The organism is Sphingomonas sp. FW306-1B-B10E, assembly GCF_058782005.1.
The window spans coordinates 1-53,598 of the sequence record NZ_JBYSXG010000009.1 but is presented as its reverse complement, the minus strand read 5'-3'; the positions used below and the strand labels follow the sequence as shown (position 1 = coordinate 53,598).

Below are 53,598 nucleotides of genomic sequence, written 5' to 3'. Positions count from 1 at the left end.
CAGTTCGAGCATTCCTGGAACGCATCGACCGTGAGCGCATCGTGCGCCCGGCGCATGCCGCGCCGCGAGGGCGAGGTCTTTCTCTTGGGAACGGCCATTGAGGCACCTTTACTTCGAAAAACACGTGAATCAGGTCGCGATACGCCCGTGTCGGTGTCCGGGCAAGCGACGGTTGGGGCCGGCTGCCCGCCGGACCAACGGGGCAGGTCACGAAGCGAGGCCGCGCGTATACCGATTCTTGCCCGACTTGCAAGGGCGTGGCACGTGTCGGCAACTCCATTGAAGGTGTACCGATGTTTTTCCTGCCCGTCGCGCTCGTTACTGCCGGCGCTTTCGCGCTGCTCAACTTCTGGCTGGGGCTGCGCGTCGCGCGGGTGCGCATTTCCGAGAAGATCCTGGTCGGCGACGGCGGCAATCCCAGGCTGATCGCGCGGATGCGCGCGCAGCTCAACTTCGTCGAATATGCGCCGCTGGTGCTCATCCTGATCGCGCTGATCGAATTGGCGCGCGGCACCCAGGCCTGGCTGTGGGCTGTTGCTTTCGCGTTCGTCATCGGCCGCGTGCTCCACGCCTTCGGGATGGACGGCTGGCGGCCGGGGCGTCAGATCGGCATCGCCGTCACGATGCTGACGATGCTCGGGCTGGCGGCATATGCGGTCTATCTCGGCTATGCCGGTCTGAATCCGCTACGTTAAATCTCCCCGTTCCGGGGAGGAACGACTCAGCCCAGCACTGCATCCCCGACGAACGGATTGGTCCGCCGCTCGTGCGCGAAGTTGCTCGGCTGGCCGTGGCCGGGGACGAACACCGTGTCGCCGCCGAGCGGCCATAGCTTGGTGACGATCGCCTCGATCAGGTCCTGATGATTGCCCCTGGGGAAGTCGGTGCGGCCGATCGATCCCTGGAACAGCACGTCGCCGACCAGGGCCAGCTTCGAGGCCGGGTGATGGAAGATCACGTGCCCCGGCGTGTGTCCGGGGCAGTGATAGGTATCGAGCAGGAGTTCGCCGACGATTACCCGGTCGCCCTCGATCAGCCAGCGGTCGGGCTCGAACGGCACGCCGCGAATGCCGTATTTGCGCCCATCCTCTTCGAGCCGGTCGATCCAGAAACGATCGGCTTCGTGCGGGCCCTCGATCGGCACGCCGAGCTCGGCTGCGAACTCGCCCGCCAGGCCGCAATGGTCGATATGGCCGTGCGTCACCAGGATCTTCTCGATCGTGATCTGATGCTGCGTTGCCGCCGCGCGCAGCCGGTCGAGGTCGCCGCCGGGATCGACAAAGGCGCCGCGCATCGTCTGCGTGCACCAAATCAGGCTGCAATTCTGCTGGAGCGGCGTGACCGGCACGATCGCCACGCGCATCGGGGGATTGGACATAATTGGCTGATAGGCGGCGGGGGTGACACGGGCAACGGGCTTGCCGTGGCGGCGCGGCGGCGGCATGCGCGGCGCGATGGCGCTGCCCGCTTCCCCTTTCGTGCTGCTCGACGATGCCCGCCCCGGCGGCGCGGCGGCGCGGCTCTATGCCGATCCGGTCGCGATCGTCCGCGCCGACCGCGCCGAGGAAGTGCAGCCCGCGCTCGAGGCGTTGCGCGCCGCGCGCGGCCGCGGACTCGATGCCGCGGGTTTCCTCCGCTACGAGGCGGCATCCGGGATCGAGCCGAAGCTGGCGCATCTCGACGGGCAGGCGCCGTTGCTGTGGTTCGGGCTGTTCGAGGGCTATCGGCACGCCGATCCGGTCGCGCTCCTCCCCGACCCCGCCGGCGCATGGGCCGGGGCGCCGCGACCGCGAATTCACCCCGACGCCTATGCGGAACGCTTCGCGCGCGTCGCCGAGCTGATCGCCGCCGGCGACATCTACCAGGCCAATCTCACCTTCCGCGCCGACGTGGCCGTAAAGGGGTCGCCCGCGGCGCTCTACGCCCTGATCCGAGACCGCGCGGCGGCGGGCTATGGCGCGCTGATCGCAACGGGAGAGGAATGGCTGCTGTCCTTCTCGCCGGAGCTGTTCTTCGCGCTCGACGGCGCGATGCTGACCGCGCGGCCGATGAAGGGGACCGCGGTGCGCGACTCCGACCCCGCCCAGGACGTCACCAATGCCGCCGAGCTTGCCGCCGACCCCAAGCAGCGCGCCGAGAATCTGATGATCGTCGATCTGCTGCGCAATGATCTCAGCCGCGTCGCGCGGCCGGGCAGCGTCGCGGTGCCGCAGCTGTTCCATGTCGAGCAGTATCCGACCGTCCACCAGATGGTCTCGGAGATCACCGCCACGCTCGAAGCCGAGCACGATGCGGTCGATGCGCTCGCCGCGCTCTATCCCTGCGGCTCGATCACCGGCGCACCCAAATTGCGCGCGATGCAGATCATCGCCAAGACCGAACAGGCGCCGCGCGGCGTCTATACCGGCGCGATCGGCCGGCTCGACGCAAATGGCGACGCGATGTTCAACGTCGCGATCCGGACGTTGACGCTCGCCGGGGGCGACTCGACCGCGACTTTGGGTCTAGGGTCGGGCGTGGTTGCCGATTCGAACCCCGAGCAGGAATGGCTGGAATGCCTGGCCAAGGGCACCTTTGTGACTGCGGGCGAGCGCCCGTTCGACCTGATCGAGACGATGCGCTTCGATCCGCTCGACGGCATGCCTTTGCTCGAACGCCACCTCACGCGGATGAAGGAGAGCGCCGCCGCATTCGGCTTCGCCTTTGATCGCCATTCGGTGCGCAACGAGCTGCAGGCGGCGACCTTCCGGCTGCGCGCCGCGTCGAAGGTGCGGCTGCTGCTCGGGCCTTCGGGGGCGATCGCGATCGGGATCAGTCCGCTGCCCGAGACGCCGGAGGCGCCGGTCGCGGTCGCGGTCCGCCCGCTCGAAGTCGCGCCCGACGACTTCCGGCTGCGCCACAAGACCAGCCGCCGCGGCTTTTACGATCGCGCGCGCATTGCGGCGGGCAGCTGGGAAGTGGTGTTCACCGATGCTGAGGGCTTTCTCACCGAAGGCAGCTTCACGAACATCTTCGTCGAGCGAAACGGCGTGCTGCTCACCCCGCCGCTCGCGCGCGGACTGCTGCCGGGCGTGCTGCGCGCCGAGCTGATAGCGAGCGGACGCGCGGTCGAGTACGATTTGCGCCCGGAGGATCTCGCGGGGGGCTTCCAGCTCGGCAATGCGCTGCGCGGACTGGTATCCGCCGTTACAGTTGCGGAACGCGCGAACGCGGACGTATAGGCGCGGCCATTCCCTCCCGGAAAGGCCGCCGATCATGCAGACTTCCGCCGCGCTCCAGCGCATCCAGCCCTCGGCGACGCTCGCGATGACGAGCCGCGTGTTCGAGCTGAAGCGGCAGGGCATCGACGTGATCGGTCTCGGCGCCGGAGAGCCCGATTTCGACACGCCCGACTTCGTCAAGGACGCGGCGATCGAGGCGATCCGCGCGGGCAAGACCAAATATACCAATGTCGACGGCATCCCCGAGCTCAAGCAGGCGATCGTCGCCAAGTTCGCGCGCGACAACTGCCTGACCTATGCCGAGAACCAGATCAGCGTGAATTCGGGCGGCAAGCACACTTTGTTCAATGCCTTTTGCGCGACGATCGACGCGGGCGACGAAGTCATCGTGCCCGCGCCTTATTGGGTGAGCTATCCCGACGTGGTCGAATTCGCCGGCGGCACCCCGGTGTTCATCGCCGCGGGCGCCGACCAGAATTACAAGATCACCCCCGAGCAGCTCGACGCCGCGATCACCGCCAAGACCAAGTGGGTCGTGGTCAACTCTCCGTCGAACCCGACAGGTGCGGCCTACAGCGCGGCGGAGCTCAAAGCGCTGGGCGAAGTGCTGCTCCGCCATCCGCACGTGCTGATCTACGCCGACGACATGTACGAGCACATCCTCTACGACGGCTTCGAATTCGCGACGATCGCGCAGGTGGTCCCGCAGCTCATCGACCGCACGCTGACCGCCAATGGCGTGTCCAAGGCCTATGCGATGACCGGGTGGCGGATCGGCTATGCCGGCGGCCCGGCCTGGCTGATAAAGGCGATCGGCAAGCTCCAGTCGCAATCGACTTCGAACCCGTGCAGCATCTCGCAGGCCGCGTCCGTGGCAGCCCTGAACGGCGACCAGAGCTTCCTCAAGGAGCGCGTCGCCGCGTTCCAGAGGCGGCGCGACCTCGTTGTGTCGATGCTCAACCAGATCAACGGCATGACCTGCCCGCGCCCCGAAGGCGCGTTCTACGTCTATCCCGAGTTCGCCGGGCTGATCGGCAAGACCACGCCCAAGGGGCAGACGATCACCACCGACGAGGAGATGATCTCCTATCTGCTCGACGAGGCCAAGGTCGCGGCGGTGCATGGCGCGGCGTTCGGGCTCTCGCCGGCGATGCGGATCAGCTACGCCACGTCGGAGGCACTGCTGACCGAAGCGTGCACGCGCATCCAGACCGCGTGCGCGGCCTTGCGCTGAACCGTTCGACGCACGATCTTGTGCCCATGCTGAAATGGGTCCTCCCCGCTGGATTGGCCGGAGCGGCGCTGCTGTTCCCGGCGATCGCCGCCCCCGTTGCCGAGCGCGCGGTGCCGATCCCCGCGCCGGCGCAAGACGTGCCCGGCGGCAAGACCGAGCAGGTCGCCGTGCTCGCGGGCGGCTGCTTCTGGGGAATGGAGGCGGTCTTCCAGTCGGTGAAGGGCGTCCATTCGGTGACCAACGGCTTTGCCGGCGGCACCAAGGGATCGGCGAGCTACAACCAGGTATCGACCGAGCGTACCGGTCATGCCGAGGCGGTGCGCATCGTCTACGACCCGCGCAAGGTGAGCTACGGCACCTTGCTGCGTGTCTATTTCTCGGTCGCGCACGATCCGACCCAGCGCAATCGCCAAGGACCCGATGTCGGGCCCAGCTATCGCTCGGCGATCTTCCCGCAGGACGAGGCGCAGCGAAAGGTGGCGGCGGCGTATATCGCGCAGCTCGCCCGGGCGGCCGCTTGGAAGAAGCCGATCGTCACGCGAATCGAGACCGGCACCTTCTATCCGGCCGAGGCCTATCACCAGGACTTTTTCTGGCGGAACCCGACGCACCCCTACATCGTCCGGTGGGACAAGCCCAAGGTCGCAGCGTTCCGCAACGCATTCCCGCAATTGGCGAACTGAACCAGCGCAACCTCCGTTCGCCCTGAGCTTGTCGAAGGGCCGTTCTCTCTCTTCTGACGACGAGAACGGTGCTTCGACAAGCTCAGCACGAACGGATGAGGTTAGATCAGCCCCATCGCTGCGAGCTCGCCGACCAGTCCCGCCGGCATTTCCGCCACGCCCGATCCGGCTTCGCCCAGATCGACCGGGGCATCCTTGCCTTCGAGATAGCGCCAGCCCTGATGCGCGCGTTTCGGCCGTGCCTGGACCAGCACCAGCCTCGGCTCGAGATAGATCGCCACGCGCCCGCCCTCGGCCTCGCCGAAGCCGGTGATCGGCGAGCGCCCGATCAGCTGATGCTTGATGATCCAGAACAGCGATCCGCCGGCGATCTCCTCGTGCCGCTTGGGCAGATAGCGCGTGGTGAGGAAGGCCGGCAGATGCGCGGCCTTGAGCGCGAGGCGTTCCTGGAGAAACTCGATACTGTCGCAGCCATAAGCGACTTTGGTCAGATGTAGCGGCACGCCGGCTATTTGGGGTCGTGCTAGGCCGCGATCAACCGACCAGACCGCTCGCCGTCGCCAATCCCAGGAACGCGAGGAAACCCATCGAATCGGTGACCATCGTCACGAATACCGAAGACGCCACCGCCGGATCCTGCTCGAAGCGTTCGAGCGTCACCGGCACCAGCACTCCGGCGAACCCGGCGATCAGGATGTTGGCGAGCATCGCCGCGGCGATCACGCAGCCCAGGGCGGCGTCCTGGAACCCCGCGCCGATGCCCAGCCCGATCACCGCGGCGACGGTCATGCCGTTGAGCAGGGCGATCGAGATCTCGCGGCGGATCGCGCGGATCGTGTTGGATTGGGTGAGCTGGTTGGTGGCGAGCGCGCGCACGGTCACTGCCAGCGTCTGGGTGCCGGCGTTGCCGCCGACCCCGGCGACGATCGGCATCAATGCGGCAAGCACGGCCTTTTGCGCGATCGTCGCGTCGAAGAAGAACACGATCGTTGCGGGCACCAGCGCGGTGACCAGATTCGTCAGCAGCCAGCGCACCCGCACCTTGTAGCTGTCGAGCACCGGCTCATTGATGTCGCCCTCGCCCGCACCCGAGAGGTGCAGGATGTCCTCGCCGGCTTCCTCGGAGATGATGTGGACGACGTCGTCGACGGTGATCATCCCCACCAGCCGGCCGCTGGCATCGACCACCGCGGCCGAGATCAGTGCGTATTTCTGGAAGCGTAGCGCGACTTCTTCCTGGTCCATGTCGACCGGGATCAGCGTCTGCTCGCGCTTCATCACATCGGCCATCGAGACCGAACGCGGGGTGCGCAGGATCCAGGAGAGCGCGCAGGTGCCGACTGGATGATGCGCCGGATCGACGACGAAGATCTCCCAGAAATCGGTCGCCAGTTCCTCGTGGCCACGGAGGTAATCGAGCACGTCGCCGACGGTCCAATGCTCCGGCACCGCGATCAGCTCGCGCTGCATCAGGCGGCCGGCGGTCTCCTCGGGATAAGAAAGTGCTTCCTCGATCGCGGCGCGGTCGTCGGGGTCGAGCGCGCGGAGCACCTCGCGCTGGTCCTCGACATCCATGTCCTCGATGATCGCGACCGCGTCGTCGGTATCGAGTTCGGCCGCTATGTCGGCGACCTGGTGCGGCTCGAGCGCATCGACCAGCGCCTCGCGCACCCAGTCGTTCATCTCGGCGAGCACGTCGCCGTCGATCAGGTCGGCGATCGCGGCGGCCAGTGCCGGGCGCAGCTCGGACGGCGTCAGTTCGACGAGATCGGCGATGTCGGCGGGGTGGAGCGGCGCGACGCGCATCCGCGCGGTCTCGGAATCGCCCGCCTCGACCGCCTCGAGCACCGCGCTGACGAATTCGGGCTTGAGCCGGTCGTCTTCGTCGAGCTCGCTCTCGGGCGCCCGCGCTTCGGGATGAAGTTCGGTCTCGCTCATCGTCCGACCTCCCTGTTACGCCCGGTCCGCGCCGCTAGTGCCAATGCAGCGCGCGTGTTGCAAGTCACTCGCGAGCCTGCCAAGGCCGCGGGCGACCAGTTTCATGGAGTGAACCATGTCCGAACCCAGCACGCTCGTCCTGACCCTCGATACCGGCGATGTCCGCATCAAACTGCGCCCCGATCTGGCGCCGCAGCATGTCGAGCGGATCACCAAGCTCGCCAGTGAAGGCTTTTACGACGGGGTGATCTTCCACCGCGTGATCGACGGCTTCATGGCGCAGGGCGGCGATCCCACCGGCACCGGCATGGGCGGCTCGAAGGAGCCCAACCTCAAGCAGGAATTCAGCAGCGAGCCGCACGTCCGCGGGGTCTGCTCGATGGCGCGGACCAACGATCCGAACACTGCCAACTCGCAATTCTTCATCTGCCTCGACGACGCGACCTTCCTCGACCGCCAGTACACGGTGTGGGGCGAAGTCACCGAAGGCATGGAGCATGTCGACGCGCTCCCCAAGGGCGAGCCGCCCCGCGAGCCGGGCAAGATCGTCAAGGCGACCGTCGAATAAATCCTCCCCGGAACGGGGAGGGGACCGCCGCCGAAGGCGGTGGTGGAGGGGGAGCGCCCCAAATGGATTCGCTGGTGGAGAGGCCCCTCCACCAGCCTGCGGCTGGTCCCCCTCCCCGTGCCGGGGAGGATCGCTTCAGATGCCCTGGGCGCCCAGGGCCTCGATCAGCCAGTCATGGAAGATGCGCACCGGACGTTGGCTCAGCGCACGCGGCCGGCAGACGAACCAGTAGCTGTAATGGCTCTCGACCGTCAGGTCGAACAGCTGGACGAGCCGCTGGTCGCGTGCCGCCTCGAAATGCGATTCGAGCATGAACGCGACGCCGAGCCCCTGCGCGGCGGCTTCGAGCATCAGATTGCCCGAATCGAAATGGTCGATCGCGCGCGGTTCTAGGTCGGGAAAGCCCGCCGCTGCGCGCCACGCGGTAAAAGTCTCGGGCATGTCGCGGTGGACCAGCGCCGTGAGCTTGGCGAGCTGCTCGGGGCGCGTGATCGGATCGGGGCCTTCGACCAGCGCGCGCGCGCCGATCACATGGACGCGGTTGCGGTCGAGCCGCTTCGAATAGAAGCCCGGATCGATGTCGCGCGCGATCACGATCGCCGCATCGAGTCCGTCGCCGAGCCGCGTCACGCCATAGCCGGCGGTATCGACGTCGAGGTGGAGCTCGGGATGGCGACGCTTGAGCTCGGGCAGGCGCGGCAGCAATTGCTGCGTCGCATAGAGCGGCAGCACGCCGAGGCGCAGCCGGAGCAGTTCGCCGCCGCTGGTCATCGTCTCGACCGCGTCGGTCATCGCGTCGAGCGCGGGCGCGATCATGCCGAGCAGGCGATCCCCGTCATCGTTGAGCTTGAGTGCCTGGTGCCGGCGCTCGAACAGCGGCTTGCCGATGAAGCGCTCGAGCGCCTGGACGCGGCGGCTGAGCGCCGGCGACGACAAAGCGAGCTCTTCGGCGGCGGCCTTGATCGAGCCAAGCCGGGCCACCTGTACGAATGCCTCGATCGCTGTGAGGGGAGGTAACCTTCGCATTCCTGATCTTGTGCAGTGCGTCACGCACTTTGTCGAGCACTGACGTGCCGCGCGGCGGCGCGATCCCATGGCTGGTCTGATTATAATATCGCAATTTGGTTGCAATATGTGCAACCACCTAAGGAATATTTCGCACTTGCACAAAAGTGCGCTGCGCTGCACATAGAGCGTGCCTTTCAGGCATCCTCTCCTAAAACTTTCCAAGGCGGGCCTCGGCCCGCCATTTTTTTTGCCCCCCTCGTGGCACCCGATCCGCCTTCCTATGTTCCGCCTTCACATCGGAAGGAAACACATGGCGGACGACGAAAGTAGGGGGCGCAAGCTCCAGGTTGCCAATGCTCGGCCCGAAGACAGCGGGCGCGGCCTCGCGCATGTCCCGCGCACGCTGATGGCAGCCTTGGGCATCACCGAAGGCGATGTGATCGAAATCGTCGGCAAGCGCGCCACGCCCGCGCGTGCGGTATTGCCCTATACCGAGGACGAGGGCCTCGAATTGCTTCGCATCGACGGCCTGCAGCGCGCCAATGCCGGCGTCGGCTCGGGCGATTTCGTCGAGGTCCGCAAGGCGGCATCGAAGCCGGCGACGCGCGTCGTGTTCGCGCCCGCACAAGCCAATCTGCGCCTCCAGGGCTCGGCCCAGGCGCTTCAGCGCACCTTTTACGGCCGCCCGCTCGCGCAGGGCGACATCGTCGCCACCGCGGGACATCACCGCGTCGTCGATCCCAATGTCCAGCGCTGGGTCAACGCTCCGGCGTACGCGCTCCAGGAGATCCGCCTCGCCGTCGTCTCGGCGACGCCCAAGGGCATCGTCCATATCGACGAGAATACCGAGGTCGAGCTGCGCCCCGAATATGAGGAAGCGTCGGAAAGCCGGCGCGCCGACGTGACCTATGACGATATCGGCGGCATGGCCGGGACGATCGACCAGCTCCGCGAGATGGTCGAATTGCCGCTGCGCTATCCCGAACTGTTCCAGCGCCTCGGCGTCGATCCGCCCAAGGGGGTGCTGCTCCATGGGCCGCCCGGCACCGGCAAGACGCGGCTCGCGCGTGCGGTGGCGAACGAGAGCGACGCCAATTTCCACTTGATCAACGGCCCCGAGATCATGGGCTCGGCCTATGGCGAGTCCGAGGGCCGGCTGCGCCAGGTGTTCGAGGAAGCCGCCAAGTCCGCGCCGTCGATCGTGTTCATCGACGAGATCGATTCGATCGCGCCCAAGCGCGGGCAAGTGTCGGGCGAGGCCGAGAAGCGCCTCGTCGCGCAATTGCTCACCCTGATGGATGGGCTCGAGGCGCGCGCCAATATCGTCGTCATCGCCGCGACCAATCGCCCCGAGGCGATCGACGAGGCGCTGCGGCGGCCCGGCCGCTTCGATCGCGAGATCGTCGTCGGCGTTCCCGACGAGCGCGGCCGCCGCGAAGTGCTCGGCATCCACACGCGCGGCATGCCGCTCGCCGACGACGTCGACCTGCCCGAGCTTGCGCGGACGACCTACGGCTTTGTCGGCGCCGATCTCGCCGCGCTGACGCGGGAAGCGGCGATCGAATCGGTGCGCCGGATCATGCCGCGGCTCAACCTCGAGGATGGCAGCATCCCAGCCGAAGTGCTCGACACCCTCTCGGTCACCCGCGACGATTTCGTCGAGGCGATCAAGCGCGTCCAGCCTTCGGCGATGCGCGAAGTGATGGTCCAGGCGCCGCAAGTCCGCTGGGACGATGTCGGCGGGTTGGACGACGCGCAGATGCGCCTCAAGGAAGGCGTCGAGCTCCCGCTCAAGGACCCCGACGCGTTCCGCCGGCTTGGCATCCGCCCGGCGAAAGGCTTCCTGCTCTACGGCCCGCCCGGCACCGGCAAGACCCTGCTCGCCAAGGCAGTCGCGCGCGAGGCCGAGGCGAACTTCATCGCCACCAAGTCGAGCGATTTGCTGAGCAAATGGTATGGCGAGAGCGAGCAGCAGATCGCGCGGCTGTTCGCCCGCGCCCGCCAGGTCGCGCCGTGCGTGATCTTCATCGACGAACTCGATTCGCTGGTGCCGGCACGCGGTGGCGGACTGGGCGAACCCCAGGCGACCGAGCGCGTGGTCAACACGATCCTGTCCGAGATGGACGGGCTCGAGGAGCTCCAGTCGGTGGTGGTGATCGGCGCGACCAATCGGCCCAATCTCATCGACCCGGCCTTGCTCCGCCCGGGCCGCTTCGACGAGCTGATCTATGTCGGCGTCCCCGACAAAGCCGGCCGCGAGCGGATCCTGCGCATCCAGACCGAGAAGATGCCGCTCGCCGGCGACGTCGATCTCGGCGATCTGGCCGAGCGGACACCGCGTTATACCGGCGCCGATCTCGAGGACGTCGTTCGCCGCGCCGGCCTCGTTGCATTGCGCGAGTCGCTTGCGACGAGGGAAGTGACCATGGCGCATTTCGAAACGGCGCTGGCCGATTCGCGGGCAACGGTGACGGTCGAGATGGAGCAGGAATATGAGGCGATGTCAGGTCGGCTGAAGCAGCAGGCCTCGTCAATTCAGCCGCTCGGCTTCATCGCGCCCGGGATGCTCCAGGGCCGAGGGCCGAAGGGCGCAGACTGAGCCAGCCATAGGCGAGCAGGTATAGGAGCGCGGCGGCCGCTGTCAGATAGGGCAGCGGCCGCCAGAGTTCATAGAGCCCGACGCCGATCGACGGCCCGAGCACGAACGCTGCGCCGTTGATCGAGGTGACCTTGCCGGCGACCGAGCCCTGCGCATCTGCGCCGACTGCCAGCGACGCCCCCGCGGTGAAGCCTGGGCGCGCCAGGCCCATCCCAAGCGCGGTCAGCGCATAGCCCAAGGCGATTCCGTAGAGCGAAGTCGCGCTGCCGGTGGCGACGCAGCCGGCCGCGCCGATCGCCGCGCCGGCGAGGATCAGCGCGCGCGGCTTGAGGTCGAGCAAGGGGATCAGCCCCCATTGCGCGAGCAGCGAGGACCCCGCGCCCATCATCAATACCAATCCGGTCGGTTGCAGCGCGGCGACCGGCGACAGCGCGAGGCGATCGATGATCAGGAAGCCGATCGCCTGGCCGGTCATCGCCTGGGCATGCCCGACCACCAGCCCGCTCAGGATCCAGGCGCGGACGCGCGGATCGAAATAGCCGACCTTCTCGCTCGACGACTCGGTCGCGGCGGTGACGGTGGCGCCGGTGCCCTGTCCGCCGATCGACGGGTAGCTCGCCGCGGCGCCGTGCGCGACGCCTTCGTCGCGCGGCAGCATCCGGAAGACCGCGACCCAGATCGCCGCGCCGATCGTCGCCGCGACGAAGGCGGGGCCTGCCAGTCCGATCTCCGGCCCGCCGTGCCAGAGGTGTCCCAGCACCAGATAGGGCGCCACCGCGGGGCCGAGGATCGTGCCAAGCCCGAACGCCGAGGCGAGCAATGTCAGCGCGCGCGTGCGCTGCTCGCGCGTGGTCCGCCCGGCGACGATCGCCTGCACGGCGGGCGGCGCTGCCGACCCGAAGGTGCCGTAGATGACGCGGCCGATGATGAACGCGACGAAGGTCGCCGCCGGCCCGAGCACCCCGTTGATACCGAGCGCCAGGCAGATCCCGCACAGCAGCAGCGAAACGGTGAAGCCGGCGACGCCGAGCAGCACCATCGCGCGCCGCCCGTGCCGGTCCGAGCGATTGGCCCAGAACGGCGCGGCGATCACCCAGAGCAAGGCCGAGACCGAGAACACCGCCGCGACCGCGCCGTCGGCAGCACCGAGCGAGCGGCCGAGCGCGGGAAGCACTGATTGCAGCGCAGTGTTGCCCGCCGCGATTGCCAGCATCACGGTGAACAGAAGGATGAAGGTGCGGTCGGCCCCGACCTTCACTCGCGCATCCAGGAATAGCTGCGTGTGATATCGGCGACGTGGAGGCGGTACCATCGGTACCAGCGCCCGCGCCCGGCCTCGCGCGTCGCGGTGTGCTCGGGATGCTGGCGCCACGCGACCGCGCTGGCGTCGTCGGCCCAGTAGCTCAGCGTGATGCCGAACCCGCCGGCGGAGACGCTGTCGACCCCGCAATAGCCAGGTTGCTGCGCAGCGAGGCGATCCATCGCCTCTGCGGCCGCGGCGTAGCCCTCGGGATCGTCGCCGGTCCGCTCGGACACGAACATCACCACCAATTGCCCCGTGCGATCCTCGGCCATGTGCGTCCCCCCCGTTCGACCGCGGGATAGGCAGTTTTCCCATTTGCGTCACCCCGGCAGATCTTCCGACGCGCCGGCGCGCGTCGCTTCGCGCTTCCTCTCCTCTCGGCCTGCCGCTAGTGCCTTGCACATGGACAGCGCAGACGTACTCATCCTCGGCGGCGGACTGGTCGGGAGCGCGCTTGCGACCGCGCTCGACGCGCACGGCCTGACCGCGATCGTCGTCGACCCCGCCGATCCCGCAACGATCCTAGCCCAGGGCTATGACGGCCGCGCCTCGGCGATCGCCAGCGCCCCGATGCGGATGTTCGAGGCCATCGGCGTCGCGTCGAAGCTCGCTGGCAAGGGATGCCCGATCGAAGGCATCCGGGTCAGCGACGGTCTGGCGCCGGGCAAGCTCGATTTCGCGCCCGATGCGGGCGAAGCGGCGCTCGGCCACATGTTCGAGAACCGCATCCTGCGCACCGCCTTGTTCGAGGCGGCGCAGGCCGCCCCGGGCGTGGACCTGCGGATGCAGGCCCGCGCGGTCTCGGTAGAGCGCGGCGAATTCGGGGTCACCGCGACGCTCGATTCGGGCGCGGTGGTCCGCGCGCCCGTGCTGATTGCGGCGGAGGGCCGCAACTCGCCGACGCGTGATGCCGCCGGGCTCAAGACTGCGCGTTGGAGCTACGATCACGCGGCGATGGTCGCGACCTTCGGACACGAACGCAGCCACGAGAACATCGCCTTCGAGATCTTTTATCCCGAGGGACCCTTCGCGATCCTGCCGCTGCTCGACGACGAGCATGGCCATCGCTCGGCGATCGTCTGGACGGTCAATGCGCGCGACGCGGCGGGGATGAACAAGATCTCCGACCGCGCCTATCTCGCCGAAGCCGAGAAGCGGATGGGCGGCTTCCTCGGCACGCTGGGGCCGCTGTCGGGCCGGTTCAGCCACCCGCTCGGCTTTCATCACGCCGCGTGGATCACCTCGAACCGGCTCGCCTTGGTCGGCGACGCGGCGCACGGCATCCATCCGATCGCCGGCCAGGGAGTCAATGTCGGCTTCCGCGACGTCGCGACCTTGGTCGAAGTGCTCGTCGAAGGCAAAAGGCTCGGCATGGATCTGGGCGACCCGCAACTGCTCGCGCGGTACCAGCGCTGGCGCGGTCTCGACACCTTCATGGTCGCCGCCGCGACCGACGGGCTGACCCGGCTGTTCGGCATCCCCGGCGAGGCCGCGGCGCGCGTCCGCCGCTTCGGGCTTTCTGCGGTCGACAAGCTGCCGCCGCTCAAGCACTGGTTCATGGCCGAGGCGCGGGGCGAGAGCGGCGACGTGCCCAAATTGCTGCAGGGGCTGACGGTGTGATGGCGATCGTCGCGGCGATCCTGCTGACCCTGCCGCCAGCGGTCCAGGCCGGCGATCCGCTCGCCAATGCCTGGCTCGTCCAGGTCAAGCCCGGTGCCAAGCTGACCTTCTTCGATCCGGTCGAAGGCGCCGCGCCCAGGCCGAGCCGCGCTTATGTCGTCGCGGGCGACGTGCTGGTCGCCGACGGCACACACGGCGCATATACTTCGGTCACCTTCGTCAGTCCCGCCGGCAAGACTCGCACCGGCTGGCTGCAGAGCGCGGGCCTAGCGCGCGCCGCCGCGGGGAAAGAGTGGCGCGGCATGTGGAAAGCGACCGAGTCGCAGATCGAGATCACGCCGAGCCGCGTCCGTGGCGCGCTGCACGTCGACGGCGCCGCGACCTGGGGCGCGTTCGATGCCAAAAGAGTCGCGATGGGTGCGGTCCATACCGGCGAATTTGAACTCGACGCGCCGAGCGGCGGCGGTGACCGGATCGCCTTTTCGGTTGGCGAGGAAGGCCAGAACGGGAGACTGGCTTCTGCGTTCGACGCCGCGCCCGAGGATGAATACCGCTGCCGCGTACAGCTGCGCCTGCTCGGGCCCTATCTGCTGGCGCACGACAATGGCGCCTGCGGAGGCGCGAACGTGTCGTTCACCGGCACGTACCGGCTGAGCCGCCGCTAGCCGATCCGGCGCGCCGCCTCGACGATCAACACCGGCACGCCGTCACGCACCGGATACGCCAGCCCCGCTTCATCGGAGATAAGCTCCGCCGCATCCGCATCGTACCGCAAGGGCGTGCGCGTCGCCGGGCACACCAGTTTTTCGAGCAGCCACGGATCGATCGGACCGCTCATTGCAGCGTTACCCCGCCCTCTTCGCCGTGCCGGCCGAAGAATTGCATCAGTTGGACGATCAATTCGGCGCGGTTCGACAGTCCATCGGCTTCGAGCAGCGCCTGTTTCGACGCGGTGTCGAACGGCGCGATCTGCGCGATGCCATTGACCAGCGATTCGTCGTCGAGCCGGGTCACCGCTTCCCAATCGACCGCATAGCCGAGCCCATCGGCGAATCGCCGCGACTCCATCTCGAGCGAGGCGCGCTCGGCGATCGCGAGCACTTCCTCGTCGCTGGTCCCCTCCAGCTCGGCCTCGACCTGGCGAAACGGCGTCGTGACGTCGAGTTCGCGCAGCACGGTGAAGCGCGCCAGTCCCTCGAGCACGATGTCGTAGCGTCCGTCGGGCAGCGCCTCGACCTCGGCGATGCGGCCGACACAGCCGACATCGAACAAGGCCGGCGGCTCGCCCGCATCGCGCGGCTGGATCATGCCGATCCGCCGGTCGCGCGCGAGCGCGTCGGAGATCATCGCCCGGTAGCGCGGCTCGAAGATGTGCAGCGGCAAGTGCATCCGCGGGAACAGCAATGCCCCCGCCAGCGGAAACACCGAAAGCCGCGTCGCGGTCATCCGAACAGGATCGCCGAGAGCTTGCGGCGCTGCGCCGACACCCAGGGATCCTCGAGCCCGACCGCTTCGAACAGCTTGAGCAGCCGCGCGCGGGCGGCACCCTCGTTCCATTCGCGGTCCTCGGCGATCATCGCGAGCAAGGTCGCGGCGGCGGCGTCGCGATTGCTCGCCATCTGCCCGCCGGCAAGCTCATAGCGTGCGTCCATGTCGCCGGTGGCGGCCTTGGTTTCGAGCGCCGACAGGTCCTCGACGGGCGTAGCTTCGCGGGCGAGCGCCAGCGCGGCGCGTGCCTGCTCCACGTCCGCGCCCTTGGCTGCATCCCCGGGTAGCGCCGCCAGCACTGCCTCGGCCTCGTCGATTCGGCTCAGCGCCACCAGCGCACGTGCCCGTCCGGCGGCGATCTGCGGATGCTCGGGCGCCATCTCGGCGATCTGCTCGAAAATCGAAAGCGCGCGCTCGTTGTCGCCGTCGTGGAGCACCTGCTCGCCCATCGCGATCAGTGGCTCGAGCTCGGCCTCGGCCTGTGCTTCCTCGCTCTGCACCGGCAGCTGGCGCAGGATCTGGTCGAGCATCGTGCGCAGCTGGGTCTCGGTCCGCGCGCTCGTCAGATCGGCGACCAGCTGCCCCTGGAACATCGCATAGACCGTCGGAATCGAGCGCACCTGGAATTGCGCGGCAATGAACTGGTTCGCATCGACATCGACCTTGGCGAGAACGACGCCCTTAGCGGCATAATCGGCGGTGACCTTTTCGAGCACCGGGGTCAGCGCCTTGCACGGCCCGCACCATTCGGCCCAGAAATCGATCACCACGAGGCTGGTCATCGACGGCTCGACGACGTCGCGGCGGAAGGCCTCGACGGCTTCCTTCTCTTGCGGGGACAATCCAAGCGTGGCCAACGGGATGCTCCTGGGCGTAATGTCGGGTTGCGCCGCTATGTGGGGGTTTGCGTCGCGCGCGCCAAGCCTTTTCCCAAATCGCGAATGGGGGGTTGCACTGCCCGAAACCCGCTGCTAGTGGCCGCGCCTCACCCGCCCCGAAGCGCCAAGTCGCACGGGGCAGAACGCCAGAGCGGGCGTAGCTCAGGGGTAGAGCACGACCTTGCCAAGGTCGGGGTCGAGGGTTCGAATCCCTTCGCCCGCTCCAGCTTCTCGCCGTGATTTAGCGGCGCTAGATCACGATTATGCGAGAAGCTCGGCCGGCGTCGCGAAGCGGCGACCGACGACGCGGCTTTGCCGCGGCGCTTTCATTGCGCACCCGCCAAACGTTTCGCTTCCGTATCCGCGCCTTGTGCGGCACATTTCGGTTTCCCAGGTTCGGTGTCGTTCACCGGAGAGCCATCATCGGTGTTCGAGAGGGTCTTTGATGAAGTCTGTCGTCTCCAAACTGCTCGCGGCCGCATTGGTCGCGCTCCCGGTCGCAACGCCTGCCCTCGCCGACGAGCCCGCATCGCCGATCGCCACCGAATGGCGCAATCCGAGCAACAGCGTCCATGTCCGGATCGACCGGTGCGACGGGCGGCTCTGCGGCACGGTGACCTGGGCGAGCCCCAAGGCCCAGGCCGATGCGCGCAAGGGCGGCACCGACAATCTGATCGGCACGCGGCTGTTCCGCGACCTCGAGCCCGCCGGCACCGGCAAATGGCGCGGCAAGGTGTTCGTGCCCGATATCCGCAAGACCTTTTCGGGGACGATCAGCTTCGCCGATTCGCAGACGATGGTCGGCAAGGGCTGCGTATTGTTCGGAGTGATCTGCAAATCGCAGACGTGGAAGCGGCTTCCCTGAGTTCGAGCGCCGCTTCCGGGACTGACCAAGCGCGCTTTCTCGGCTAAACCCGCCGCATGGCAAGCGCACCCATTCGAATCGGCATTGGCGGCTGGACCTTCGAGCCCTGGCGCGGGACCTTCTATCCCGAAGGGCTCACCCAGAAGAAGGAGCTCGAATATGCCGCGCGCCAGCTGAGCGCGATCGAGATCAACGGCACCTATTATTCGACCTTCAAGCCCGCGACCTTCGAAGGTTGGGCGAAGACGGTGCCCGACGGCTTCGTGTTCACGGTCAAGGGCTCGCGCTTCTGCACCAATCGGAAAGTGCTGGCCGAGGCAGGCGAATCGGTCCAGCGCTTCGTGTCGCAGGGACTGATCGAGCTCGGCGACAGGCTCGGTCCGATCTTCTGGCAGTTCATGGCGACCAAGAAGTTCGACGCCCAGGATTTCCGCGCATTCCTCGCCTTGCTGCCGCGCGAAGAGGCGGGCGTGAAGCTGCGCCACGCGGTCCAGGTGCGGCACGACAGCTTCCACGTGCCCGAGTTCGTCGCGATGTGCCGCGATGCCGGCGTCGCCCTGGTCTATGCCGATTCGCCGCAATATCCGGCGATCGCCGACATCACCGGCGACTTGGTCTATGCCCGGCTGGAAGCGGGCGAGGACGACAATCCGCTTTGCTATCCCGAAGCCGATTTCCCGCGCTGGACCGAGGCAGTGAAGACCTGGGCGAGCGGCGGCCGGCCCGAGGGCCTGCCCTATGTCACGGCGGAGGCGCCGCCGGCGACGCCACGCGAAACCTTCGTTTTCTTCATCCACGGCGGCAAGGTCCGCGCGCCGGCGGCAGCGCAGGAACTGATCCGCCGGCTAGCCTAGGCCGAGCGGGCGCAGCGGACCGCCGACCAGCCCGCTGACCATCGCCGCCTGCATCCGCATAAGGGGCCGCAGCTTCGAGATCGGCCCGACCAGCCGGTCGCGAACCAGCGGCAACAGCCGGCCGTCGGACTGGTAGACCGGAGTCAGCAGCACGCTCATCGCCTGGTAGAGCCGGACATGGCGCCGTCGCAGCGTCACCGCCCGCGCCAGCGCCTCGGGGAGCGCGTCACTATCGCGCAGCGCCATTGCCAGCGCCCAGGCGTCGAGCAACGCCATGTTCGCGCCTTGACCCAATTGCGGGCTGGTCGAATGCCATGAATCGCCGATGTGGATCAGGCCGGGCTCGGCCGGCGCGACGAGGGTACGGTGCGTGTAGCGGGCGAAGGTCAGCTGGTCGGGATCCATGATCGCGTCGAGCAGCGGCCGGGTGGCGGGCCATAGCCTGGCGACTTCCGCCTTCCACGCATCGAGCCCCGCAGCGCGCCACGCGTCGAGCCGGTCGGCACGCAGCGACCAGAAGAAGGCCGCCTCGCGAACCGCGCTCCCCGGCCGCGTGCCGATAGGCAGCACGCCCGCCATTACGCTGGCGCGGCGATAGCGCTGCTGCAGCGCCGCCTCGTCGAAGCCTGCCTGCCAGGGCAGACTCGCCCAGAGCGCGCCATAGGCCAGCGCGCGGCCGGGGCGCGGTACCAGCGAGCTCCGCGACCCGAGTGCGTCCACGATCAGATCGACGCAAATCGATTCGCCATGGGTAAAGTCTAGCCGGCGTCCCCCGCCCTCCTGCGATGAGCCCGTGACTTCGCAGCCGGTGCGAATCGGTATTCCAGCGGCGGTGACGGCGTCTTGGAGGATCGCGAACAGGCTGGCGCGGTGAATGCCGATCCCGAACCGCGCGCCGTCCAGTGCCGCATAATGGACGTCGAGCACCGTCCGGCCGTCGGCCTCGCCGGTCAGCCGCGCGATCCGCGCGCCCTGCGCCAGCATCCGCTCGGCGAGCCCGAGCTGCGCCAGCACCGCGAAGCCCGTCGGCTGGAGCATCAGCCCCGAGCCGATCGGCCGCGGTGCGTCGAATCGCTCGAACAGGGTGACGCGGTGGCCGTCGCGGTCGAGCAGCAGCGCCGCGGCGAGCCCCGCCGGGCCGCAGCCGGCGACCGCGATGTCGAGCGGCGTCACGGTGTCAGCGCGGCCGTTTGGGGCTTGGCCGGCCCGAGACCATCCGCTCGCCATCGATCACGATCGGGCTAGCGAGGCCCGGCAGCCCGTCGCGCTCGATCTGCATCCCGCGCGCGATGACCTGCGGGTCGGCAAACACTTCGTCCACCGTGTTGATCGGCCCCGCTGGCACCCCCGCCGCTTCGAGCGCCTCGTAGAGATCGGCCTTGGCCCAGCCGCGAATCGCCGTCTCGATGAGGGGGAGCAGCGCATCGCGGTGCGTCACCCGCGCCGGATTGGTTGCGAAGCGCGCGTCGTCGGTGAGGTCGAGCCCGAGCACTCCGCACAATTTGCGGAACTGCGAATCATTGCCCACCGCGACGATCAGCGCGCCGTCCTTGGTCTCGAACGCCTGATAGGGGACCAGATTGGCGTGGCCGTTGCCCATCCGCTGCGGCACCTTGGCGGGATTGGCCATCCAGTTGAGCGCCTGGTTGGCGAGCACGCCGACCTGCGTGTCGAGCAAAGCCATATCGATATGCGCGCCCTCGCCGCTGGCGTCACGGCGTCGCAGCGCGGCGAGGATCGCCACTGCCGAATAGACTCCGGTGAAGATGTCGGCATAAGCGACGCCGGCCTTTTGCGGCGCGCCGTCGGGCTCGCCGGTCAGCGACATGATCCCGCCCATGCCTTGGATGATGAAGTCGTAGCCGGCGCGGTGCGCATAGGGCCCGTCCTGCCCGAAACCAGTGATCGAGCAGACCACCAGCCGCGGATTCGCGGCGCGCAGGCTCGCTGGATCGAGCCCGTATTTGACCAGCCCGCCGACCTTGTAATTCTCGATCACCACATCGGCGTCCGCGAGCAGCGCGCGGACCTCGGCCTGGCCCTCGGGCGTGGCGATGTCGATCGCGCGGCTCGCCTTGCCGCGGTTGGTCGCGTGGAAATAAGCGGCGTCGCGATTCTCGCCGTCGGGCGCGTGGAGGAAAGGCGGACCCCAATGGCGGGTGTCGTCGCCCTCGCCCGGGCGCTCGACCTTGATCACTTCGGCGCCTAGATCGGCGAGCAACTGCCCGCACCAGGGCCCGGCGAGGATCCGCGCCAACTCGACGACCCGCAGCCCTTCGAGCGGCCTCACGGCCTGCGGATCTCGTAGATCACGTGCGGCTTCATCTCGCCGGCCATCAGCCGTAATTCGGTTCCGGGCCGCAGCACCCCGCCGATCTTCTCCATCGCCTTGCGCGAGCGGATATTGCCCTCTCCGACGGTGAACACCGCGGTGCCGACGAAGCGGTGGATGTGATCGAGCATCAGCCGCTTGATCTCGCGATTATAGCTGCCGCCCCAATAGTCGCGCTTGAGATAGGTCCAGCCGATCTCGATCTCGTCCGCCTCGGGCTTCCAATTGTCGTAGCGCGACGATCCAATCACTTCGCCGCTGGCCTTGTCCAGGATGGTCAGCGCGCCGCCGCTGGCGATCCCGGCGTCGAAATAAGCGCGGAACACCGGCTCCTGCCAGCGGTCATGCGCCGGATGCACCTCCCAGATCAGCGGATCGGCGGCGACCGCGTAGAGCGCGTCCCAATCGTCGGGTGTGCTCGGCCGGAGCGTCACCCGCTCGCCGGTGAGAGTCGGTTGCCAATCTGGCATCAAATCATTCAACGCCGCTTACTCCTCCCGTTCGCGCTGAGCTTGTCGAAGCGCCGCTCTCCTTTGCTCCGGTGTCGCCTGCGGAGGCCGCCCTTCGACAGGCTCAGGGCGAACGGACAAGTGTGCGCCCAACCTAGAACGCTGCGATTCCGGTGATCGCGCGGCCCAGGATCAGCCCGTGCACGTCGTGCGTGCCCTCATAGGTGTTGACCGTCTCGAGGTTGATCGCGTGGCGCATCACGTGGAATTCGGCCGAGATCCCGTTGCCGCCGTGCATGTCGCGCGCGACTCGCGCGATAGCGAGTGCCTTGCCGCAATTGTTGCGCTTGATGATGCTGATCGCCTCGGGGCTGAGCGTGCCTTCGTCGAACATCCGCCCGGCGCGCAACGCCGCCTGCAGCCCGAGCGCGATCTCGGTCTCCATATTGGCGAGCTTCAACTGCACCAACTGATTGGCGGCAAGCGGCTTGCCGAACTGCGCGCGGTCGAGCGTATATTGCCGCGCCGCATGCATGCATGCCTCGGCGGCGCCCATCGTGCCCCAGGCGATGCCGTAGCGCGCGCGGTTGAGGCAGCCGAACGGGCCCTTCAGCCCCTGCACCTCTGGGAGCAGCGCCTCCTCGCCTACCTCGACTCCGTCCATCACGATCTCGCCGGTGACCGAAGCGCGCAGGCTCAATTTGCCCTCGATCTTGGGCGTCGACAGCCCCCTCATCCCGCGCTCGAGCACGAAGCCCTTGATCCCGCCGCCATGCGCGTCGCTCTTCGCCCAGACGACCATCACGTCGGCGATCGGCGAATTGGTGATCCACATCTTCGTGCCGGTCAGGCGATAGCCGCCGTCGACCTGTTCGGCGCGGGTGCGCATGCCGCCGGGATCCGATCCGGCATCGGGCTCGGTCAGCCCGAAACAGCCCACCCATTCGCCGGTCGCCAGCTTGGGCAGATACTTCCGCTTCTGCGCCTCGGTGCCATAGGCATAGATCGGGTGCATCACGAGGCTCGACTGCACGCTCATCGCCGAGCGATAGCCCGAATCGACGCGCTCGACCTCGCGGGCGACCAGCCCATAAGCGACATAGCCGAGCCCGGCCCCGCCATAGCTCTCCGGGATCGTCGGGCCGAGCAGCCCGAGCGCGCCCATCTCGGCCATGATCTCGCGGTCGAAGCGCTCGTCGAGGAAGGCACTGGTCACCCGCGGCAGCAATTCGCCCTGCGCGTAATCGCGCGCGGCGCCTTGCACCATCCGCTCTTCGTCGGTCAGCTGCGCGTCGAGCGCGAACGGATCCTGCCAGTCGAACCGGCCCATCTCTGCCATGTCTCTTCCTTCAGGTCGCTGCCGGCGGGGGGGATCCCGCGACCGGCGGCACGGGGGACGGCGTCTCGAGCGCATCCCGTTCGATCTCGAGCAGCCCCTGGCGTGCCGCGATGTACCGCCGTGCCGCGACGGTCCAGCTCTCGGCGCTGGCGACGCCGGGCATGTGGACGACCTCGGCAAGCGCGGTCTCGACATCGCCGTGATCGAGCGCGAGGCGTGCGCGGCGCAGCCGGTCGGCGGTGCGCGGGCTCGGCGACGCGGCCTGGCGCAGCACGACGAGATCGCCGAGCAGCCGCCGCACGCTCATCCACATGCTGTCGTCGGCGCCGCTGGTCAGCCGCGGCGCAATGGTCTCGAGCGCCAGGCGAAGGTCGCCGAGCGTCACCGGCTCGGCCGAAGCGCGCACGATCATCCCCACCGCCTCGCCGCGCGTCTCGGCGAAGCGCTGGCGCAACTGGCCTTCGAGCGGCCCGAGCGGCTGCCCGCGCTCGATCGCGCGGCGCACCGCCGCGGCGAGCAGCAACCGTTCCGCACGGCTCGCATAGGAAGCGGCGTTGCGCGCGCTGCCGCTGACATCGCGTAGCCGCAATTCGAGCTGGTCGAGCTTACCGGCAAGCTCTTGCTCGCGCGCGCCCAGCGTCGCCACATCGGTGCCGGGCGGCAGCGGCGCGGCGGGATTCGCCTGGGGCTGCGGCGCCTCGACCGGCGCCGGTGCGGGGCCGGGATGCGGCGAATCGATTCCGCCGGCAAGTTGGAAGGCGGCCGCGGTCACGGCGATGCCGCCAGCAAAGGCAAGGCCGCCAATGAGATAGGGGGACCGCGTCCCGGCGCCGCGGGACGGCTCCGGCGCGAGGGGCTCGTCGCTCATGCCCCCTTATTCGCTGCCCCGCTCCCGCGGTCAATCGGCGAGCGCGATTGCCGCTTCGATCATTGCCTCGCTCGTCCGCTCGCCGGGCACGACGACCTGCTCCCAGCCGGTCCCGGCCGCTGCCGCCACGGCCTCGCTCATCGCCACCAGTGCGATGCCGGCACGGAGCTCCGCATCGACGAGCTCGCGCAGCCACGCGCCGCTGCGCGCCGATTGCACCAGCGCGATGCTATCGGCGAGTCGCGCGATATCGTCTGGGACCCGGCGCTCGCTGGCATAGACCGTGATCAACTTGGCGACGATCCCGCCGGCCGCGATCGTCCGCTCGCGCCCGGCAAGGTGCAGGGCGCGCCGAACGCCGTCCGCCGTCGCGCGGGCAACGAGCGATTCGGCGCCTTGTTCGCCGACGAATCGAACGTGAAATCCATGCCGCTCCGCTGCCTCAGCGCTTGCCTTTCCTACAGCATAGACCGGCAGCCGGCGCAGCGCCGCGAGCCCGGCGCCGGCGTGGCGCAGCGCATTGGCGCTGGTGACGAGGAGGGCATCGAACCCCTCTGCATCGGGCGCCCGCCATGCCACCGGCGCGACTTCGAATAGTGGCATGCGGATAGCGCGGCGCCCGCGCGCCTCGATCGCCGCGGCAGTGACGCGGTTGCCGGGCTCCGGCCGCAGCACCGCGATCGCGCGGCTCATCCCCCGAACAGTCGGCGAATCGCGTCGGGTGCGCCGATCAGCAGGTCGCGCGCCACCGCGATCGGCAGCGCCGGGTCGGTCGGCGCGCCGGCCTCCTGCGCGTGAACGTGCGCGCTGCCGTCTTCGGAGAGCAGTTCAGCGCTGAGCGTCATGATCGCCCCTTCGATCGTCGCGAGTGCCGCCACCGGCGAATGGCAATCGGCCTTGAGCGCGGCGAGCAAGGCGCGCTCGGCGCGCACGCAGGCATGCGTTTCGGGGTGATCGATCTTGGCGAGCACAGCGCGGCTGTGGCCATCGTCGGCGCGGCACTCGACTCCCACAGCGCCCTGCGCCGGCGCGGGCAGCATCACGTTGATCGGGATGGCAGTACCGATGTCGTGCCGTCCCAGCCGATCGAGCCCGGCGGCGGCGAGCAGGGTCGCATCGGCCTCGCCCGCGGCGAGCTTGGCCAGCCGCGTGTCGACATTGCCGCGGAACAGGACGATCTCGAGATCCGGCCGCAGCCTGCGCATCTGCGCCGCGCGCCGCGGCGAGCTGGTGCCGACCACCGCGCCCCGCCGCAGCGCGTCGATCGACTCGGCCCCGACCAGCCGATCGCAGACATCGGCGCGCGGCAGCATCGCGGCAATGGCGATCCCGGCCGGGCGAACCGTCTCGACATCCTTCATCGAATGCACCGCGGCGTGGATCTCGCCACCCAGCAGCGCCCGGTCGAGCTCCTTGGTCCACAAGGCCTTGCCGCCAATTTCGGCGAGCGCGCGGTCCTGCACCTGGTCGCCGGTGGTGCGGATCGGGACGATCTCGATTTGGTCGGGCGAAATCGCATGCGCGGCGGCAAGCGCGTCGCGCACCAGACCGGCTTGCGTGAGAGCGAGCGGCGAGCCGCGCGTGCCGAGGCGGAAGATGGGCATGGCTTGTGCTAATGCCCCTGAGGACTAATTGGATGCAATGGCGCTGATCCTTGGCCTCGAATCGAGCTGCGACGAAACCGCCGCGGCGCTGGTGACTTCCGATCGCCGGATCCTCGCGCACCAGCTCGCCGGGCAGGAGGCGGCGCACCGGCCCTATGGCGGCGTCGTTCCCGAAATCGCCGCGCGTGCGCATGTCGAAGTGATGGCGCCCTTGGTCGAGGCCGCGCTCGCCGAGGCCGGGGTGACGTTGGCCGAGGTCGACGGGGTCGCCGCCACCGCCGGCCCCGGGCTGATCGGCGGCGTGATGGTCGGGCTCGTCACCGGCAAGGCGCTGGCGCTGGCGAGCGGCAAGCCGCTGGTCGCGGTCAATCATCTCGAAGGCCACGGCCTGTCGCCGCGGCTGTCCGATCCCGACCTCGCCTTCCCCTATCTGCTGCTGCTCGTCTCGGGTGGGCATTGCCAGTTGCTGCTCGTCGAAGGCGTCGGCGCCTATCGTCGGCTCGCCACGACGATTGACGATGCCGCGGGCGAGGCGTTCGACAAGACGGCCAAGCTGCTTGGACTGGGCTTTCCGGGCGGCCCGGCGGTCGAGCGCGCCGCGGTCGGCGGCGATCCGCACGCGGTGCCGCTGCCACGTCCGCTGCTCGGTTCGGGCGAGCCGCATTTCTCCTTCGCCGGATTGAAGAGCGATGTGGCGCGCAAGGCGGGAAAGTTTCCCGTCGCCGATCTCGCGGCATCGTTCCAGCAGGCAGTGGTCGATTGCCTGGTGGACCGCACCCGGATTGCGCTTCGCAACGTCCGGCCGACCGCGTTGGTCGTCGCCGGCGGTGTCGCGGCGAACAAGACGGTGCGCGGCGCGCTCGAAACGCTTGCCGCCGAGCATGGGCTGCGCTTCGTCGCCCCGCCGCTGTGGCTGTGCACCGACAATGCGGCGATGATCGCCTGGGCGGGCGCCGAGCGCTTCGCCGCCGGGCTCACCGATCCGCTCGATTTCCCGGCGCGCCCACGCTGGCCGCTCGATCCCGGAGCGGAAAAGGTTCGCGGCGCAGGAGTGAAGGCATGAGAATTGGTGTCATCGGCGGCGGCGCCTGGGGCACCGCGCTCGCGCAAGTGGCGGCGCGCGGCGGGCAGCCGGTAACCTTGTGGGCACGCGAGCCCGAAGTGGTCGAAAGCGTCAACGCCGCGCGGGAGAACCGCCACTTCCTCGCTGGGGTGCCGCTGTCCGATACGATCCGGGCCACCGGCGACCTTGCCGATCTCGCCAACCACGACGCATTGCTCGTCGTGGCGCCCGCGCAGCATGTCCGCGCGGTGCTTGCGGCAGCGCCGATCGGCGCCACCCCGCTCGTGCTCTGCGCGAAGGGCATCGAGGCGGGCACCCGGCTACTCGTTGGCGAAGTCGCGCACCAGGCCGCGCCCGATGCGCCGATCGCCGTACTGTCGGGCCCGACCTTTGCGCACGAGGTCGCCGCCGGAAAGCCGACCGCGGTCACCCTTGCCTGCGAGGACGAGGCGCTGCGGGCGCGTCTCGCCGCGCGCCTCGCCGGACCCGCCTTCCGCACCTATGGCTCCGCCGACGTGATCGGCGCCGAGATCGGCGGCGCGGTCAAGAACGTCCTTGCGATTGCCTGCGGCGTGGTTGAAGGCGCCGGACTCGGGCTCAACGCCCGCGCCGCCCTGATCGCGCGCGGCTTCGCCGAGATGACTCGCTTCGGGCTCGCGCGCGGCGGCCAGGCCGAGACGCTCACCGGGCTCTCGGGGCTCGGCGACCTCGTGCTCACCTGCAGCTCGACCAATTCGCGCAACTTCTCGCTCGGCGTCGGGCTCGGTCAGGGCAGGAGTGCCGTTGAACTGATGGCAGACCGCAAGACCGTCGCCGAGGGCGCGTTCACCGCGCCGGTGCTCCGCGAGGCCGCGGCGGAGGGAGGCGTCGAGATGCCAGTGTGCGAAGCGGTATGTGCCCTGCTTTCGGGGGCGCCGGTCGCGGACGTCGTCGGCGCCTTGCTCAGTCGCCCGCTGCGCGAGGAAGCGCGATGAAGTGGGCGGCGATGCTGCGCGGGATCAATCTCGGCAAGCGGCAGCTCAAATCGGCCGAACTGAAGGCGGTGGTCGAAGGAATGGGTTTTACCGAGGTCAAGACGATCCTCGCCTCGGGCAATGTCGTGTTCCAGGCCGGCGACGCAACGCCCGAGTCGCTCGAGCGCGATCTCCACGTGGCACTCGAAAAGGCCACGGGGCTCAAGTCCGAAGTCTTCGTCCGCAACCGCGACGAGCTCGCCCGGCTGGTCGAAGCCAATCCGTTCCCAGACGAGGCGCGCGAGCGGCCGAGTTTCCTGGTCGTCAGCTTCCACCGCGAGTCGGTGGACAAGGATGCGATCGATCGGCTCGCCAAATCCTATGACGGACCCGAGCGCATGGTCGTGGTCGGCCGTGAGCTGTTCACCGATTTTCCCGACGGCCAGGGCCGCTCGAACCTGATCCCGGCAATGGCCAAGGCCAAGCTGTCGCAGGCCAATACCGGGCGCAACTGGAATACCGTGCAGAAGCTGCTGGCGGCGCTCGACGGCTAGAAGTCGACGGCGATGCCCTTGCGCTCCCAATCCCCATAGCGCGTCGGATCGAGCGGGTCCGCCGCGGGGGCGGCCGGCGCGGGCTTGGGCACCGGCGGGCTCTTCGACAGGTGCTGCGGGGGCTTCACATGGCTCGGGCGCTGGCCCATGGCACTGGCTCCAATGAGTAGAGCCCCCCATCGTCCCCGCCGTCCGAGCGGTCAAGAGCCCGACGCCCCCGGCGTCCCCGCGCGGCGCGCCGCGCTCAAATTGCTCGACGCAGTGCTCCGCCGAGGCCTTGCGCTCGAACAGGCGCTCGATTCGGCGGCGCAGGGGCTCGCGCCGAACGATCGCGGCCTCGCCCACGCCATCGCCGCCGAAGCGCTACGCCGGCTCCCCGATCTCGACGCGTTGATCGATTCGGCGACGCAGCGCGACTTGCCCGACGACGCCAAGGCACGGTTCGCGCTACGAATCGCGCTCGTTCAAGCGCTTAGCCTAGGAACGCCTGGGCATGCCGCAATCTCGACCGTGCTGCCTCTGGTCGATGGCGGGCCCCGCAAGCTCGTCCATGGCGTGTTCGGCACGCTGCTGCGCCAGGGCGCGACGCTGCCCGAACCGCCGACGCTCCCCGATCCGGTGGCGCTTCGCTGGCACGCCGCCTGGGGCGACCAGATGATCGAGGATGCCGAGCGCGCAATCGCGGTGCCGCCGCCGCTCGATCTGACCCTGCGCGGCTTCGCTCAGGCGCCCGATGTGCCTGGCCGCAGCCTGCTGCCGGGACATCTCCGCCTGGACGAAAAGGCGTCCGTCACGGGGATCGAAGGCTATGCCGAGGGCGATTGGTGGGTGCAGGACCTTGCCGCGTCGATCCCTGCCCGGCTGATCGGCAAGGGCGAAGGCACCGCGCTCGATCTGTGCGCCGCGCCCGGCGGCAAGACGCTCCAGCTGGCCGCCGCGGGCTGGAACGTGACCGCGGTCGACGTGTCCGAAAGTCGTCTTGCGCGACTTCACGAGAATCTCGAGCGCACCGGCCTCGCGGCGCATGTCGTCACTGCCGACCTGCTGACCTGGCAGCCGCCCGGGCCGGCCGACGCGGTGCTGCTCGATGCGCCGTGCAGCGCCACCGGCATCTTCCGCCGCCACCCCGACGTGCTCCACCGCGTCCGCCCGTCGCTGATCGCCGAGATGGCCGCGCTCCAGGCGCGCCTGCTCGCCCGCGCGGCGCAGTGGGTGAAGCCCGGCGGCACCTTGGTTTTCTCGACCTGCTCGCTCGAGCCGCAGGAAGGCGAGGACCAGCTCGAACGCTTCCTCGCGGCACATCCGGATTTCGCGATCCTGCCCATCGCTGCCGACGAACTGCCCAGAGGCGTCGTGGCGCGGGACGACGGTACGTTGCGCCTGCTCCCCGGCATGCTCGCGGAGGCGGGCGGCCTCGACGGCTTCTTCATCGCGCGGCTGGTCCGCGCCTGACCGAATAGCTGCGCATCCATGAAGTCCGGTTGCGCGCGAGTCGCGCCATGCTAAGGATTCGCGCATGAATCCCGTCCGCATCGCGCCCTCGATCCTTTCCGCCGACTTCGCCCGGTTGGGCGAGGAGATCCGCGCGATCGATGCGGCGGGGGCCGACTGGATCCATGTCGACGTGATGGACGGGCATTTCGTGCCCAACATCACGATCGGCCCCGCGGTGATCAAGGCGCTGCGCCCGCACACCGCCAAGCTGTTCGACGTCCATTTGATGATCGCGCCGGTCGATCCGCTGCTCCAGGCCTTTGCCGATGCCGGCGCCGACACGATCTCGGTCCATCCCGAGGCCGGCCCGCACCTCCATCGCACGCTCCAGACGATCAAGGCGCTCGGCAAGCGCGCCGGGGTGGTGCTGAACCCGGCGACGCCGGTGGACGTTGTCGACCATGTCATGGACATGATCGACTTGATCCTGGTGATGAGCGTCAATCCCGGCTTCGGCGGTCAGAAGTTCCTGCATAGCCAATTGCCCAAGATCACCGAGCTGCGCCGCCGGATCACCGCATCGGGCCGCGCGATCGACCTCGAAGTCGATGGCGGAGTCGACCGCGAGACCGCGCCGCTCGCGATTGCCGCGGGCGCCGACGCACTGGTCGCGGGCACCGCCACTTTCACCGGCGGCCCCGGGCAGTATGCCGCCAACATCGCCGCATTGAGAGGCGGGTGAAGGGGCCGCCGCCCGAGTCCGGCGCCGACGGAGTCGAGGAAGGCAAACGGCTGATCCGCACCGGCGGCGATCGCGGCCTCAGCCTCGCCGAGCGGATATCCGAGCGCTTCCAGCGGCTGACCTGGGGCACGCCGCTCCACGCGATGCGGCTGCGGGGCCGGCATCCGCTCAAGCTGATCTCGATTCCCGACGATCCCTTTTTCGGCGACGCCCAGCGCGGCAACGCGCTGCTCGATGGCATGGTGCGCTTCCGCGGCGAGGACCGCGCGATCGAGGCGCTCGATTTCGCCAAGCCCGATTGGTCGCCAGCGTTCGGCGACTATCTCCAGAGCTTCGCCTGGCTGCGCGACCTTTCCAGCGTCACGACGCGCGCGCACGGCGTCCCGATCGCCGAGGCCATCATGCGCCGCTGGCTCGCGGTGCATGGCGAGAAGGTGTCCGAGCCGGCGTGGCGCGCCGATTGCTGGGGCCGGCGCATTCTGTTCTGGACCGCGCACGCCCCGCTGATCCTGTCGTCGACCGATCTCGTCTACCGTTCGAGCGTGCTCCACGCGATCGCGCGCGGCGCTCGCCATCTCGATCGCGCCGCCAATCGCGTCCAGCCCGGCGCGGGGCTGATCGCCGCCTGGTCGGGGGTACTGGTCGCCGGACTGTCGTTGCCGGGCGGCGATCCGCGCCGGGCGTATGGCGAGAGCGGGCTCAAACGGGCGCTCGACCAGTCCGTGTTCGACGATGGCGGCAGCGTCACGCGCTCGCCGACCGCGCAGATCGAATCGATCCAGTCGCTCACAATCCTCGGCGAAGCCTATGCCGCGCGCCGGCTCGACGCGCCCGAATTCATCGAGGCGACGCGCAATCGCATGGTCACCGCATTGCTCGGCCTGTGCCACGGCGACAAGGCGCTTTCGAGCTGGCAGGGCTCGGGGCCGGTCGCCGCCGACGTCATCGAACAATTGGTCGAAGCCACCGGCGTGCGCACCCGCCCGCTCAAGCAGGCGCGCGAATGGGGCTATCAGCGGCTGTCGCAGGGACAGAGCGTGCTGATCATGGACGTCGCCCCGCCGCCGCTCGCGCGGCTGGTCGAGGGCGGATGCGCCTCGACCCTGGCGTTCGAGCTTTCCGATGGGCTCGATCGTCTCGTCGTCAATTGCGGCGGCGCCCGCGCGGCGCATGCCAAGACGCCGCCGGCCTTGGCCGAAGGTCTGCGGACCACCGCCGCGCATTCGACGCTGGTGCTCAGCAACAGCAATTCGACAGCGATCCACGCCGACGGGACGCTGGGCCGCGGCGTCGTCGAAGTCGAACTGGTGCGCCACGAGACCGACACCGCCAGCCGGATCGAGGCGAGCCATGACGGCTATGTCCGGCGGTTCGGTTATCTGCATCGCCGCGTCCTGGCGATGTCGCCCGACGGACGCGACGTGCGCGGCGAGGACATGCTGCTCCCGGCCGACCGGCGAAAGCACAAGGCCCCGACGGTGTTCGCGGCGCGCTTCCACCTTCACCCGCAGGTCCAGGTCACTCCGACGGCCGACGGGCTAGCGGCGATCCTGCGTACTGCCTCGGGACATCTCTGGCAGTTTCGCTGCAAGGGCGGCAGCCTCGCGATCGAGGACAGCGTCTGGGTCGATTCGCGCGGGCGCCCGCTCGCCAGCCAGCAGCTCGTCGTCACCGGTGCCAGCCCGGCCGGGGGCGCCAATGTCAGCTGGATTTTCCACAAAGCTCACGAAAGAACCACGCGATGGCCGCCTCCAGCGCCGCCGGTGCGCTAAACGCCGCACGCTATGCGGCGCTCTTGAACAGTAGCTATCACGCAGATCGAGAAGGCAGTCTCGATTCACGGCATCGGTGGATCATGTTTTTTGTCGTGTTGCTTGGCGCGTCTTCCATCGTAACTGCGGCAGGAGCCCGCGGCACGATCTTCGTAGGGATTGCCACCACTCTCTTAGGTGCAATCGATTTGACATTTAGCTTTTCGATTCGTGCCCGGAAGCATGCCTATCTAAGGAAAGAATATTTTCGGATCGCTGCCGACTTGGCTATGAGCAAATGTTCGCCGGCGGAGGCCGAGGCGAAGATGATGGAATTGGCCGGAGAAGAGGACCCGCCCTATATGGCGGTTCAGGCCCTTGCGGCAAATTGGGCGATGAAAGTGGTATACGGCGACGCCCGTAGCCTGCCTTGCAAAGTCACGCGATTCGAGCGGATATTCAGACATTGGCTTCATATGAACGGGCGCGATTTTCTGGCCGGTCCGTAAGTCGCACTGCCCCAGCGGGCATCGTCCGTGCGTTGGGCGATTGAGCGGGTGATATTATAGTTGCGCGGTGCGTCACCGCCCGTAGATGGGCGCATGGATCAGGTCAGCATCAAGCGCGCGCTTCTCTCGGTCTCGGACAAGACCGGGATCGTCGAACTCGGCCAGGCGCTCGCCGCCCAGGGCGTCGAATTGGTCTCCACCGGCGGGACCGCCAAAGCGCTGCGCGACGCCGGGCTCGACGTGCGCGACATCTCCGATCTCACCGGCTTTCCCGAGATGATGGACGGCCGGGTCAAGACGCTCCACCCCAAGGTCCATGGCGGGCTGCTCGCGGTGCGCGACAATCCCGAACATGTCGCGTCGATGCAGGAGCATGAAATCGGCGCGATCGACCTCGTCGTCGTCAATCTCTACCCCTTCGCGCAGACCGTCGCGCGTGGCGCGGAGCGCGACGAGATCATCGAGAATATCGATATCGGCGGCCCGTCAATGGTGCGCTCGGCCGCCAAGAACCACGATTCGGTCGCGATCCTCACCGATCCCGCCGATTATCCGCTCGTTCATGGCGGCAGCACGACGCTCGAGCAGCGGCGGAAATTCGCGGCCAAGGCCTATGCCGCCACCGCCGCCTATGACGCGGCGATCGCGGGCTGGTTCGCGCATGTCGATCAGGGCGAGCGCTTCCCCGATCGCGTCGCGGTGCCGATGATCAAGCAGGCCGAACTGCGCTACGGCGAGAACCCGCACCAGATCGCCGCGCTCTACACCCAGGCGGCAGGCGGCGTGAACGGCATTGCCCAGGCGCAGCAAGTCCAGGGCAAGGAGCTCAGCTACAACAATTACAACGACGCCGATGCCGCGCTTGAGCTGGTCAGCGAGTTTCGCGACGGCCCGCCGACGGTAGTGATCGTCAAGCACGCCAATCCGTGCGGCGTCGCGACCGGCGGTACGCTGATCGAGGCGTATCAGGCGGCATTCGCGTGCGACACCGTTTCGGCGTTCGGCGGGATCATTGCGGTCAACCGTCCGCTCGACGAAATCACCGCGGAGGCGATCTCGGGGATCTTCACCGAAGTCGTGGTAGCGCCGGACGCCGACGAAGCCGCGCGCGCGGTGTTCGCGCGCAAGAAGAACCTTCGGCTGCTTCTCACCGGCGAACTGCCCGATCCGGCGCGGCGCGGCCGGGCGATGAAGTCGATCGCGGGCGGTTTCCTGATCCAGTCGCGTGACAATGGCATGATCACCGAGGCCGATCTCAAGGTCGTTACCAAGCGCGCGCCGACTGCGCAGGAGCTGGCCGACTGCCGTTTCGCCTGGACCGTCGCCAAGCACGTCAAGTCGAACGCGATCGTCTATGCGCAGGGCGGCAGCACGGCGGGGATCGGCGCGGGCCAGATGAACCGCCTCGAATCGGCGCGGATCGCCGCGTGGAAGGCCAAGGATGCCGCCGACAAGGCCGGCTGGGCGCAGCCGCGCACGATCGGCTCGGCGGTTGCCTCGGACGCCTTCTTTCCCTTCGCTGACGGCCTGCTCGCGGCGGTCGAGGCGGGCGCCACCGCGGTGATCCAGCCGGGCGGATCGATCCGCGACGACGAGGTGATCGCGGCTGCCGACGCTGCCGGACTGGCGATGGTGTTCACCGGGATGCGGCATTTCCGCCATTGACCAGCCCGCGCGATCAGGTCAGCCCTGCTGACCTACTCGACAAGGCTTTTGAAATTTTATAACAAGCGTCCGGAAACCGAGTCCGTGCGTTCTCCGGAGCGATACGGTCCGTCATTCGGAGAGATCATGGACGCCCCGCGCGCCAATTTGCCGCCGCTGTCGCTGCACGTGCCGGAGCCGAGGTTCCGACCCGGCGACGAAGTCGATTTCAGTGCAGTCGATGTCCCGCCCGCGGGCTCCGCCCGCCGCCCGGACACTGCCGAGCCCGCCGCCAATTTTCAGGACCTGGCGTTCACGCTGGTCCGCGTGCTCGACGAATCGGGCCAGGCGGTCGGCCCGTGGAACCCGCGGCTCGATTCAGAGGCGCTGCGTAAGATGCTCCGCTCGATGGCGCTGGTTCGCGCGTTCGACGAGCGCATGTTCCGCGCGCAGCGCCAGGGCAAGACCAGCTTCTACATGAAGTCGACCGGCGAAGAGGCCGTCGCGGTGGCCGCGACGATGGCGCTTGCTGCCGACGACATGTGCTTCCCGTCCTACCGCCAGCAGGGCATCCTGATCACCCGCGGCTATCCGCTGATCACGATGATGAACCAGATCTATTCGAACAAGGGCGATCCGCTGCAGGGGCGCCAGTTGCCGATCATGTACTCGTCGAAGGAGTTCGGTTTCTTCTCGATCTCGGGCAATCTCGCGACGCAATATCCGCAGGCGGTCGGCTGGGCGATGGCGAGCGCGGCCAAGGGCGACACCCGCATCGCCGCGACCTGGTGCGGCGAGGGCAGCACCGCGGAGGGCGACTTCCATTCGGCGATGACCTTCGCGACGGTCTACAAGGCCCCCGTGATCCTGAACGTGGTCAACAACCAATGGGCAATCAGCAGCTTCTCGGGCTTTGCCGGCGCCGAGGCGACGACCTTCGCAGCGCGCGCGGTGGGCTATGGCATTGCCGGGCTGCGCGTTGACGGCAATGACGCGCTGGCGGTCTATGCCGCGACGCAATGGGCGGCCGAGCGCGCGCGGACCAATCAGGGCCCGACCCTGATCGAGCACTTCACCTATCGCGCCGAGGGCCATTCGACCTCGGATGATCCGACCGCCTATCGCAGCGCGGGCGAGCCCAACGCCTGGCCGCTCGGCGATCCGATCCGGCGGTTGAAGGAACACCTCATCGCGCTCGGCGAATGGGACGAAGAGCGCCATGCCGCACAAGACCTCGAACTCGCCGAAGAAGTGAAGCGCGCGCAGAAGGAAGCCGAGACCAACGGCATCCTCGGCCACGGCATGCACCAGCCGTTCGAGACGATGTTCGAGGGCGTGTTCGAAGAGATACCCTGGCACCTCAAGGAACAGCAGCAGCAGATGCTCGACGAACGCAAGGCGGCGGGAATATGACGATGCGTCTCGACCGCCGCACCCTGATCAAGGGTGCAGCCGCCTTGGGCGGGATCGCGCTGCTGCCTTCAGGGCTGCTCGCCGCTGACGAACATATGGTCGTCAGTGACGACATGCCGTTCACGGTGGGTACCCGCAGCACCCGGCTGACCATGGTGCGCCTCGAAGGCAAGGCCAAGCCCAAGGGCGTGGTGCTGTTCTCGACCGGCCATGGCTCATGGCCCGACCGCTATCAGCGGATCACGGCGATCCTCGCGCTGCAGGGCTATGTCGTTCTCGCGCCGCTGCATGTCGATTCGGTCAAATATCCCGACGCTGCAAAGTTCACGCGCGAGCAGAGCTTCCCCGAGCGGTTGGCGGACATGACGGCGGTGTCCGCTTTTGCCGCCAAGCGCTATCCGGGGCTGCCGGTGATCGCGGCGGGGCATAGTTTCGGCACGCTGATCGCGCTCTGCCTCGGCGGGGCGCTTCCCTATGTCGGGCAGTTGCGCAACCTGGCGGTGGAGGCGGTCCTCGGCTTCTCGACTCCGGGCAAGATTCCCGGGCTGATCCAGCCGAGCGCCTATCAGGCGTTGGCCGTGCCGACGATGATCGTGACCGGCACTGCCGATCGAGTCCCCGGGCTCGTCACCGATCCCGCCGACCATCTGTTCCCGATCGAAAGCGCGCCGGCGGGCGGTAAATATGCATTGGTGGTCGACGGGAGCGACCATGAGCTTGTCGCCGGTACCGCTGCCGGGTTCGATCATGTGCTCGAGCCGGTGCGGCTGTTCGTCCGCGGCTATGGGCTGCACGATGCCAAGGCGCGTGCCGCGCTGGCGGCGTGGAAGGCCGCGCCCGGCGACCGCTTCATCGCGCGGGAGGCCTGAGCCATGGCCCGCATGAACATGATCCAGGCGATCAATTCGGCGATGGACGTGATGATGGAGCGCGATCCCGACATCGTCGTCATGGGCGAGGATGTCGGCTATTTCGGCGGCGTGTTCCGCGCGACCGCCGGGCTCCAGGCCAAATACGGAAAGACCCGCGCCTTCGACACGCCCATCACCGAGATCGGCATCGTCGGCGTCGCGATCGGCATGGCCGCGTACGGCCTGCGCCCGGTTCCCGAAATCCAGTTTGCCGACTATATCTATCCCGCGCTCGACCAGCTCGTGTCCGAAGCGGCGCGGCTGCGCTATCGCTCGGCAGCGGACTTCACCGCGCCGATCACGGTGCGCTCGCCTTATGGCGGCGGCATCTTCGGCGGGCAGACGCACAGCCAGAGCCCCGAGGGCATCTTCACCCACGTCTCGGGCATCAAGACGGTGATCCCGTCGACACCCTACGACGCCAAGGGCCTGCTGATCGCCGCGATCGAGGACAATGACCCCGTTCTCTTCCTCGAGCCCAAGCGTATCTATAACGGCCCGTTCGACGGCCATTACGATCGCCCGTCGAAGAACTGGTCGGCGCATCCGGCGGGCGAAGTGCCCGAAGGGCATTACCGCGTCGATCTCGGCAAGGCGGCGACCGTGCGCGCGGGCGAGGCCGTGACGATCCTGTGCTACGGCACGATGGTCCATGTCGTCGCCAACACGATCGAGGAATTGGGTGTCGATGCCGAGATCATCGACCTGCGCACGCTCGTGCCGCTCGACATCCAGGCGATCGAGGCATCGGTGAAGAAGACCGGGCGCTGCATGATCGTCCACGAGGCGACGCGCACCTCGGGGTTCGGCGCCGAGCTGTCCGCGCTCGTCCAGGAGCGCTGCTTCTATCATCTCGAAGCCCCGATCGAGCGCGTCACCGGCTTCGACACGCCATATCCTCACAGCCTCGAATGGGCCTATTTCCCGGGTCCCGTGCGCATCGGCGAGGCGCTCAAGAAACTCCTGAAGGACTGACCGCGATGGCCCGCTTCACTTTCCGCCTGCCGGACATCGGCGAGGGCATCGCCGAGGCCGAGATCGTCGCCTGGCACGTGCGTGTCGGCGAGCGTGTCGAGGAGGACCAGCAGGTCGCCGACATGATGACGGACAAGGCGACCGTCGAGATGGAATCGCCCGTATCGGGCGTGGTGGTCGAACTCGCCGGCGAGGTCGGCGACCAGGTCGCGATCGGCTCGGCGCTGATGGTGGTCGAGACCGACGGCGACGTCGCCGAGCCGCCGGTGTCGGAGGAAGTCGAGGAACAGGTCGAGGCCGAGAATCCTGGGGTCGAAGAGGTAGTCAAGGAAACTCCCCTCCCTGCAAGGGATGGGCCGGGGGTGGGTGCGAGCGCAAGCGAGCCGGCAACGCCTGCGCAAGAAGCCGACGCCGGGGCATCGAGCCCCGCCGCCGGCAAACCCACCTCCAGCCCCTCCCTTGCAGGGAGGGGAGAAGAGAAGCACGTCCTCGCTTCCCCCGCGGTCCGCGCCCGCGCCAAGGACCTCGGCATCGATCTCGCTTCGGTAAAGGCCGAGGGTGACCGCCTGCGTCACTCCGATCTCGACGCCTATCTCCGCTACGGCAGTGCGCAGGGCTATCACGCCCCGCATGCCAGCCGCGCCCGCGAGGACGAGCCCGTCAAGGTCATCGGCATGCGCCGCCGCATCGCTGAGAACATGGCCGCGTCGAAGCGCGCGATCCCGCATTTCACTTATGTCGACGAGATCGACGTCACTGCGCTCGAGGCGACGCGCGGTGACCTCAACGCCAATCGCGGCGATCGTCCCAAGCTGACGATGCTGCCCTTCCTGATCGTCGCGATATGTCGGACGATCCCCGATTTCCCGATGATCAATGCGCGGTACGATGACGAGGCGGGGGTGGTCACGCGCCACGGCCGCGTCCATCTCGGCATGGCGGCGCAGACCGATGCCGGGCTGATGGTTCCGGTGATCCGCGATGCACAGGACAAGAATGTCTGGCAGCTCGCAGCCGAGATCGGTCGCCTCGCCGAAGCCGCGCGCACCGGCAAGGCGAAGTCGGAGGAGCTCAGCGGCTCGACGCTCACCATCACCTCGCTCGGCCCGCTCGGCGGCATCGCGACCACACCGGTGATCAACCGTCCCGAAGTCGCGATCATCGGCCCCAACAAGATCGTCGAGCGCCCGATCTTCCGCGGCGACGACATCGTCCGCGCGAAGCTGATGAACCTGTCGATCAGCTGCGACCACCGCGTCGTCGACGGCCATGACGCGGCGAGCTTCGTCCAGGCGCTGCGCAAGCTGCTCGAGACCCCGGTCCTGCTGTTCGCCGACTGAGATGGCGCACTTCCTGCTCCGCTACGCGCTCGCGCCCGACTATCTCGAACGCCGCCCGGCGTTTCGCGACGCGCATCTTGCGCTAGCCTGGGCAGCGGTCGCGCGCGGCGAGCTGCTGCTCGGCGGCGCGGTCGGCGATCCGGTCGAATCGGCGCTGCTGCTGTTTACCGACGGGGACGCGGCGCGCGCCTTTGCCGCTGCCGATCCCTACGTCGCCAATGGTCTTGTCCAGCGCTGGAGCGTGGCGCCTTGGGCGACGGTGGTCGGCACCGAGGCAGCGAGCCCGGTAAAGCCCGCGGGCTGAGACCATAACGGCGACGTAGCGGCGCTTGTCGCTCCCCAAGCGTGTTCTGCTTGCCGCATCGGCAACGAGCGGCGAAGGGGGGGCATGCGCAATTCGTCCCAGCCCGGCGCCGCGGGCCTGCTTTTCGGCGTCGCCGCCTATGCGCTGTGGGGCGTGCTGCCGCTCTATCTGCACCTGCTCAAGGCCGTGCCCGCGCTTCAGGTGCTCGCGCATCGCGTGCTCTGGTCGCTCGCATTGCTCGCGGTGCTGATCCTGGCGCTGCGTCGTGCGCGCGGGATCGTGACGGCAGCGCGCGGGCGTACCCTGCTGCTACTCGTCGGCAGCGCGGCGATGATCGCGATCAACTGGATCGTCTATATCTGGGCGGTCCAGAATGACCATGTCCTCGAAGCGAGCCTGGGCTATTTCATCAATCCGCTGGTCAATGTCGCGCTCGGCTTCGCATTTCTCGGCGAGCGGCTGCGGCGGCTCCAGACGGTCGCGATCGGTGTCGCGGCGTTGGGCGTGGTGCTGCTCGCCGCCAATGGCGGCGGTGCGCTTTGGATCTCGCTGCTGCTGGCGGCGAGCTTCGGACTGTACGGGCTGCTGCGCAAGGTCGCCGCGATCGATGCGCTGGGCGGGCTGACCGTCGAGACCCTGCTGCTGGCGCCGTTCAGCATCGCAGTATTGGTCCAGGCTAGCCAGGCGGGCACTGGCGCGTTCGGCCAGTCCGCGCATCTCGATCTGCTGCTCGCGCTGGCCGGTGTGGTCACCACCGCGCCATTGCTGCTGTTCGCCGCGGCGGCGCGGCGCCTGCCGCTCGCGACGCTCGGGCTGCTCCAATATATCGCTCCGTCGCTGCAATTCGCCGAGGCGGTGCTGCTGTTCGGCGAGGCGGTGCACACCGTCCATATCATCACCTTCACGCTGATCTGGATCGGTTGTGGCCTCTATGCCTTCGACGCGCTCCGTGCAGTACGCGCGGCGCCCAAGGATAATATTCAACCGAACGGTTGACTAAACGTCGATGCCACGTCACTTTCAACCATATGGTTGAACAACGACTCGACACCACCTTCCACGCGCTCGCCGATCCCACCCGGCGCGGCATGCTCGCTACGCTCGCGCGCGGCGAGAAGTCGATCGGCGAGCTGGCCGAACCCTTCGCGATGAGCTTCGCCGGCGCCGCCAAGCACGTGAAGGTGCTGGAGGGCGCCGGCCTCGTCGCGCGGCGCAAGGTCGGCCGCAATCAGCTCTGCCGGCTCAACGCCGGGCCGCTCGCCGAGGCCGACCAATGGCTCCGGCAATGGGAGCAGTTCTGGACGCTGCGGCTCGACCGGCTCGAGGCACTGATCGAGGCCGAGAAGGAGAAGGGTGTATGAGAATCACGCTGCTCAGCATCATCGTCGACGATCAGGCCAGGGCGCTTGCTTTCTACCGCGACACGCTCGGCTTCGTGCTCAAGGAGGACGTGCCCACCGGCCCGCCGGGCGCGCCGCACTGGATCACCCTCGCCGCGCCGGGCGATCCAGACGGCGCGCGCATCTCGCTCGAACCCAATTTCTTCCCGTTCGTGAAGACCTATCAGGCGGCGCTCAAGGACAATGGCGTGCCGCTCACCGCTTTCGCGGTCGAAGACCTGGCGGCCGAACACGCCCGGCTCTCCGCTGCGGGCGTGGCATTCAGGGCGCCGCCGAGTCCCCCCGCCGAGGCCATGCCGGCGATGGCGACCTTCGACGATACGGTCGGCAACTGGATCATGCTCTACGAGAAGCCCGACGCATGAGCGGGCCGATCCTCCGGGTCACTCGCGATTTCGCCGCACCGGCCGCGCGCGTCTTCGACGCCTGGCTCGATCCCGTCGATGCCACACGATTCCTCTTCGCTACGCCCGACGGCGAGATGATCCGCTGCGAGATCGATGCGCGCATCGGCGGCGGCTTCACGCTCACCGAGCGGCGCGCGGCAGGCGATGCCGAGCATCGCGGCCGCTATCTCGAGATCGAGCGTCCGCATCGCCTCGTCTTCCTGTTCGCGGCGACTCCCACCGCGGACGGCGAATGGATGCGCGTCACGGTCGAGATCGCCGAGACGCCCGGCGGCTGTACGCTCACCCTCACCCACGAAATGGACCCGCAATGGGCGGCCTATGAGGACCAGACCCGCAAGGGCTGGACGATGATCCTCGATAGTCTCGCCCGCATCCTGGAGAACGCAAATGGCTGATACGCTGCACGCAGACACGATCACCCCGCGGACGCTGCGCTTCGAGCGCGAGCTCGCCGCGCCCATCGAGACCGTCTGGCAGTATCTGATCGATTCTGAGCTGCGCGCGCGCTGGTTCATGGGCGGTCCGACTGAGCCGCGCGAAGGCGGCAAGCTCGGCATGACCTTCGCCCACGACAGCCTGTCCGACGAGCCCGTCGCCGCCCCCGAGCGCTATGCCGGCAATCAGGGCAAGGCGTGGTCCGAGACGATCACTCGGATCGAACCACCGCGGCTGCTCGCTTTCACCTGGAACGACGGGGATGCCGGCGAAGTGACGATCGAGCTCGCTTCGCTGGCCGCCGACCGCACCTTGCTCACTCTCACCCATGACGGGCTGCGCGGACCGGCCGACGCGAAGAATTTCGGCGGCGGCTGGGCGGCGCATCTCGCAGTGCTCGAGAAAAGGCTCGCGGGAAAGCACATCGCCAGCTTCTGGGCGCTGCACGCCCAGGCCGAGGCTGCTGCCGCCAAGGCGCTCGGGCTCGACTAGGGGATTTCGAACAGGCCGGCGGCGCCCATGCCGCCGGCGGTGCACATCGAGACGACGACGTGGCGCACCCCGCGCTTGCGTCCCTCGATCAGCGCATGGCCGACGAGCCGCGATCCGGTCATCCCGAACGGGTGACCGATCGCGATCGCGCCGCCATTGACGTTGAGCCGGTCGGGGTCGATGCCGAGGGTGTCGCGGCAATAGACGCATTGGCTGGCGAACGCCTCGTTGATTTCCCACAAGCCGATGTCCGCGACGCTGAGCCCGGCGCGCGCGAGCAATTTGGGCACGGCGAAGACCGGGCCGATCCCCATCTCGTCGGGTTCGCAGCCGGCGACCTGGAAGCCGCGATAGATACCGAGGATTTCCCTGCCTTCGGCCTCGGCGGTCGCGCGGTCCATCAGGATCTGCGCGGCGGCACCGTCGGAAAGCTGGCTGGCATTGCCCGCAGTAACGTTGCGACCCTCCCGCACGAAATCGCCGTCCCTCCACACCGTCTTGAGCCCGGCGAGCGCCTCGGCGGTGGTGCCCGGCCGGATGCCTTCGTCCTGGGTGACGGTCACCCTCTCGCTGCCGATGCGGTTGCCCTGCTTGTCGAACAGCGCCTTGTCGACGGTGATCGGCACGACCTCCTCGGCAAAGGCACCCTTCTCCAGCCCGGCGGCGGCGCGCCGCTGGCTCTCGGCGGCGAAGGCATCCTGCGCTTCGCGGCTGATGCCATAGCGCTCGGCGACGATCTCGGCGGTTTCGATCATCGGGATATATGCCGCGGGCACCTGCTCGACCACCGAGCGGTTCACCACGCGCGGCGCGTTCGTCATCGTGAGGCTGATCGATTCCATCCCGCCGGCAAGCGCGACATCGATCTCGTCGGTCATGATCGATCGCGCCGCGAGGGCGATCGCCGTCAGCCCCGAGCCGCATTTGCGATCGAGGCTGAAGGCCGGGACGCTGTGCGGGATGCCGGCGGCGAACAGCGCCAGCCGCGCCATGTTGCCGCCCTGCGTGCCCCATTGGTTGCCCATGCCGTAGAAGACATCGTCTATACGCGTCGGATCGATTTCGGCACGCGCGATCGCTGCATTCATCACATGCGCGGCTAGAACCGGCGCTTCGGTATCGTTGAAATAGCCGCGTCCGGCCTTGCCCACGCCGGTGCGCGCGGTGGAAACGATGACAGCCTCTCGCATCGTGCGACTCGCTTTTCGAGTTTCGGGTATGCGATCGGTCTAAAGGCGCTGCCCTCGATTGCAAGACTCAGTCGGTGAAGTTCGGCGCGCGCTTCTGCATGTTGGCCATCACCGCCTCGATCTGGTTGGGCGTGCGCAGCAATGCGGCCTGCTCGCGGCTCTCGGCGTCTAGGATCGCGGCGGCATCGCCCTCGAGCCCCGCCAGCCTTTTGGCCGCGCGAATCGCGTCCGGGTTGCGGCCGGCGATCGCTCGCGCCAGCGTCATCGCTTCGGCGTGGGGGTCGGCGGCGATTCGCGTGACGAAGCCGAGCGCCTGGGCCTGCTCCGCCCCGAATTCGCGCGCGGTATAGACCAGCTCGCGCAGCACATCGTCGCGCACGCTCCCGCGCCACAGCGCAAAGCCGGCCATGTCGGGAACGATTCCCCATTTCATTTCCATCACCGATATCCGCGTGTCCGGGGCGGCGATCCGCACATCGGCGCCGCTGGCGATCTGCAGCCCGCCGCCGAATGCGACGCCGTGCATCGCTGCGATCACCGGCACCGCCAGCGTCCGCCACCCCCAGGCGACCTGCTGAAAGTCATTGGCGAGACCATGAGTCCGCGCCGCCAGGTCCACGCCCGAGCCGGCACTCGCCATGCTCGCCATGTCGAGCCCGGCGCAAAAGCCGCGCCCTTCGCCCGACAGCACTACCGCGCGCAGTCTCGGCATATCCTTCAACTGGGCGACAGCCTCGATCAGCCCCGAAAACATCGCCGGATCGAGTGCATTGAGCTTGTCGGGCCGGGCCAGCCGGACCTGGGCGATGTGGTCCTCGAATGTGACGGTAACGCGCTGCTCGGTCATCTCGGCTCCTCTTTAAGGGCATGGTAGGGCAAAGCCGCGGCGCGGTCAGCCGGTAAGCCTGTATCCGCGGTTCTTGTCGGTGAGCAGCATCGGCACCGCAAAGTCGCGATCGAGCTTGGCACGAAGCCGCGAGATATGGACTTCGACGACATTGGTCCCTGGATCGAACGGCAGGCCCCACACCGCCGCGAGCAATTCCTCGCGTCCGACGCAGCGTCCTGCCGATCGCGCGAGGTGCAGCAGCAGCCCATATTCGCGCGGCAGCAGCCGCAACGGGCGGCCGTCGCGCTCGACGCGCCGCTCGACGGTGTCGATGCGCAAGCCGCCCACCGCTATGACCGGGGCGCAGCAGCGCATCCGTGCCGCGAGCCGCGCGGCGATCTCGCCCGCCGATGCCGAGTGCGCGACCGCGTCGTCCGCCCCGGCGTCGAGCGCGCCAGCGACACTAGCACCGGGAAGCACGAGCAACAGGGTCCCGCGCCACCCCTGCGCTCGCAGCCGCGCCACACAGGCGGCTGGATCGCGGCCCTCGAGCCCCACAACCGCTGCTTGCGCGCCGCTCTCGGCCAGCGCCGCGGACGTCACCGCGACGATCGCCAGCCCGCGCGCGCCGGCGGCTTCCTTCAGCTTCGGAATGTGGAGCGCGCATGCGACGAGTCCGGCCACTGCGCCAGCCTAGCGCGCAATCCTCCGGATCGGATCAAAACATCTCCGTTACGGAGCAACTCGTGCCGCCAGCCGGGCGCGGGCATGTGCCGCAACATAGCGGCTCGGCGCGCCTGCCGCCGTTTCGAGCAGTGCAACGGCCTCGCCGGGCCGTGCTGAGACGAGCGCATCGAGCGCGGTCACGCGCATCCGCTCGCATGGATGCTGCCGGGCGAAGGCCGCCGCGAGGTCGGCGCCATTGGCAAGGTGCACCGCGACCGCGAGCAGGGCCTCGGCGCCGGTACAGGTCAGCCCCTCGGCAATCACCCCGCGGCCGATGTCGAAGCGATATTGGTCGAGCCAGGGCTGGGCCGGGTCGGCGCCGAGGATGTTGAGGGTGACGGAGAACGCATCGGGGGGCAGCTGGACATGGATGTCGCGCCGCATTCGGTAGAGCATCAATTGACCCGGCGCGAGGCGCGCGCGCTCGACGAAACGCAGTTGCGCATCCTCGCCCGGCACGCCGGCTAGCGCGTCGACATCATATTCAAAATAATCGCTCCAATAGCCGGGACCGAGATAGCCATAGGTCAGGAACGGGAAATTATGGTCATGCGGCAGGTCGTAATAGAATGCCGCCGGGCCGCTGGCGCGCACCAGCGGGTCCGTGCGCGCCGGCCAGAAATTGGCACGCAGCACGGTGCGCGCATCGGGGGGGCGCAACAGGAAGACCTGCGCGCCATAGCCATTGGCGCGGTGCTGGCCGGCACAGCGGCCCTTGAGCTCGTCGATCGCCAGCTCGGCGAGGAAGTCGCGATTGCGTCCCAGGCGGGCGAGCAACGGGCCCAATGCGGCGAAGCTGTCCTCGTCGCGCGCGTCGAAGTCCGCGACGGCAAGCGCGTCGACCAGTTCGTCAAGCCCGATCGGCGCGCCCGCGCCCGGATCGATCAGCCGCGGCATCGCGCGTCCGCCAGCCGTGCCTCGACGAGCGGCAGCATGGATGCCGCGGCGGTGCGGACTTCGTCGCTGGCATCGGCCGTGGCCATGGCGGCGAGCCGCGGTGCGGCGCCGGCGGCATCGAGCGCCAGCCATTCGCGCATTGCCGCCCAGCGCAGGTGGAAGTCCGGCGCATACGTTGCCTCTTCGAAACAGGCACGCGCATCCGCCCGGCCGGCTTCGCGCAGGAAGCGCAGCAGCATCGCGGTGCGCGACGGCCGGTCGTCGGCATCGGCGACGCGCACCAGCGCGCCGCTCTCGCGATCATATTCGCGCAGTAACGGCCCGGCGCCAGCGCGGATCGTCGCGACGAGCGTGACGACGTCGCGCGTCGCGTCGCAGAGCAGCTTGGCCTCGGTCCTCCCATCGCAGCGATAGACCGCGCCGTCATCGAGCATCCGCGAGCCGGCAGCCCGGGCGATGCTACCGCCCTTGGCGGGGGCCAGGCGCCAGCAATGTAGTCGTGCGTCGCCCGCCCTCACCACGCGTATCACTGCGATCCTGCCGGTAAGGACGATCGTCCGCGGCAATGCCATAGCCTCCGCATTGGTCACCCGCGCGGCGATCGACACCATCGGGCCATCGAACAGCACGATGCCGACGCGCCGCGCATCGCGTTGAAACTTGAGCGCGGGCTCGAACAGCGGATCCGCGTCGAGCGCTACCACCAGCGGCGCGAGCAACGCCGCGGCCCAGCCGGCGTCGGCGAGAAGCGCTTCCGCGCAGTCGGCTACGCGCTCGGGACTCTCCGCGCATTCGGCGAACTTCGTTGCGGTCGCTCGATAGGCGGCACCTTCGCGCCATTCTTGCATCGTCGCGGCAGACCGCGGACGCGCGCGCAGGATCGCGGCGCGCGTCGCATCGGATAGGGAGGGCATCGGGTTAGCGGGGGGCCATCTCGTAGATCAGCACTGCGATCCCGACGAGCATTTCGAAGAGATCGTCGATCCCCGTTTCCTCGGTCCGCACCGCGCCGTGCATCGCCACGCGCGTTTCCAATTCGACGATCTCGGCCGGATCGATCTGCACCAGCTTCATCTGCGCCCCTCCCTGCGAGTCGTGGCAGCTTAGGACTGAGGTGCCATGCGGCGCACGTTACATCGCTGTAATGTGAGGGTTTGCGTGCCCCGGCGCGCCGCGCTAGGCCGCGGCGATGACCGACGGCGCCAGCGGCTTCGATCCCAAATTGCTGTTCGGCGGCCGCTTCGGCGGGCATGGCGGCAGGCTGGGCATCGTCTATCACGATCACGGCGACGACTGGGCCGAATTGGCGCTGCCCTATCACGCCGATCTGATCGGCGACGAGAGCAATGGCGTCATCGCCTCCGGGCCGATCCTCGCCTTGATGGACATGGCGACCAGCGTCGGCGTGTGGCGCAAGCTCGACGCGTTCAAGGGCCATGCGACGCTCGATCTCCGCATCGATTATCTGCGCCCGGCGCGCCCTGGCCGCACGGTGATCGGCCGCGGCGAATGCTATCGCATCACGCGCTCGATCGCCTTTGTCCGCGGCCAGGCGCATGACGGCGATCCGGACGATCCGCTCGCGCATGTCGCGGGGACGTTCATGGCGGTGGAGGGCTATTGGTGATCCCCTATGCCCGCTTGCTCGGGCTCGAGATCGAGCCGGGCGAGACCGCACCGACCTTCGTCATGCCCTTCGCGGTCGACGTCGTCGGACGCCCGAGCTTCCTGCACGGCGGCGCGATCGGCGGACTGCTCGAGATGGCGGCGGTCGGCGCGCTCAAACAGGCGCTTGCCGACGAAGGTGAGGTGCGGATCAAGCCGATCAACCTGACCGTGGATTACATGCGCGGCGGGCGCGACAAGCCGACCCGCGCGCGCGGCACCGTCACGCGGCTCGGAACGCGGGTCGCCAATGTCGAAGCCGTGGCGTGGCAGGACGATCCCGGACGGCCGATCGCCGCCGCGCGGATCAACTATCTGATCGTGCGGGCGGACCCTTAGCCCGGGGTCAGCTTGATCAGGCGCCCGTTCGCGGCATCCTCGAGCACCCAGATCGCGCCGTCCGGGCCCTGCTCGACTTCGCGAATGCGCTGGCCGAGCGCGATTCGCTGCGCCTCGGCACCGGCGGTCGCCGTGAACCGCACGCGCACCAGCCCCTGGCTGACCATTCCGGCGATGATCGCATCGCCTTGCCACGCGCCGAACAGCGTGCCGCCGTAAAGGATCATCCCGCCCGGCGCGATCACCGGGCTCCAGGATACGAACGGCGCGGCATAGCCGTCGCCCGGGCTATGATCGGGAATGTTGCTGCCGTCGTAATTGTTGCCGTTCGATACGTTGGGCCAGCCGTAATTCTGCCCTGCGACGATCAGGTTGAACTCGTCGCCGCCCGACGGGCCCATCTCGTGCTCCCACAGCCGCCCGGCCGGATCGAATGCCAGGCCGTAGGGATTGCGGTGGCCGAGGGTCCAGATCTCGGGCTTGGCGCCGGCGGTCGTGGCGAACGGATTGCCCGCGGGTACGGTGCCGTCGTCGTTCAGCCGGACGATCTTGCCGATCGTCGTGCTCTTGTCCTGGACCAGTCCGATCGCGCGCCGGTCTCCGGCGGTGACGAACAGCTTGCCGTCGGGCGCGAACGCCATGCGCCCGCCATATTGACCGGTGTCGGAGACCTTGGGCGTCTGGCGCCAGATCACCGTGGTGCCGGTGAGCCGGGCGCCCGATGCGTCCTCGGTCAGCGTGCCGCGCGCGACCGCCAGCCCTGCGCCGCCGGCACCGGGCTCGGCGAAGCTCAGATAGACGAGCTTGTTGCTCGCGAAATTGGGATGGAGCGCGACATCGAGCAGCCCGCCTTGTTCGGCATAGGCGACCGTCGGCACGCCGCCGAGCGTCGGTGATTTGGTGCCGTCCTGCGTGACGAGGCGCAACGTCCCCGGCTTTTCGGTGACCAGCAGCCGGCCATCGGGCAGGAACACCATCGCCCAGGGCCAGGAGAAGCTCGCTACGCTCGTCGAGCGGACCGAGGTGATCGGCGTCGGCGTGGGGCTCGGACTAGGCGACGGAGAGGGCGAAGGCGACGGACTGGGCGTCGGCGTGACCACGCTGCCGCCACCGCCGCCATTGCACGCGGCCAGCACCATCGCCGCGCCCGCCAGCAAGAGCGCACATCGCATCATACGCACCTCCCGCCGGCACTGTTGCTCAGCCGGCAGGTATCAAACGCAGCAAACGCCCCTGGGAGCCATCGCCGCCATCCTCGAGCAGCCAGATCGCGCCGTCGGGGCCCTGCTCGACTTCGCGGATGCGCGCGCCCATCGGCCATTGATCGCCCTTGGCGGCGCTGGTGCCGTTGACGTCGACCCGCACCAGCGACTTGCTCGAAAGCCCGCCAATGAAGATGTCGCCCTGCCACTGGGGGAACAGCTTGCCCGAATAGACCATCAGCCCGCCCGGGCTGATCACCGGATTCCACCACACCTTGGGCGGCTCGAAGCCGTCGCCCGGTGCATGATCGGGGATGTCGCGCCCGTCATAATGGCTGCCATTGGATGCCTTGGGCCAACCGTAGTTGCGGTCCGGCTGGATCAGATTGACTTCGTCACCGCCCTTGGGGCCCATCTCCTGCTCCCACAGATTGCCCTTGGCGTCGAAGGCGATGCCGAGCAGGTTGCGATGGCCGTACGACCAGATCGCGGGATTGAAGCCCTTCGCTGCCAGCGGGTTGCCGGGCGCCGGCTTGCCGTCGAGCGTCAGCCGCAGCACCTTGCCCAGCGTCGCCTTGGGATCCTGGGCGGGATCGAATTTCTGGCGCTCGCCATTGGTGAAGAACAGATATTTGCCGTCGGGCGAGAAAGCGATCCGGCCCGAGAAATGGCCGTCGCCCGAAACGTAAGGCGAGGCGCGGAAGATCACCTCCACCTTGTCGAGGCGCTCGGCGTTCAACGTGCCGCGCGCCAGGGCGACGCCCTTCAGGCCCTCCGCATTGGCTTCGGAAAAGCTGAAATAGACCAGCCGGTTCTGCGCGAATTTCGGGTGGAGCACGACGTCCATGAGCCCGCCCTGTCCCGCGCTCGACACCGGCAGCGTTCCGGACACCGGCGTCTTGGTCTTGCCGTCGGCGGAGACGTGGAGCAGCGTCCCCGCCTTTTCGGTGACCAGCATCGATCCGTCGGGCAGGAAGGTCATCGCCCAGGGCGCGTCGAAATCGGCGACCGGCGTCACCTGGAACGGCAAGGCGGCGGCCGGCGCCGCATGTTCCTGCGCGACGGCCCCCGATTGCGGATTGCAGGCAGCGAGCAGCGCCGCGGCCGGCAGGATCAGTCTGGTCTTACGCATCGGTAGCGCCCCTCGCAGTTTAATCGTGCAACGCGCATCCGACAGTTGGGCTCCGCTGTCGAGGCGTAAGCCGAGCTCATTTCAGTACCGTATCAAATAGTTGCGGGAATGTCCTGACTTGCGCAATTTTATTCCATGAAGCATGCTGCACTTGCTAACGAACGCGGGGGCGGATCGTATGATGTGGCGGGTGGTGCGCCGCGCCGTGCTGGCGCTGGCTTGGGTTCAGACGAGTGTGGCATGTGCGACGCCGGCAACGCCAGCGCTGCCGGAAGACGCTGCAGCCTATTTCGCGCCGCCCGCGATCGCCGACGCGGCATTGTCGTCCGACGGGCAGCGCATCGCGGCGCGCGCATTGGTCGATGGCCGGGCGCGGCTCGTCGTCTATGATTTTTCGCATGGGGCGCCCGCGCGTCATCCGATCGCGCTCCCCGAAGACGAGCGGCTCGAATGGCATGGCTGGCTCGGCCCGCGGCGGCTGCTCGTCAGCCTTTCGCGGCAGAGCGGTGCGCCGAGCACGCGCTTCGTCACGATCGATTTGGATAGCGGCACGCTCCGGCAGGTCGCCGCGGCGCGTCCCGCCGAGGCCGGCGACGAGGTCCTTCACATCGCCGCCGACGGCAGCTTCCTGCTGCTCAAGTCGGCGGTGCCCGGCCATCCTACGCCGGGGGTCTACCGCCTTGATCTCGCTACCGGCGCCATCCGCCTCGCGGTCGCGCCGCAGGACCATGTCTGGGACTGGTATGCCGATTCGGCCGGCGTCGTCCGCGCCGGCGTCGCGATGCAGGGCAAGCGCTCATGGCTGCTCTATCGCAAGAGCGAGCACGACGCGTTCAGCCGCTCGATGCGCGCCGCGGGCGATATCGGCGCGGGCACCGATCGCTTCGTGCCGATCCGCGGCGCCGATCGCGGCTATGCGCTCGCCCAGACCGCCGCGGGCCGGGTCGGGCTCTATGCCTATGATTTCGGCAATGGACGCCTCGGCGCATTGCTCTACGCCGATCCCCAGGTCGATCTGGAAGGTTTCCAGACCGACGCCGACGGGCGTTTGCTCGGCGTTGACGCGTCGGGCCAGCCCGCCACGCACTGGCTCGATCCGGCGATGGCGCAGCGCCAGGCGGGGATCGACTCGGCGCTGCCGGGGCGGAGCAACCGCGTGATCGCATCGAAGGCGGGCCGGTCGCTGATCTTCAGCGAATCGGCCGCCGATCCCGGCGCCTTCTATCTCTATGCGCAAGGCCAGGCGGTCCTGGTCGCGGCGGTCAGCCCGGCGCTCGCGGTGCGGAGCGGCGCCGAGATGAAGCCGGTCCGCTACCGCGCCCGCGACGGACTCGAGATCAGCGGCTATCTCACTTTGCCGGCCGGGCGCGAGGCCAAGGGCCTGCCGCTCATCGTCATGCCGCATGGCGGCCCCTATGCGCGCGACGATTGGGGCTATGATCCCTGGGTCCAGTATCTCGCCGATCGCGGCTATGCGGTGCTCCAGCCCAATTATCGCGGCTCGACCGGCTTCGGTCGCGCCTTTGTCGACAAGGGCGACGGGCAATGGGGCCGGGGAATGCAGGACGATGTCGATGACGGTGTCGACTGGCTCGCCGCGCAGGGCGTCGCCGATCCGCGCCGCGTGTGCATCATGGGCGCATCCTATGGCGGCTATGCGGCGATGTGGGCGGCGACGCAGCCTTCGGCGCGCTATCGCTGCGCGATCAGCTTCGCCGGCATCTCCGATGTCGCCGCGCAGCTCGATTACGACCACAAGACCTTCGAGGAGCGCGACTATCGCGCGTGGAAGCGCCGCATCCAGGGCGATGCGCCGTCGCTCGACGCGCTGTCGCCGATCGCCCGGGTCGCGGCGCTGCACCTGCCGATCCTGATCGCGCACGGCACCGCCGACGAGACCGTGCCCGGCGACCAGTCGGCCCGTCTCCACGCCGCGCTGACTCGGCTCGGCCGGGCGCACGATTATGTCGCCTATCCGGGACAGGGCCACACGCTGGAGGGTCCGGCGGACAATGCCGATTTCCTGGCGCGCGTCGGAAAATTTCTCGCGGCGCACAACCCGGCCTAGCCCCACTTGCCTGCGCGCCACCGAGCGCGTATATCGCACGTGCTTTCTCGACATCGTCACACATGCCGAGGTCGGGGCCCGCAGGGCTCCGGCGCTGAAGCTGCTTATCTGATTGCCGGAGACAGAATGGCGGACATCGCCGCATTGACCAGCCTGATCGAACCCGAAGCCAAGGCGCTCGGGCTCGAACTCGTGCGCGTCAAGATGTTCGGCGGCAAGTCCGATCCGACGCTGCAGATCATGGCCGAGCGTCCGGATACCCGCCAGCTGACGATTGACGACTGCGCCGATCTGTCGCGCCGCATCTCGGATCGGCTCGACGCACTCGAGGCCGAGGGACGCGATCCGATCGATCACGCCTATCGGCTCGAGGTGAGCTCGCCGGGGATCGACCGTCCGCTCACCCGCCTGCAGGACTATCAGGACTGGGCCGGGCACGAGGCGCGGATCAATCTCGCCGAGAAGCTGGACGGGCGTAAGCAGTTCAAGGGCGACTTGACCGGCGTCGAAGGAACCGCCGTCGGGATCACCGACGCGCAGGGCGTGCAGTATTCGGTGCCGTTCGACCTGATCGAGGATGCCAAACTGACGATGACCGACAGGATCATCGCCGCAACCGCGCCGCTCTCCACCGAGGGCGCCGAAGAAATCATCGAAGTAGAAGGGTAAGCCATGGCCACTGCCGTTACCGCCAACCGGGCCGAGCTGATCGCGATCGCCGATTCGGTCGCCAAGGAAAAGCTGATCGACCGCGCGATCGTCATCGAGGCGATGGAGGATGCGATCCAGCGCGCCGCCAAGAACCGCTATGGCAGCGAGAACGACATTCGCGCCAAGCTCGACCCGAACACCGGCGACCTTCGCCTGTGGCGCGTCGTCGAAGTGGTCGAGCAGGTCGACGATTATTTCAAGCAGGTCGATCTCAAGGGCGCGCAGAAGCTCCAGAAGGATGCGAGCATCGGCGACTTCATCGTCGATCCGCTGCCCCCGATCGAGTTCGGCCGCATCCAGGCCCAGGCCTCGAAGCAGATCATCTTCCAGAAGGTCCGCGACGCCGAGCGCGAGCGCCAGCACGAAGAGTTCAAGGATCGCATGGGTGAGATCATCACCGGCGTGGTCAAGCGCGTCGAGTTCGGCCATGTCGTCGTCGATCTCGGCCGCGCCGAGGGCGTGATCCGCCGCGACGCGCAGATCCCGCGCGAAGTCGTCCGCGTCGGCGATCGCGTCCGCTCGATCATCCTCAACGTCCGCCGTGAGAACCGGGGCCCGCAGATTTTCCTCAGCCGCGCGCACCCCGACTTCATGAAGAAGCTGTTCGCGCAGGAAGTGCCGGAGATCTACGACGGCATCATCGAGATCAAGGCCGCCGCCCGCGACCCCGGCTCGCGCGCCAAGATTGGCGTCATTTCGCACGACTCGTCGATCGATCCGGTCGGCGCCTGTGTCGGCATGAAGGGCAGTCGCGTCCAGGCGGTCGTCCAGGAAATGCAGGGCGAGAAGATCGACATCATCCCCTGGTCGCCCGACACCGCGACCTTCGTCGTCAACGCGCTCCAGCCGGCCAATGTCAGCCGCGTCGTGATCGACGAGGAGGACGACCGCATCGAAGTCGTCGTCCCCGACGATCAGCTCAGCCTCGCGATCGGCCGCCGCGGCCAGAATGTTCGCCTCGCCTCGCAGCTCACCGGCAAGGCGATCGACATCCTCACCGAGGCCGATGCCAGCGAGAAGCGCCAGAAGGAGTTCGTCCAGAATTCCGAGCTGTTCCAGAATGAGCTCGACGTCGACGAGACGCTCGCCCAGCTGCTCGTCGCCGAGGGCTTCGGCAGCCTCGAAGAGGTCGCCTATGTCGAGCTCGACGAGATCGCCAGCATCGAAGGCTTCGACGAGGAGCTCGGCCAGGAGCTGCAGAGCCGCGCGCAGGAAGCGCTCGATCGCCGCGAGGAAGCCAATCGCCAGCTGCGCCGCGAGCTCGGCGTCGAGGACGATCTCGCGACGATGCCGTACATGACCGAGGCGATGCTGGTCACGCTCGGCAAGGCCGGGATCAAGACGCTCGACGACCTCGCCGATCTCGCCACCGACGAACTGGTCCAGAAGAAGCGTCAGGAGCCGCGCCGTCGCGCCGAGAACGCCAAGACCTCGGAGCGTGCCGAGGACAAGGGCGGAATTCTTGCCGAATATGGTCTGACCGACGATCAGGGCAACGAGATCATCATGGCCGCCCGCGCGCATTGGTTCGCGGACGAGGAAGAGCCGGCGACCGCCGGTGCGGAGGACGCTGTTGCGGAATCCGAGCAATGATACCGCGCCGGTAACGATCGGGCTGCCTTTCCTTAGCCCCTCCCCTTCAGGGGAGGGGTTGGGGT

At 68.1% G+C, this 53,598-nt stretch carries 59 protein-coding genes and 1 tRNA gene (1 of these 60 only partly in view); 34 read left to right on the top strand and 26 right to left on the bottom strand.

All coding sequences use genetic code 11. From position 1 onward, the window contains the following. Nucleotides 1–98, bottom strand: the 5' portion of a protein-coding gene (gene rpmF / locus AC3WJI_RS05465) for a 50S ribosomal protein L32 (RefSeq protein ID WP_492756237.1). 82 nt of this gene lie to the left of the window's left edge; only the first 98 of its 180 coding nucleotides appear in the window; its start codon is at nucleotides 96–98; the stop codon falls past the left edge of the window. Between the two features lie 195 nt (nucleotides 99–293). Here rpmF and AC3WJI_RS05460 point away from each other — a divergent pair, with 195 nt between their 5' ends. After that, complete coding sequence (locus AC3WJI_RS05460; protein ID WP_492756236.1) at nucleotides 294–695, top strand: MAPEG family protein; 402 nt, start codon at nucleotides 294–296, stop codon at nucleotides 693–695. A gap of 26 nt (nucleotides 696–721) precedes the next feature. Here AC3WJI_RS05460 and AC3WJI_RS05455 read toward each other — a convergent pair whose 3' ends face one another. Beyond that, nucleotides 722–1,378, bottom strand: coding sequence for an MBL fold metallo-hydrolase (locus AC3WJI_RS05455; RefSeq protein WP_492756235.1), 657 nt, complete (start codon nucleotides 1,376–1,378; stop codon nucleotides 722–724). A 64-nt stretch (nucleotides 1,379–1,442) separates the two neighbouring features. Between AC3WJI_RS05455 and pabB the strand changes: the two genes are divergently transcribed. Genes pabB through msrA form a run of 3 tightly spaced genes read left to right on the top strand, consistent with a single transcriptional unit; the run spans nucleotide 1,443 to nucleotide 5,138 of the window. Beyond that, nucleotides 1,443–3,221, top strand: coding sequence for an aminodeoxychorismate synthase component I (gene pabB, locus AC3WJI_RS05450; protein ID WP_492756301.1), 1,779 nt, complete (start codon nucleotides 1,443–1,445; stop codon nucleotides 3,219–3,221). A 34-nt stretch (nucleotides 3,222–3,255) separates the two neighbouring features. After that, entirely contained in the window at nucleotides 3,256–4,455 is a 1,200-nt protein-coding gene (locus tag AC3WJI_RS05445; protein WP_492756234.1) for a pyridoxal phosphate-dependent aminotransferase, read from the top strand. Nucleotides 4,456–4,481: 26 nt separating this feature from the next. Beyond that, nucleotides 4,482–5,138, top strand: coding sequence for a peptide-methionine (S)-S-oxide reductase MsrA (gene msrA / locus AC3WJI_RS05440; RefSeq protein WP_492756233.1), 657 nt, complete (start codon nucleotides 4,482–4,484; stop codon nucleotides 5,136–5,138). 101 nt (nucleotides 5,139–5,239) lie between these two features. Here msrA and AC3WJI_RS05435 read toward each other — a convergent pair whose 3' ends face one another. Then, the gene (locus AC3WJI_RS05435; RefSeq protein WP_492756232.1) at nucleotides 5,240–5,641 is read right to left on the bottom strand and encodes a DUF1489 family protein; all 402 of its coding nucleotides are present in this window, start codon (nucleotides 5,639–5,641) and stop codon (nucleotides 5,240–5,242) included. A 31-nt stretch (nucleotides 5,642–5,672) separates the two neighbouring features. Then, a complete protein-coding gene (gene mgtE, locus AC3WJI_RS05430) occupies nucleotides 5,673–7,076 on the bottom strand; it encodes a magnesium transporter (RefSeq protein WP_492756231.1) in 1,404 nt (467 codons plus the stop codon). Nucleotides 7,077–7,191: 115 nt separating this feature from the next. Here mgtE and AC3WJI_RS05425 point away from each other — a divergent pair, with 115 nt between their 5' ends. After that, nucleotides 7,192–7,644, top strand: a complete 453-nt coding sequence (locus tag AC3WJI_RS05425; RefSeq protein ID WP_492756230.1) for a peptidylprolyl isomerase — start codon at nucleotides 7,192–7,194, stop codon at nucleotides 7,642–7,644. A 135-nt stretch (nucleotides 7,645–7,779) separates the two neighbouring features. On the opposite strand, the gene AC3WJI_RS05420 is transcribed toward AC3WJI_RS05425, so the two are convergent. Further along, nucleotides 7,780–8,670, bottom strand: coding sequence for a LysR substrate-binding domain-containing protein (locus tag AC3WJI_RS05420; protein ID WP_492756229.1), 891 nt, complete (start codon nucleotides 8,668–8,670; stop codon nucleotides 7,780–7,782). A gap of 292 nt (nucleotides 8,671–8,962) precedes the next feature. Between AC3WJI_RS05420 and AC3WJI_RS05415 the strand changes: the two genes are divergently transcribed. Continuing rightward, nucleotides 8,963–11,251 carry a CDC48 family AAA ATPase gene (locus AC3WJI_RS05415; protein WP_492756228.1) on the top strand — a complete coding sequence of 763 codons (2,289 nt, stop codon included), beginning with the start codon at nucleotides 8,963–8,965 and terminating at the stop codon, nucleotides 11,249–11,251. On the opposite strand, the gene AC3WJI_RS05410 is transcribed toward AC3WJI_RS05415, so the two are convergent. Both AC3WJI_RS05410 and AC3WJI_RS05405 read right to left on the bottom strand, forming a co-directional pair. Further along, nucleotides 11,202–12,509, bottom strand: coding sequence for an MFS transporter (locus AC3WJI_RS05410; RefSeq protein WP_492756227.1), 1,308 nt, complete (start codon nucleotides 12,507–12,509; stop codon nucleotides 11,202–11,204). The two genes, AC3WJI_RS05415 and AC3WJI_RS05410, sit on opposite strands and share 50 nt — an antisense overlap. After that, nucleotides 12,506–12,826 carry an antibiotic biosynthesis monooxygenase family protein gene (locus AC3WJI_RS05405; protein ID WP_492756226.1) on the bottom strand — a complete coding sequence of 107 codons (321 nt, stop codon included), beginning with the start codon at nucleotides 12,824–12,826 and terminating at the stop codon, nucleotides 12,506–12,508. The genes AC3WJI_RS05410 and AC3WJI_RS05405 overlap by 4 nt, the downstream gene beginning before the upstream one ends. Before the next feature lie 130 nt (nucleotides 12,827–12,956). Between AC3WJI_RS05405 and AC3WJI_RS05400 the strand changes: the two genes are divergently transcribed. Next, nucleotides 12,957–14,174, top strand: coding sequence for a UbiH/UbiF/VisC/COQ6 family ubiquinone biosynthesis hydroxylase (locus AC3WJI_RS05400; RefSeq protein ID WP_492756225.1), 1,218 nt, complete (start codon nucleotides 12,957–12,959; stop codon nucleotides 14,172–14,174). Next, nucleotides 14,174–14,839, top strand: a complete 666-nt coding sequence (locus tag AC3WJI_RS05395) for a hypothetical protein (protein ID WP_492756224.1) — start codon at nucleotides 14,174–14,176, stop codon at nucleotides 14,837–14,839. Before AC3WJI_RS05400 ends, AC3WJI_RS05395 begins: the two co-directional genes overlap by 1 nt. Here AC3WJI_RS05395 and AC3WJI_RS05390 read toward each other — a convergent pair. From AC3WJI_RS05390 to AC3WJI_RS05380, 3 genes are read right to left on the bottom strand one after another with little or no spacing between them, the layout of a single operon-like run. Then, nucleotides 14,836–15,012, bottom strand: coding sequence for a Trm112 family protein (locus AC3WJI_RS05390; protein ID WP_492756223.1), 177 nt, complete (start codon nucleotides 15,010–15,012; stop codon nucleotides 14,836–14,838). The genes AC3WJI_RS05395 and AC3WJI_RS05390 overlap by 4 nt on opposite strands. After that, on the bottom strand, nucleotides 15,009–15,620 hold the full coding sequence (locus AC3WJI_RS05385) for an LON peptidase substrate-binding domain-containing protein (protein ID WP_492756222.1): 612 nt from the start codon (nucleotides 15,618–15,620) through the stop codon (nucleotides 15,009–15,011). The genes AC3WJI_RS05390 and AC3WJI_RS05385 overlap by 4 nt, the downstream gene beginning before the upstream one ends. Continuing rightward, nucleotides 15,617–16,519 carry a tetratricopeptide repeat protein gene (locus AC3WJI_RS05380; protein WP_492756221.1) on the bottom strand — a complete coding sequence of 301 codons (903 nt, stop codon included), beginning with the start codon at nucleotides 16,517–16,519 and terminating at the stop codon, nucleotides 15,617–15,619. The genes AC3WJI_RS05385 and AC3WJI_RS05380 overlap by 4 nt, the downstream gene beginning before the upstream one ends. Before the next feature lie 172 nt (nucleotides 16,520–16,691). Here AC3WJI_RS05380 and AC3WJI_RS05375 point away from each other — a divergent pair. The 3 genes from AC3WJI_RS05375 (at nucleotide 16,692) to AC3WJI_RS05365 (ending at nucleotide 18,259) form a co-directional block, all read left to right on the top strand. Beyond that, a tRNA-Gly gene (locus tag AC3WJI_RS05375) sits at nucleotides 16,692–16,766 on the top strand. 219 nt (nucleotides 16,767–16,985) lie between these two features. Further along, entirely contained in the window at nucleotides 16,986–17,405 is a 420-nt protein-coding gene (locus AC3WJI_RS05370; RefSeq protein WP_492756220.1) for a DUF2147 domain-containing protein, read from the top strand. A gap of 56 nt (nucleotides 17,406–17,461) precedes the next feature. Then, complete coding sequence (locus tag AC3WJI_RS05365) at nucleotides 17,462–18,259, top strand: DUF72 domain-containing protein (protein WP_492756219.1); 798 nt, start codon at nucleotides 17,462–17,464, stop codon at nucleotides 18,257–18,259. Here the strand turns inward: AC3WJI_RS05365 and AC3WJI_RS05360 are convergent. The 7 genes from AC3WJI_RS05360 to hemC form a co-directional block, all read right to left on the bottom strand. Then, entirely contained in the window at nucleotides 18,251–19,432 is a 1,182-nt protein-coding gene (locus AC3WJI_RS05360; protein ID WP_492756218.1) for an FAD-dependent oxidoreductase, read from the bottom strand. The two genes, AC3WJI_RS05365 and AC3WJI_RS05360, sit on opposite strands and share 9 nt — an antisense overlap. A gap of 4 nt (nucleotides 19,433–19,436) precedes the next feature. Continuing rightward, the gene (locus tag AC3WJI_RS05355) at nucleotides 19,437–20,549 is read right to left on the bottom strand and encodes a CaiB/BaiF CoA transferase family protein (RefSeq protein ID WP_492756217.1); all 1,113 of its coding nucleotides are present in this window, start codon (nucleotides 20,547–20,549) and stop codon (nucleotides 19,437–19,439) included. Next, entirely contained in the window at nucleotides 20,546–21,061 is a 516-nt protein-coding gene (locus tag AC3WJI_RS05350; RefSeq protein WP_492756216.1) for a GNAT family N-acetyltransferase, read from the bottom strand. The genes AC3WJI_RS05355 and AC3WJI_RS05350 overlap by 4 nt, the downstream gene beginning before the upstream one ends. Before the next feature lie 133 nt (nucleotides 21,062–21,194). Further along, a complete protein-coding gene (locus tag AC3WJI_RS05345; RefSeq protein WP_492756215.1) occupies nucleotides 21,195–22,379 on the bottom strand; it encodes an acyl-CoA dehydrogenase in 1,185 nt (394 codons plus the stop codon). 10 nt (nucleotides 22,380–22,389) lie between these two features. Beyond that, the gene (locus AC3WJI_RS05340; protein ID WP_492756214.1) at nucleotides 22,390–23,247 is read right to left on the bottom strand and encodes a hypothetical protein; all 858 of its coding nucleotides are present in this window, start codon (nucleotides 23,245–23,247) and stop codon (nucleotides 22,390–22,392) included. Between the two features lie 30 nt (nucleotides 23,248–23,277). Further along, nucleotides 23,278–23,940 (bottom strand): uroporphyrinogen-III synthase, encoded by a 663-nt coding sequence (locus AC3WJI_RS05335; RefSeq protein ID WP_492756213.1) that lies wholly within the window; start codon nucleotides 23,938–23,940, stop codon nucleotides 23,278–23,280. After that, nucleotides 23,937–24,851 (bottom strand): hydroxymethylbilane synthase, encoded by a 915-nt coding sequence (hemC, locus tag AC3WJI_RS05330; RefSeq protein ID WP_492756212.1) that lies wholly within the window; start codon nucleotides 24,849–24,851, stop codon nucleotides 23,937–23,939. Before hemC ends, AC3WJI_RS05335 begins: the two co-directional genes overlap by 4 nt. A gap of 37 nt (nucleotides 24,852–24,888) precedes the next feature. Between hemC and tsaD the strand changes: the two genes are divergently transcribed. The 3 genes from tsaD to AC3WJI_RS05315 are packed head-to-tail and all read left to right on the top strand — an operon-like array spanning nucleotide 24,889 to nucleotide 27,421. Next, nucleotides 24,889–25,914: a tRNA (adenosine(37)-N6)-threonylcarbamoyltransferase complex transferase subunit TsaD gene (gene tsaD / locus AC3WJI_RS05325; protein ID WP_492756211.1), complete on the top strand. Its 1,026-nt coding sequence runs from the start codon at nucleotides 24,889–24,891 to the stop codon at nucleotides 25,912–25,914. Next, entirely contained in the window at nucleotides 25,911–26,888 is a 978-nt protein-coding gene (locus tag AC3WJI_RS05320) for an NAD(P)H-dependent glycerol-3-phosphate dehydrogenase (RefSeq protein WP_492756210.1), read from the top strand. The genes tsaD and AC3WJI_RS05320 overlap by 4 nt, the downstream gene beginning before the upstream one ends. Beyond that, nucleotides 26,885–27,421, top strand: coding sequence for a DUF1697 domain-containing protein (locus AC3WJI_RS05315; RefSeq protein WP_492756209.1), 537 nt, complete (start codon nucleotides 26,885–26,887; stop codon nucleotides 27,419–27,421). Before AC3WJI_RS05320 ends, AC3WJI_RS05315 begins: the two co-directional genes overlap by 4 nt. Here AC3WJI_RS05315 and AC3WJI_RS05310 read toward each other — a convergent pair. Continuing rightward, entirely contained in the window at nucleotides 27,418–27,570 is a 153-nt protein-coding gene (locus tag AC3WJI_RS05310; protein WP_492756208.1) for a DUF1674 domain-containing protein, read from the bottom strand. The two genes, AC3WJI_RS05315 and AC3WJI_RS05310, sit on opposite strands and share 4 nt — an antisense overlap. A 13-nt stretch (nucleotides 27,571–27,583) precedes the next feature. Between AC3WJI_RS05310 and AC3WJI_RS05305 the strand changes: the two genes are divergently transcribed. The 15 genes from AC3WJI_RS05305 (at nucleotide 27,584) to AC3WJI_RS05235 (ending at nucleotide 41,181) form a co-directional block, all read left to right on the top strand. Further along, on the top strand, nucleotides 27,584–28,873 hold the full coding sequence (locus AC3WJI_RS05305) for an RsmB/NOP family class I SAM-dependent RNA methyltransferase (RefSeq protein WP_492756207.1): 1,290 nt from the start codon (nucleotides 27,584–27,586) through the stop codon (nucleotides 28,871–28,873). Between the two features lie 64 nt (nucleotides 28,874–28,937). After that, complete coding sequence (rpe, locus tag AC3WJI_RS05300; RefSeq protein ID WP_492756206.1) at nucleotides 28,938–29,597, top strand: ribulose-phosphate 3-epimerase; 660 nt, start codon at nucleotides 28,938–28,940, stop codon at nucleotides 29,595–29,597. Beyond that, nucleotides 29,594–31,369, top strand: coding sequence for a heparinase II/III family protein (locus AC3WJI_RS05295; RefSeq protein WP_492756205.1), 1,776 nt, complete (start codon nucleotides 29,594–29,596; stop codon nucleotides 31,367–31,369). Before rpe ends, AC3WJI_RS05295 begins: the two co-directional genes overlap by 4 nt. Continuing rightward, nucleotides 31,339–31,857 carry a hypothetical protein gene (locus AC3WJI_RS05290; protein WP_492756204.1) on the top strand — a complete coding sequence of 173 codons (519 nt, stop codon included), beginning with the start codon at nucleotides 31,339–31,341 and terminating at the stop codon, nucleotides 31,855–31,857. Before AC3WJI_RS05295 ends, AC3WJI_RS05290 begins: the two co-directional genes overlap by 31 nt. A gap of 93 nt (nucleotides 31,858–31,950) precedes the next feature. Then, entirely contained in the window at nucleotides 31,951–33,522 is a 1,572-nt protein-coding gene (purH, locus tag AC3WJI_RS05285) for a bifunctional phosphoribosylaminoimidazolecarboxamide formyltransferase/IMP cyclohydrolase (protein ID WP_492756203.1), read from the top strand. A 126-nt stretch (nucleotides 33,523–33,648) separates the two neighbouring features. Beyond that, nucleotides 33,649–34,914, top strand: a complete 1,266-nt coding sequence (locus AC3WJI_RS05280) for a 3-methyl-2-oxobutanoate dehydrogenase (2-methylpropanoyl-transferring) subunit alpha (protein WP_492756202.1) — start codon at nucleotides 33,649–33,651, stop codon at nucleotides 34,912–34,914. Continuing rightward, complete coding sequence (locus AC3WJI_RS05275) at nucleotides 34,911–35,783, top strand: serine aminopeptidase domain-containing protein (RefSeq protein ID WP_492756201.1); 873 nt, start codon at nucleotides 34,911–34,913, stop codon at nucleotides 35,781–35,783. The genes AC3WJI_RS05280 and AC3WJI_RS05275 overlap by 4 nt, the downstream gene beginning before the upstream one ends. Before the next feature lie 12 nt (nucleotides 35,784–35,795). Then, a complete protein-coding gene (locus AC3WJI_RS05270) occupies nucleotides 35,796–36,800 on the top strand; it encodes an alpha-ketoacid dehydrogenase subunit beta (protein ID WP_492756300.1) in 1,005 nt (334 codons plus the stop codon). 5 nt (nucleotides 36,801–36,805) lie between these two features. Further along, nucleotides 36,806–38,140, top strand: a complete 1,335-nt coding sequence (locus AC3WJI_RS05265) for a dihydrolipoamide acetyltransferase family protein (RefSeq protein WP_492756200.1) — start codon at nucleotides 36,806–36,808, stop codon at nucleotides 38,138–38,140. Nucleotide 38,141: 1 nt separating this feature from the next. Next, nucleotides 38,142–38,444 carry a YciI-like protein gene (locus AC3WJI_RS05260; RefSeq protein WP_492756199.1) on the top strand — a complete coding sequence of 101 codons (303 nt, stop codon included), beginning with the start codon at nucleotides 38,142–38,144 and terminating at the stop codon, nucleotides 38,442–38,444. Nucleotides 38,445–38,528: 84 nt separating this feature from the next. Beyond that, nucleotides 38,529–39,440 carry an EamA family transporter RarD gene (rarD, locus tag AC3WJI_RS05255; RefSeq protein WP_492756198.1) on the top strand — a complete coding sequence of 304 codons (912 nt, stop codon included), beginning with the start codon at nucleotides 38,529–38,531 and terminating at the stop codon, nucleotides 39,438–39,440. Between the two features lie 32 nt (nucleotides 39,441–39,472). Beyond that, nucleotides 39,473–39,805, top strand: a complete 333-nt coding sequence (locus AC3WJI_RS05250; protein ID WP_492756197.1) for an ArsR/SmtB family transcription factor — start codon at nucleotides 39,473–39,475, stop codon at nucleotides 39,803–39,805. Further along, nucleotides 39,802–40,209: a VOC family protein gene (locus AC3WJI_RS05245; RefSeq protein WP_492756196.1), complete on the top strand. Its 408-nt coding sequence runs from the start codon at nucleotides 39,802–39,804 to the stop codon at nucleotides 40,207–40,209. Before AC3WJI_RS05250 ends, AC3WJI_RS05245 begins: the two co-directional genes overlap by 4 nt. Beyond that, a complete protein-coding gene (locus AC3WJI_RS05240; RefSeq protein ID WP_492756195.1) occupies nucleotides 40,206–40,649 on the top strand; it encodes an SRPBCC family protein in 444 nt (147 codons plus the stop codon). The genes AC3WJI_RS05245 and AC3WJI_RS05240 overlap by 4 nt, the downstream gene beginning before the upstream one ends. Then, nucleotides 40,642–41,181 carry an SRPBCC family protein gene (locus AC3WJI_RS05235; RefSeq protein ID WP_492756194.1) on the top strand — a complete coding sequence of 180 codons (540 nt, stop codon included), beginning with the start codon at nucleotides 40,642–40,644 and terminating at the stop codon, nucleotides 41,179–41,181. Before AC3WJI_RS05240 ends, AC3WJI_RS05235 begins: the two co-directional genes overlap by 8 nt. Here the strand turns inward: AC3WJI_RS05235 and AC3WJI_RS05230 are convergent. From AC3WJI_RS05230 to AC3WJI_RS05205, 6 genes are all read right to left on the bottom strand, one after another. After that, nucleotides 41,178–42,371, bottom strand: coding sequence for a thiolase family protein (locus AC3WJI_RS05230; RefSeq protein ID WP_492756193.1), 1,194 nt, complete (start codon nucleotides 42,369–42,371; stop codon nucleotides 41,178–41,180). The genes AC3WJI_RS05235 and AC3WJI_RS05230 overlap by 4 nt on opposite strands. A 67-nt stretch (nucleotides 42,372–42,438) precedes the next feature. Beyond that, nucleotides 42,439–43,218 carry a crotonase/enoyl-CoA hydratase family protein gene (locus AC3WJI_RS05225; RefSeq protein WP_492756192.1) on the bottom strand — a complete coding sequence of 260 codons (780 nt, stop codon included), beginning with the start codon at nucleotides 43,216–43,218 and terminating at the stop codon, nucleotides 42,439–42,441. A gap of 45 nt (nucleotides 43,219–43,263) precedes the next feature. After that, nucleotides 43,264–43,884: a winged helix-turn-helix domain-containing protein gene (locus AC3WJI_RS05220; protein ID WP_492756191.1), complete on the bottom strand. Its 621-nt coding sequence runs from the start codon at nucleotides 43,882–43,884 to the stop codon at nucleotides 43,264–43,266. 48 nt (nucleotides 43,885–43,932) lie between these two features. Further along, nucleotides 43,933–44,823 carry a transposase gene (locus AC3WJI_RS05215; RefSeq protein ID WP_492756190.1) on the bottom strand — a complete coding sequence of 297 codons (891 nt, stop codon included), beginning with the start codon at nucleotides 44,821–44,823 and terminating at the stop codon, nucleotides 43,933–43,935. Then, on the bottom strand, nucleotides 44,811–45,737 hold the full coding sequence (locus AC3WJI_RS05210; protein WP_492756189.1) for a hypothetical protein: 927 nt from the start codon (nucleotides 45,735–45,737) through the stop codon (nucleotides 44,811–44,813). Before AC3WJI_RS05210 ends, AC3WJI_RS05215 begins: the two co-directional genes overlap by 13 nt. A 4-nt stretch (nucleotides 45,738–45,741) precedes the next feature. Further along, entirely contained in the window at nucleotides 45,742–45,897 is a 156-nt protein-coding gene (locus AC3WJI_RS05205) for a hypothetical protein (RefSeq protein WP_492756188.1), read from the bottom strand. A gap of 115 nt (nucleotides 45,898–46,012) precedes the next feature. Here AC3WJI_RS05205 and AC3WJI_RS05200 point away from each other — a divergent pair, with 115 nt between their 5' ends. Together AC3WJI_RS05200 and AC3WJI_RS05195 are read left to right on the top strand one after the other, a co-directional pair. Beyond that, complete coding sequence (locus tag AC3WJI_RS05200) at nucleotides 46,013–46,450, top strand: PaaI family thioesterase (protein WP_492756187.1); 438 nt, start codon at nucleotides 46,013–46,015, stop codon at nucleotides 46,448–46,450. Continuing rightward, a complete protein-coding gene (locus tag AC3WJI_RS05195) occupies nucleotides 46,444–46,827 on the top strand; it encodes a PaaI family thioesterase (protein WP_492756186.1) in 384 nt (127 codons plus the stop codon). The genes AC3WJI_RS05200 and AC3WJI_RS05195 overlap by 7 nt, the downstream gene beginning before the upstream one ends. Here the strand turns inward: AC3WJI_RS05195 and AC3WJI_RS05190 are convergent. Both AC3WJI_RS05190 and AC3WJI_RS05185 read right to left on the bottom strand, forming a co-directional pair. Further along, nucleotides 46,824–48,002, bottom strand: a complete 1,179-nt coding sequence (locus AC3WJI_RS05190; protein ID WP_492756185.1) for a PQQ-dependent sugar dehydrogenase — start codon at nucleotides 48,000–48,002, stop codon at nucleotides 46,824–46,826. The genes AC3WJI_RS05195 and AC3WJI_RS05190 overlap by 4 nt on opposite strands. 25 nt (nucleotides 48,003–48,027) lie before the next feature. Continuing rightward, complete coding sequence (locus AC3WJI_RS05185; protein ID WP_492756184.1) at nucleotides 48,028–49,161, bottom strand: PQQ-dependent sugar dehydrogenase; 1,134 nt, start codon at nucleotides 49,159–49,161, stop codon at nucleotides 48,028–48,030. Between the two features lie 178 nt (nucleotides 49,162–49,339). Between AC3WJI_RS05185 and AC3WJI_RS05180 the strand changes: the two genes are divergently transcribed. The 3 genes from AC3WJI_RS05180 to nusA all read left to right on the top strand — a co-directional run bounded on the left by AC3WJI_RS05180 (nucleotide 49,340) and on the right by nusA (nucleotide 53,533). Continuing rightward, nucleotides 49,340–51,229: an alpha/beta hydrolase family protein gene (locus tag AC3WJI_RS05180; RefSeq protein ID WP_492756183.1), complete on the top strand. Its 1,890-nt coding sequence runs from the start codon at nucleotides 49,340–49,342 to the stop codon at nucleotides 51,227–51,229. Between the two features lie 126 nt (nucleotides 51,230–51,355). Next, entirely contained in the window at nucleotides 51,356–51,898 is a 543-nt protein-coding gene (gene rimP, locus AC3WJI_RS05175; RefSeq protein WP_492756182.1) for a ribosome maturation protein RimP, read from the top strand. Between the two features lie 3 nt (nucleotides 51,899–51,901). After that, nucleotides 51,902–53,533 carry a transcription termination factor NusA gene (gene nusA, locus AC3WJI_RS05170; RefSeq protein ID WP_492756181.1) on the top strand — a complete coding sequence of 544 codons (1,632 nt, stop codon included), beginning with the start codon at nucleotides 51,902–51,904 and terminating at the stop codon, nucleotides 53,531–53,533. The last annotated feature ends 65 nt before the right edge of the window (nucleotides 53,534–53,598 follow it).

Bases quoted from the DNA above. Each gene is read 5' to 3' on its own strand.
- AC3WJI_RS05315 (WP_492756209.1), top strand. From the start codon at position 26,885: ATGAAGTGGGCGGCGATGCTGCGCGGGATCAATCTCGGCAAGCGGCAG.
- AC3WJI_RS05260 (WP_492756199.1), top strand. From the start codon at position 38,142: ATGGCGCACTTCCTGCTCCGCTACGCGCTCGCGCCCGACTATCTCGAA.
- AC3WJI_RS05365 (WP_492756219.1), top strand. From the start codon at position 17,462: ATGGCAAGCGCACCCATTCGAATCGGCATTGGCGGCTGGACCTTCGAG.
- rarD (WP_492756198.1), top strand. From the start codon at position 38,529: ATGCGCAATTCGTCCCAGCCCGGCGCCGCGGGCCTGCTTTTCGGCGTC.
- AC3WJI_RS05385 (WP_492756222.1), bottom strand. From the start codon at position 15,620: ATGACCGCGACGCGGCTTTCGGTGTTTCCGCTGGCGGGGGCATTGCTG.
- AC3WJI_RS05225 (WP_492756192.1), bottom strand. From the start codon at position 43,218: ATGACCGAGCAGCGCGTTACCGTCACATTCGAGGACCACATCGCCCAG.
- AC3WJI_RS05305 (WP_492756207.1), top strand. From the start codon at position 27,584: ATGAGTAGAGCCCCCCATCGTCCCCGCCGTCCGAGCGGTCAAGAGCCC.
- AC3WJI_RS05180 (WP_492756183.1), top strand. From the start codon at position 49,340: ATGATGTGGCGGGTGGTGCGCCGCGCCGTGCTGGCGCTGGCTTGGGTT.
- tsaD (WP_492756211.1), top strand. From the start codon at position 24,889: ATGGCGCTGATCCTTGGCCTCGAATCGAGCTGCGACGAAACCGCCGCG.
- pabB (WP_492756301.1), top strand. From the start codon at position 1,443: ATGCGCGGCGCGATGGCGCTGCCCGCTTCCCCTTTCGTGCTGCTCGAC.
- AC3WJI_RS05400 (WP_492756225.1), top strand. From the start codon at position 12,957: ATGGACAGCGCAGACGTACTCATCCTCGGCGGCGGACTGGTCGGGAGC.
- msrA (WP_492756233.1), top strand. From the start codon at position 4,482: ATGCTGAAATGGGTCCTCCCCGCTGGATTGGCCGGAGCGGCGCTGCTG.
- AC3WJI_RS05190 (WP_492756185.1), bottom strand. From the start codon at position 48,002: ATGATGCGATGTGCGCTCTTGCTGGCGGGCGCGGCGATGGTGCTGGCC.
- nusA (WP_492756181.1), top strand. From the start codon at position 51,902: ATGGCCACTGCCGTTACCGCCAACCGGGCCGAGCTGATCGCGATCGCC.
- AC3WJI_RS05455 (WP_492756235.1), bottom strand. From the start codon at position 1,378: ATGTCCAATCCCCCGATGCGCGTGGCGATCGTGCCGGTCACGCCGCTC.
- AC3WJI_RS05350 (WP_492756216.1), bottom strand. From the start codon at position 21,061: ATGCCAGATTGGCAACCGACTCTCACCGGCGAGCGGGTGACGCTCCGG.
- AC3WJI_RS05230 (WP_492756193.1), bottom strand. From the start codon at position 42,371: ATGCGAGAGGCTGTCATCGTTTCCACCGCGCGCACCGGCGTGGGCAAG.
- AC3WJI_RS05340 (WP_492756214.1), bottom strand. From the start codon at position 23,247: ATGAGCGACGAGCCCCTCGCGCCGGAGCCGTCCCGCGGCGCCGGGACG.
- rpe (WP_492756206.1), top strand. From the start codon at position 28,938: ATGAATCCCGTCCGCATCGCGCCCTCGATCCTTTCCGCCGACTTCGCC.
- AC3WJI_RS05345 (WP_492756215.1), bottom strand. From the start codon at position 22,379: ATGGCAGAGATGGGCCGGTTCGACTGGCAGGATCCGTTCGCGCTCGAC.
- AC3WJI_RS05280 (WP_492756202.1), top strand. From the start codon at position 33,649: ATGGACGCCCCGCGCGCCAATTTGCCGCCGCTGTCGCTGCACGTGCCG.
- AC3WJI_RS05390 (WP_492756223.1), bottom strand. From the start codon at position 15,012: ATGAGCGGTCCGATCGATCCGTGGCTGCTCGAAAAACTGGTGTGCCCG.
- AC3WJI_RS05415 (WP_492756228.1), top strand. From the start codon at position 8,963: ATGGCGGACGACGAAAGTAGGGGGCGCAAGCTCCAGGTTGCCAATGCT.
- AC3WJI_RS05275 (WP_492756201.1), top strand. From the start codon at position 34,911: ATGACGATGCGTCTCGACCGCCGCACCCTGATCAAGGGTGCAGCCGCC.
- AC3WJI_RS05270 (WP_492756300.1), top strand. From the start codon at position 35,796: ATGAACATGATCCAGGCGATCAATTCGGCGATGGACGTGATGATGGAG.
- AC3WJI_RS05290 (WP_492756204.1), top strand. From the start codon at position 31,339: ATGGCCGCCTCCAGCGCCGCCGGTGCGCTAAACGCCGCACGCTATGCG.
- AC3WJI_RS05210 (WP_492756189.1), bottom strand. From the start codon at position 45,737: ATGCCCTCCCTATCCGATGCGACGCGCGCCGCGATCCTGCGCGCGCGT.
- AC3WJI_RS05245 (WP_492756196.1), top strand. From the start codon at position 39,802: ATGAGAATCACGCTGCTCAGCATCATCGTCGACGATCAGGCCAGGGCG.
- hemC (WP_492756212.1), bottom strand. From the start codon at position 24,851: ATGCCCATCTTCCGCCTCGGCACGCGCGGCTCGCCGCTCGCTCTCACG.
- AC3WJI_RS05445 (WP_492756234.1), top strand. From the start codon at position 3,256: ATGCAGACTTCCGCCGCGCTCCAGCGCATCCAGCCCTCGGCGACGCTC.
- AC3WJI_RS05310 (WP_492756208.1), bottom strand. From the start codon at position 27,570: ATGGGCCAGCGCCCGAGCCATGTGAAGCCCCCGCAGCACCTGTCGAAG.
- AC3WJI_RS05335 (WP_492756213.1), bottom strand. From the start codon at position 23,940: ATGAGCCGCGCGATCGCGGTGCTGCGGCCGGAGCCCGGCAACCGCGTC.
- AC3WJI_RS05420 (WP_492756229.1), bottom strand. From the start codon at position 8,670: ATGCGAAGGTTACCTCCCCTCACAGCGATCGAGGCATTCGTACAGGTG.
- AC3WJI_RS05265 (WP_492756200.1), top strand. From the start codon at position 36,806: ATGGCCCGCTTCACTTTCCGCCTGCCGGACATCGGCGAGGGCATCGCC.
- purH (WP_492756203.1), top strand. From the start codon at position 31,951: ATGGATCAGGTCAGCATCAAGCGCGCGCTTCTCTCGGTCTCGGACAAG.
- AC3WJI_RS05425 (WP_492756230.1), top strand. From the start codon at position 7,192: ATGTCCGAACCCAGCACGCTCGTCCTGACCCTCGATACCGGCGATGTC.
- mgtE (WP_492756231.1), bottom strand. From the start codon at position 7,076: ATGAGCGAGACCGAACTTCATCCCGAAGCGCGGGCGCCCGAGAGCGAG.
- AC3WJI_RS05240 (WP_492756195.1), top strand. From the start codon at position 40,206: ATGAGCGGGCCGATCCTCCGGGTCACTCGCGATTTCGCCGCACCGGCC.
- rimP (WP_492756182.1), top strand. From the start codon at position 51,356: ATGGCGGACATCGCCGCATTGACCAGCCTGATCGAACCCGAAGCCAAG.
- AC3WJI_RS05250 (WP_492756197.1), top strand. From the start codon at position 39,473: ATGGTTGAACAACGACTCGACACCACCTTCCACGCGCTCGCCGATCCC.
- AC3WJI_RS05215 (WP_492756190.1), bottom strand. From the start codon at position 44,823: ATGCCGCGGCTGATCGATCCGGGCGCGGGCGCGCCGATCGGGCTTGAC.
- AC3WJI_RS05205 (WP_492756188.1), bottom strand. From the start codon at position 45,897: ATGAAGCTGGTGCAGATCGATCCGGCCGAGATCGTCGAATTGGAAACG.
- AC3WJI_RS05200 (WP_492756187.1), top strand. From the start codon at position 46,013: ATGACCGACGGCGCCAGCGGCTTCGATCCCAAATTGCTGTTCGGCGGC.
- AC3WJI_RS05185 (WP_492756184.1), bottom strand. From the start codon at position 49,161: ATGCGTAAGACCAGACTGATCCTGCCGGCCGCGGCGCTGCTCGCTGCC.
- AC3WJI_RS05460 (WP_492756236.1), top strand. From the start codon at position 294: ATGTTTTTCCTGCCCGTCGCGCTCGTTACTGCCGGCGCTTTCGCGCTG.
- AC3WJI_RS05405 (WP_492756226.1), bottom strand. From the start codon at position 12,826: ATGGCCGAGGATCGCACGGGGCAATTGGTGGTGATGTTCGTGTCCGAG.
- AC3WJI_RS05370 (WP_492756220.1), top strand. From the start codon at position 16,986: ATGAAGTCTGTCGTCTCCAAACTGCTCGCGGCCGCATTGGTCGCGCTC.
- AC3WJI_RS05395 (WP_492756224.1), top strand. From the start codon at position 14,174: ATGGCGATCGTCGCGGCGATCCTGCTGACCCTGCCGCCAGCGGTCCAG.
- AC3WJI_RS05235 (WP_492756194.1), top strand. From the start codon at position 40,642: ATGGCTGATACGCTGCACGCAGACACGATCACCCCGCGGACGCTGCGC.
- AC3WJI_RS05320 (WP_492756210.1), top strand. From the start codon at position 25,911: ATGAGAATTGGTGTCATCGGCGGCGGCGCCTGGGGCACCGCGCTCGCG.